Below are 57671 nucleotides of genomic sequence, written 5' to 3'. Positions count from 1 at the left end.
TGTTGCACCTCAAGGGCTTTGTGATCGACGACAGCGTGCTGTACAGCGGCGCCAGCCTCAATAACGTGTACCTGCACAAGTTCGACAAGTACCGCTTCGACCGCTACCACCTGATCCACAGCCAGCCGCTGGCCGACTCGATGCAACATCTGGTGGAGCATGGCTTGGTGGCGTCCAAGGCCGTGCATCGCCTGGACCTGCCGAACCCGCCGACGACGCGCAGCCTGCGCAACGACATCGGCGACCTGCGCAGCCGCCTCAAACACGCGGCCTATGACACCACGGCGGGGCAATTGCCCAATGGCCACCTGTCCGTCAGCCCGCTGTTGGGCGTGGGCAAGAACAACTCACTGAACCGGGTGATTCTCGAACTGATCGCCAGCGCCCAGCATCAACTGACTATCTGCACGCCGTACTTCAACCTGCCTTTGCCGGTCACCCGGGAAATCAACCGTGCGCTGGCGCGCGGGGTCAAGGTCGACATTATCGTGGGCGACAAGACCGCCAACGATTTCTACATTCCGCCGAGCGAGCCGTTCAAGGTGATCTCGGCCCTGCCTTACCTGTATGAAATCAGCCTGCGCCGTTTCGCCAAGCGCCATCAGCCGATGATCGACAGCGGCCAATTGAACCTGCACCTGTGGCGAGACGGCGATAACACCTACCACCTCAAGGGCATGTGGATCGACCAGCGCTACACCTTGCTCACCGGCAACAACCTCAACCCACGGGCCTTCCGTCTCGACCTGGAAAACGCCTTGCTGCTCGACGACCCGCAAGGCCAGTGGCTCGGCCCACGGCGGACCGAGCTGGCGCAGATTTTCCAGCACACCACGCGGATCGAGCGTTATCAGGATCTGCAGACACTGGTGGATTATCCGGAAGCGGTTGGCAAGTTTTTGCGCCGGGTCAGCCGCGTGCGGATCGAGCGGCTGTTGTACCGGATACTGTAGGCGTGCGCTTGAAATCATCAGCAATGCACGGGTGAAGGGCATCGGATACTGCTTACATTCAGCTTGGGTGTAGCGTCCCTACAGTGGCTTTCACCGTTCACGGATGGGCGGACCTGGTCCTTATGGACGTAACCGAGAGAGCCCTGTCCTATGCTGATGTCACTGAGCAACCGTTTACCCCTGCCTCCCACTGCGCTGTCTTCGAGCGCAGTGATTGCTGCACCCGAACCCGCATGGGATCAATCCTCCAGTCCACGCAGGCGGCGCGCCGTAGTCGCGCAGCAGCCCGAACCCGAGGACAGGTGGACGCGATTACCCACCCAGGATCGTGGCCGGGTCGCCGGCGCCGACGTCCAGTTGGCTGAGCGCATCGCTGCCGCTGAAACCAGCGGCCACACCTTGGTCGAGGTGCCGCCGGACAGCCGCCCGGGACCTGCGCTGCGCCTGTACCAGCAGTTGCTCAAACGTCCACTGTTGCAACAGTGGATGGCCGAGCAGCGCCTTGAACCGGCGACCCTGACGTTTCACCGTGACTATGTCGAGGGCTATGCCAATCACGATGGCGTGCGCAGCGCAGTCCGCTTCAGCCTGACCGACAACTCCGGCTGGAATGAGGTTTCGCGCACCTTGCGACCGATTCGCGAACTGCTCGACCCGACCAATCAGGGGCTGCCTTTTATCGATCGAGACGACGCGCTGTGGCTGCCGCACCCATTGGTCGGCCGCGTCAACGCCGGTGCTCTTGAGCAGACATGGCAGGTGATCGGCGAACTGGAGGAGCGCGATTACCTGGCCGATCGCCTTGAGGCCGAGCTTGAGCATCTGCCGCCGACAGCGCGCACCGATTGGTCGAGTCATGCCAGCGAAGTCTCGCCGGCGTCGGCGTTACCCCGGGACAGCCAGGCGGCCATGGAGCGCTTGCAGCAGTTTGTTGCACGTGCCGATATGACCCGCCTGCTCGAGCGTGAAGGAGTCGCCTGGCCGGACGCGCCATTTCGGGTGTCGCAAGGCCGGCTGGAATGCCTGAGCCCGGTCGGCGGCTGGTTGGACTTGACCCACCACATCGAGGCAGAGCGCGCACTGGGCGAGGAGTTCAAGGCGCTGACCGCGCTCAGCGCTTCGTTGGGCAACAGCGTGTATTCGACACCGCGTCAGGATATTCGCCAATTGCTGGACCTGAAGGGGCTGGGCTCGCCGCGCAGCGTGGAAGAAACACGCAATGTGATCGCCTGGCTGCGCACTTCTTTGCCGACGCCGCCCCCCCTGGGAGACTATGGCGCCTTGCTCACGCAGCCATGGACACCCGGCGCGCTGACCGAGGAAGACCGGCAAAATGTGAGTGCGATGGCCAGTATTCGCCTGGGCAGCCCGAACTCCAGAAGGTTTGATGCACTGTCGAATGTCACGCTGCAAGCGCTGCAGGCGGATCCGCAGGCCCACCTGGACAGGCTGCTCGACAGCGAGGACGCCTTGGCATTTGCCGAACAGCTGGTCAGCGCGATCCAGTGGCCGGTCGGTCCCGGCGGTGCCGAGGCGTTGCCCAAGGTGTTGCGCCAACAGCTGGTGATTGCCGCGATCAAGCTGCAGGTCGATCCCGCGATGCCCGGCAAGCCAGGCGAGGTCGCCGGTTATTCGATCTACCAGCCCTCGAACATGGGCCGCAGTTTCAGCGCCGTGCGCCGTGATATCGAGCTTCATCTGCAGCAAAAAGGCCTGGACCCCAAGCTGGCAGTCGTGGCGACCCAGCTCTGTCTGGCCCAGGCGGCGCCGGAAATGCTGGTGCACGATGTGCCGGAGTCGGTGCACTTCGGCACCCCGGCCTGGATGGAGTTGCGCCTGGGCTGCGCATTGGCCGATCACCACGCGCCGGGAACGTCGAGAATGATGAACGAGCAACAGGTCAGCACCCTGACCACGCTGGCGCCCACCAGTGATGGTCAGGCCACGCTGATGCAGCTTAAGGCGCTGAAGATCCTCGCGGACTGGGGGGTGTTGAACGGCAGCATCAGGCAGCGCAGTGACGGGGAATACTCGCAGGCGGATATCGAGGACGCCGCGCAGGCGTTTTTCAAGCAGCGGGAAGAGGCCGCCAGCGCCTTTACCTATGCGAGCACGTCGCTGCCGACGCGCAGGGCCCTGGCCGTCAAGGAGCTGCTGCGCGTATTGCCTGGCACCACCCCGGCTGAGCTGGAAAACCTCAGCGTGCAACTGGCCAGCGCCGAGGACCGGCGCAACCTGCCGATCTCGGAGCCGCGCACCCGCTCGTTGATCGAAGCCTACATGACGGGCGACCTCACGCCGGGCAAGTGGGTGCTCAGCGAAGACATGCCCGCATTCCCGCCTGCGGCGAAAACACCGTACAAACCTGCCAGGACACCACAGGTGCCTGAGGCGGCGCGCGCCCGGCTCGACAGAATTATTCGCCGCCTGCCTGAACTCGACGGGTTGCTGAAGACCACAGTCAGCCATCATCAGGATCAGCTTCAGCAGGCCTATGCCATCAAGCTCAAGCTGATGCTTGCCGAATTGCCGCTGGATGATCGCCGGTTGCTGGAACTGGGCAAGGTCGAGCTGTTCACCTTGCGTGGCGAAACCGGTGTGACCGAAGACAACGAAACCGCGGCGCTCAGGCTCGCGCGCAGGGCGCGACAAGGCACCTTGATGCGCGTGGAGCATGGAGCCGAGGTGGTGTATTTCGAGGTGTTCGCCCACGGCAAGATCATCAAGCGCACGGATTTGCCCAGGACCATCGAGCTGGATGGCGTCATTCGTCGTGAGCGCTATCCAGCACGGCGTGGCTCTGTGTATCTGCCGGTGGTACGCGGTACGCAGATGCCGTTCGATTTCGAGGCCTATGCCGCCGGCTCCCAGCCTCGCCCCCAAGTGACGTCCTCGGCGGTGATCGCGGAGCGGTTGGGGGAGCATTTTCCCGCGCGCGAATTGCCCGCCAACCATACGGCGCAATCCTACGTGCCGGACACTTATGCCTCACGAAAGACGCAAAGCATTGCCGACAGGATCGCCCAGGACAATTTTTACGAATCCAGCGAGTCGATGTTGCAACGCGCAAGAGAGCCGCTGCCACTGGAGCGACGCCGTGAAGAGCGGGCCCGCGAGCATGCATTTCTGTTGGGGTTCGTACCCTTCGTGGGCGCGTATCAGGAGTTCAAGCAGGGCAATATCGGTGCCGGCCTGGCTAACCTGGCGCTGGATGTTGTCGGCGTGACCATTGGGGCGGGCGGGCAAGCCCGAGGGCTGATCCGCTCGGCCAAGACCTTGATGCCCAATCGGCTGACCAGGCTGGCCACGCGGTTCAAGCCTCCTGCCATAGCGTCGGTGCCTTTAAAGCCTGCAGCGAGCTTCAGCGACCGTGCGTTCGACTTCGTCCGGCAGTCTGGTTTGTTTGCCAGTGCGGCGCTGAATCCGTTGGATGGTTACCCGCAGTTGATCAATGCCGCGATCAAGGGGGTGGTGAAGTTGCCGGTGTTGCTGGCCGGGGGGGCGTTGAAGTGGGGCAAGGTGATGCCGCATATGGTCACCGCCGAGGAGAAGCTGCGTACCTATTTACTCGTCGCTGCCGGGCAGGCGAGCAGTACCGAGGCGTCCGGCGGCATGCCGACAGCGGGAAACGCTGGAGGCTACAAAGGGGCTGAGGCGCACGCGACACCCTACAATGGCCGCTGGTATGCATTGACCCGCGCAATGGCAAACCCTTCGGCACGCCACTGAACGGGTTCCAGCCGGCCCGTTGAGCCGCTGACCTCCCGCGCCCGGCGCGGGAGGTCAGGTGCGCCTGATCAGTTCAGGCCCAGCTTGCCGCGCAGGGTCGACAGGTCTTCGGCCAGGGTGTTGACCGGGCCAACCAGCGCCTTGCGATCGTTTTCCTTGACCTTGTCGTAGGTTTCAAACCCGCCGTCCTTGGTCTTGTACTTGGCCAGGATCTTGTCCACGGTGGCGAAGTTCTTGTCGACCTTGGCCAGGAACGCCTTGTCCTGCTTCTCGATCTGGCCACGGAACAGGTCGACGATTTTCTTCGCGCCGTCGATGTTGCCTTGGAAGTCGTAGAGGTCGGTGTGGCTGTAGCGATCTTCTTCGCCGGAGATCTTGGTCGCGGCGACTTCTTCCAGCAGCGCTGCGGCGCCGCCGACGACTTTTTCCGGTGGGAAGGTCAGGCCATCGACGCGGGTCTTGAGGTCGTTGACGTCGGTGTTGAGCTTGGCGGTCAGCGTCTCCAGGCCCTTGGTGGTGTTCTGCGAGAACAGCACGTACTCGATGCGGTGGAAACCGGTGAAGTCTTCCGCCGTCACGCCTTTCTCGTGGTCATCGACACGGGAGTCGATCGAGGCATCCAGGTCACTGAACAGCTCGGCGATCGGCTCGATGGACTCGTAGTGCACACGGGTCGGTGCGTAGAGCTTCTTGGCGGTGGCCAGGTCGCCCTTGTTGATGGCGTCGGTGAACGCCTGGGTCTGGGTCACCAGCTCGCCGATTTCTTCGGTGACGTAGATCTTGTAGTCCGAAACCGGGCCTACCAGGTCCAACGGCGCCGTGGCGGCGAAGGCTGCCAGTGGCGAGAGGGTCATAAACAACGACAACGCGAGGGTCGACTTCTTCATGGGACGGTTTCCGCTCTGGGTTTGTTTTAGGTGTTGGCAGTGGTTTGAGGATGCGTTGCAGCGAGCAGCGTGCGCCCAATGAAATCCTTGGGCCCGGCGACGCCTGGCAAGGTGAAGAAATACCCGCCGCCGACCGGCTTGAGGTATTCCTCCAGGGGCTCGCCGTTGAGCCGGGTTTGCACACTGATAAAACCTTTCTCCAGGTCAGCCTGGTAGCAGATGAACAGCAGCCCCATGTCCAGCTGACCGTTTTTATTCACGCCGTTGGAGTAGTTGAACGGCCGACGCAGGATCAGGTTGGCCTGAGTCTGCGGGGTGCGCGGGTTGGCCAGGCGGATGTGGGCATCGAGCTTGGTCAACTTGCCTTCGGGGTCCTTGCTGTAGTCCGGCACCTGGGTTTCCTGATGGCCGTCCATGGGCGCGCCCGTGGTCTTGACGCGGCCGATGATGCTTTCCTGTTCCTGCAGCGGCGTGCGATCCCAGCGTTCGACGAAGTTGCGGATGATGCGCACGGCCTGGTAGCTGCCATTCACCGCCCAGGCGGGTTCGTCGCTGCCAGGCTGCACCCAGACGATCTGGTTCATCGCCGTGTCGTCGTTGGAGTTCGGATTGGCCGAACCGTCACGGAAACCGAGGAAATTGCGCGCGCTCTGCGCGGGCTCTCCGGGTTTGCTCGGTGCCTGGGGCGGCACGCTGCCTTCCTGTTTCCAGCGCACCAGCAGCAGGTCGGGCAGGTTCTTCACGATGTCGCGCAGGGCGTGGATATTGGTGTCCGGGGTGTTCGAGCTGAACTGCAGGCTCAGGTCGCCATGGCACTGCGCCGGTTCCAGCGCATCGTTGGGGAAACCGACCATGCGGCTCAGGCGCTTGGGTTTGGCGGCGGTGAGGCCAAAGCGCTCATCGAACAGCGATTCGCCAACGGACACGGTGATGGTCAGGTTGTCCGGGGTGACCACCGGGCCGAGAATCCCGGAATCGGTGGGCGGCAACTTCGGATCGACTTGCGGCACAGTGCCGCCGGTCATCAGGAAGCTGATGCGCTCGTTCAAGGTGCGGAACAGGCGCTCCAGGTCCTCGCGGTCGCTGGCCAATACATCGAATGCCACCAGCATCCCGCAGGCCGGGCGCGGGGTGACGATGCCGCTCTGGTGCTTGCCGAAATAATCGTGGTGGTCCTGGGTCTTGTCACTGCGCGGTGCGGTGGTGACTTGCTCGGCGGCGGCCGCCATGGCCGGGCAGGTCAGGGTACTGCCGGCAATCGCGGCGCCGGTCGCGGCCATGCCCAGCAGGACACGGCGGCGCTGTGCGGAAAATTGTTCTGAATCACTCATGGGTACGGTCGTCTTCACTGCAGGCCGGAGAGGCCAAGGGCTGGGTCAATTCCATCGAGTGCAGCGGCCAGAGCCTTGGCCTTGTCGGCGATCTGCTTGCGCTGATCGGCGGTGACGCTGTCATACGTCGCGTAGCTTTTGTCGACCTTGAAGCCTTGCAACTCGGCATCGAAGGCGGCGAGGGCGCTGTCGACTTTCGGCAGCAGGTCAGCGGCGGATTTGGTCAATAGCGGACGCATCAGCTCGACCACTTTGTGCGCGGCTTCGAGGTTGGCGGCAAAGCCATTCAGGTCGATATGGCTGTAGCGCTCTTCCTCACCGCTTAGGGCGCGTACGTCGGCGAGGCTATTGAGGTTGCGCACCACGATGCCCACCAGTTGCTCCGGCGGCAGCGACTGGGCCAGCAGCTGCTGCTTGAGCGTGGTGACGTCGGTCAGCAGGCGCTGCGCAACCGGGGCCAGGCCCTCGACGGTGCGTTGCTGGAACAGGCTGTATTCGAGGCGGTGGAAGCCGCTGAAGGCCGGGTCCTGTTCGCGCTTTTCGAAGTAATCGGCACGCGCGTTGATGGCGTTGTCCAACTCGGCCAGGCGCTGTGACGCTGGCGCCAACCGTTGATAAGCCTCGCGGGCCGGCACATACAGGGCCTGCGCCTGGGCCAGGTCACCGGCGTCGATTGCCTGCTGCAGGGCGGTCACCGCCTTGACCAGCGCGCTGCCCTGGCTGCTCAGGTACACGCGAAACTCCGACAGCGGGCCGATAAACGCCACCATCGACGGCTTGGCCTTGGCCTGGGCATCGGACTCCGCCGTTGGCGTCACATGCAAGGTGCCGCGCGGGTTGCTCAGCAAGCCGCAGGTAATCGCGTAATCGCCGGGCAACAGGTTGGCGTTGATCACCTGGCTCAGGCCCGGCGCAATGTTTTCGCGCTCTTCGACCACCAGCACGCCGTCGAGGATTTCCCATTCCACCGCCCGGTCCGAGCGGTTGATGATGCGAAAGCTCGCTCGGCCAGCCGGTACGGTCAGTTCGTTGGGTTCGCAGGCATGGCCATGAATGGTCACGGCGATTTCATTGTGGTTGGCCTGGCGCTTGCTGGCGGCCAGCTGCGAGGCGTAATAGAACAGGCCGCCGGCGGCGATCATCACGACCACCGAGCCCGCCACGGCCCAGCGCAAGGCGCGGGGTGGCGAAGCCGGCTGAGGAGTTGGGTTGGACAAGAGACGGTCCTTAATGGCTGGAAACGGAAGAGGTGGTGGCGGCAGGCTTGGCCGGTGCCGCAGGCAGGAAGAACATCACCAGGGCCACCACCAGGTAAATCAGGTAGGCGCCCAGCGTGCTGATGGTCGGTGCTTCCTGATAGCCGAACATCCCGGCCAGCACCGAGCCCAGCGGGCTGTCCATCGGCAGCACGGCGCTGAAATCGAACAAGACCGTCTGCCAGTGGTTCCACACGCCGGCTTCGTGGAGGGCCTGCACCGAGTTGGCCAGGATGCCGGCAGCCACCACCAGGATGAACAGGCCAGTCCAGCGGAAGAACGCGCCGAGGTTCAGGCGCATGCTGCCGGAGTAGATCAGGAAGCCGACGACAATCGCCAGGATCAGGCCGAGCAGGGCGCCAATCGGAGCGCCCGGGCCTTCGCTCTGCTGGAACACCGCCAGCAGGAAAAACACCGTTTCCAGGCCTTCACGGGCCACGGCAAAAAACACCATCAGGATCAGCGCCGTGACCTGGTGCTTGGAGCCGGCCAGCGCGTGGTCGAGAGATTCATGCAGGGCGTGCTTGATCGAGCGCGCGACCTTGCGCATCCAGAACACCATGGAGCTGAGGATGCCCACGGCGACCAGGCCGACGATGCCTTCGAACAATTCCTGCTGTTTTTGCGGGAATTCGGCGCTGACCAGTTCCAGGCCACCACCCACCAGCAACGCGAGCGCGGCGGCGAGGAAGACGCCGATCCAGACGGCGGGCATCCACTGGCCGCGGCCGGTCTGCTGCAGGTAACTGGCGATGATGCCGACGATCAGCGCGGCTTCAATGCCTTCGCGCAGCATGATGAGAAAAGGAACAAGCATTCGGCACCGCATCATAACTAGATAGAAGGCTAAGTTGTAACATAATGATACTCATTACTAAACAAGGAATATTGACGTTTGCTGAACAGCGGCTGAACGGTGGTGGCGAAGCGCAACCGCCCTTATGATGCAGGCCATCTTGTGCGCGATCGGATTGCCCAACCTCCCATGTCGGAAAAAGACACCATTTCCATCCACCTCGTGCGCGAAGCCCTGTTGCAGAGCTGCGCGCCGGGTGCGGCCAGCGTTGAAGTGCTGAACAAAGTCGGCATCGACCCGGCACTGCTCGACCAGCCCGCTGCACGCGTGTCGGCCACCACCTACGCACGTTTGTGGCGCCTGCTGGCGCGACGCCTGGACGATGAGTTCTTCGGCATGGACCCACGCAAGCTCAAATCCGGCAGCCTGGCGTTCCTGTGTCGCGCAGCTATGGCGCAAACGAGCCTGGACGCCAGCCTGGAAACCGGCCTGGGGTTTTTATCCTTGATGTTCGAGCAACTGCCCGCCCAGTTGGTGCGCCAGCAAAGCCTGGCCGAGATCGTGCTGTTGGAGCCTGAGGTCGAGCCCAAGCGGGCGTTTACCTACTTCACCTACTGGATGATCGTCCATGGCGTGGCCTGTTGGCTGGCAGGGCGACGCATCCCGATCCTGGCCATCGAACTGCGCTGCCCCCGGCCGGATTTCTGCGATGACTATCAGGTGATGTTTTCCGACAACCTACGGTTTGATCGGCCACGCACCCGCATGATCTTTTCGGCCGACTGCCTGGACCTGCCAATCAAGCGCAGCGCAGAGGAACTCAAACGCTTCCTGGCCCATGCGCCGGCCAACATCCTGGTCAAATACCGCGACCCCGACAGCCTGGCCAACCGCATCAAGCATGACCTGCGCCGAATGCCCCCCGACACCTGGCCGGAAACCGAGGGCCTCGCTACCAGCCTGTGTATCTCTGCATCAACCCTGCGCCGGCGCCTGGCGGAAGAGGGGCAGACCTACCAAGGCCTCAAGGACAGCGTGCGCAAAGAGCTGGCGATTGTCTGGCTGGCGGAACCGCAGATCAGCTTCGCGCAGATTGCCGAGCGGCTGGGGTTTGCCGATACCAGTTCGTTTTACAAGGCGTTTCGTAAATGGAGCGGATCGAATCCGGGGCATTATCGGAGTTTGATTTTGAATGAGGCTACGTAAGGCATCAGCTTTGCGCTGACGCTTGGAAGGGTGGAGTTCGTGCGCCACGTTTCAACAGTCAGCCCAGGACGATTCAAGTGTTCAACATTCCAGGACCCTCCAAACAAAAAAAGCCCCGTGACCGAATGGACCACGGGGCTAAAAATTGGCTGGATGCGACCAACCAAAGGAGCGCTTGAATTACTTGGCGGTTGCTACCACCGTATCCGGCTGCCAGCCACCACCCAATGCTTTGTAGATCGCCACGATGCCGCGATACAGGTCTACTTCGGCCTGGGCCTGGGAGTCTTCGGCGGCCAGGCGTTCACGTTGTGCGTCGAGCAGCACCAGGAAGTCCACGGTGCCTTCGCGGTAGCGGATTGCCGCGAGGTCGGCGGCGGCGCGGCTGGATTCGCTTTGACGGATCAGCGAGACCAGGCGTTGCTGGCGTTTGCCGTAATCGCTGAAGGCATTTTCGGACTCTTCCAGTGCGAGCAGGACTTGCTGCTCGTAGGTCGCCAGGGCGCCATCGGCCTGTGCATCGGCACCGCGCAAACGTGCGCGCACGCTGCCCAGGTCAAATGCGGCCCAGGTGATGCTCGGGCCAAGGGCCCAGGCGTTGGCGGCCGATGAGCCGATCTGCGAACCCCGCCCGGCGGTAAAGCCGAGGAAACCGCTGAGGCTGACCCGTGGGAACAGGTCGGCCTTGGCCACGCCGATACGCGCGGTGGCGGCGGCCAGTTTGCGTTCGGCGCTGAGGATGTCCGGGCGCCGTTGCAGCAGTTGCCCCGGGTCGCCGATCGGCAACGCCTTGGCAATCGCCGGCAGGTCTTTGGGGCTCAGGTCGACGGTCAGCTTGTCGGGGCGCTGGCCGAGGAGGGTGGCGATGCGGTTGCGCTCGCGCACTTGTTCGGCCTGCAGTTGCGGCACGCTGGCTTCCACCGCCGCGAGACGTGCGTCGGCACGCTCGACGTCGAGTTGGTCGCCGACCCCGGCATCGCGCAGGCTGACGGTGATGGTGCGCGAATCCTGCTGGTTCTTCAGGTTGTCCAGGGCAATGCGTTCACGCAATTGTGCGCCGCGCAGTTGACCATAGGCGTCCACCAGTTCGGCAATCATGGTGACTTGCAGTTGGTACAGGTCGGCTTCGGCAGCCTGCTGGTCGGCGTCGGTGGCTTCCAGGTTGCGCTGGATGCGACCGAACAGGTCCAGTTCCCAGGCCATGTCCAGGCCCAGGTCGTAACGCTCGCTGTTGACGCGCTTGGTGGTCTGGCCAGGGATCTGCCCTTTGCCCAGGTCACTGCTGGCGCGGCTGGTAATTACCGGCATGGCGTCGTTGCTGGCGTCATCGCGAATCGCACGGGCAGCACGCAGGCGGGCAAAGGCGACGCGCAGGTCACGGTTACCTTGCAGCGACTGAGTCACCAACTGGTTGAGGGTCGGGTCCTCGAATTGCTGCCACCAGATGCCTTCGAACTTGGCGTGGTCGTAGTTCTTGGCGTCCACGGCGGCGGTGATATTGGCCGCCTCCGGGGTCTGGGTCTTGTAGTCCGGGCCCACGGCACAGGCGGCAAGCGCCAGTACCAGGAGGCTCGGCAGGAATATTTTCACGCTCATTGCTGTGTCTCCAGCTTCAAGGCCTTGGCCGCTTTGCGCGCGTCCTGGCGCTCCACATAACGTCGGATCAGTACGTAGAACACTGGTGTCAGCAACAGACCGAAGAAGGTCACCCCGATCATCCCGGAGAACACCGCCACACCCATGGCATGACGCATCTCGGCACCGGCACCGCTGGACAACACCAGGGGCACTACACCCATGATGAAGGCGAACGAGGTCATCAGGATCGGCCGCAGACGCAGACGGCACGCTTCGAGTACCGCCGCCAGTGGGTCGAGACCCTCGGCTTGTTTATCCTTGGCAAACTCGACGATCAGAATCGCGTTCTTACACGCCAGGCCCACCAGTACGATCAGGCCGATCTGGGTGAAGATGTTGTTGTCGCCGCCCGAGATAATCACCCCGGTGATGGCCGACAGCAGCGTCATCGGTACGATCAGGATCACCGCCAACGGCAGGCTCCAGCTTTCGTATTGGGCGGCCAGTACCAGGAACGCCAGCAGTACGCAGAGCGGGAACACGAACAGCGCGGTGTTGCCCGAGAGGATTTGCTGATACGTCAGGTCGGTCCACTCGTAGGTCATGCCGTTGGGCAGTTCATCCTTCAACAGTTTTTCAATCGCCGCCTGGGCCTGGCCGGAGCTGTAGCCCGGTGCGGCGTTGCCGTTGATTTCTGCGGTGATGAAGCCGTTGTAGTGCATCACGCGGTCCGGGCCCGAGGTGTCGCTGACCTTGATAAAGGTCGCCAGCGGGATCATCTCGCCTTTGTTGTTACGCACTTTCAGCTGGCCGATCTGGTCTTCATCCTGGCGGAACTGCTGCTCAGCCTGCACGTTGACCTGGTAAGTACGGCCGAAGCGGTTGAAGTCGTTGGCATACAACGAACCCAGGTAGATCTGCAGGGTGTCGAAGATGTCGCTGATCGCCACGCCGTGGGTCTTGGCCTTTTCACGGTCGATGGCAGCATCGACCTGCGGCACGTTGACCGTGTAGCTGGTGAACAGGCCGAACAACTCAGGTACGCCACGGCTCTTGGTGATGATGTTCTGCACTTCTTTGTACAGCTCGTCATAACCCAGGTTGCCACGGTCTTCGACCTGCAGGCGGAAGCCGCCAATCGTCCCCAGGCCCTGTACCGGCGGCGGCGGGAAGATCGCCATGTAGGCTTCTTCGATGCTGCTGTACTTGCCGTTCAGTGCACCGGCAATCGCACCTGCGGACAGGCTCGGGTCTTTACGCTCCTCGAATGGCTTCAAGGTCACGAACACGATGCCGTTGTTCGGGCTGTTGGTGAAACCGTTGATCGACAGGCCGGGGAAGGCGATAGCGCTTTCCACGCCGGGCTGTTTCATGGCGATGTCAGACATGCGCTTGATCACGTCTTCGGTGCGGTCCAGGCTCGCAGCGTCCGGCAATTGCGCGAAGGCCACCAGGTATTGCTTGTCCTGGGCCGGAACGAAACCGGTCGGCGTGTGGGCGAAGCCCAGCCAGGTCAGTACCATCAGGCCGGCGTACAGGAACAGCGCAATGCCACTGCCGCGAATCACCCGGCGCACGGTGCCGACGTAACCATGGCTGGCTTTGTCGAAGAAGCGGTTGAACGGTTTGAACAACCAGCCGCCGAGCAACTTGTCGAGGAACTTGGAGAAGCGATCCTTCGGTGCGTCGTGACCTTTAAGCAATACCGCTGCCAGCGCGGGCGACAGGGTCAGCGAGTTGAACGCCGAAATCACCGTCGAGATCGCAATGGTCAAGGCGAACTGCTTATAGAACTGTCCGGTCAAGCCGCTGATGAAGGCCGCTGGAACGAACACCGCACACAGTACCAACGCGGTTGCGATGATCGGGCCGGTCACTTCGCTCATGGCCTTTTCAGTGGCCGGGAACGGTTCCAATCCCAATTCGATGTTCCGCTCGACGTTCTCCACCACCACGATGGCGTCGTCCACCACGATGCCGATGGCCAATACCAGGCCGAACAGTGACAGCGCGTTGAGTGAGAAGCCGAACAGGTGCATCACCGCAAACGTACCGATCAACGATACCGGCACCGCCACCAATGGAATGATCGAGGCGCGCCAGGTCTGCAGGAACAGGATCACCACCAGCACCACCAGGATCAGTGCTTCGAACAAGGTGTGGACCACTGCCTCGATGGAACCGCGCACGAAGACGGTCGGGTCATAGGCGATGCGGTAATCCATGCCTTCCGGGAAGCTCTGCTTGAGCTCCGCCATCTTCGCCCGCACTTCATTGGAGATGTCGATGGCGTTGGAGCCAGGGCGCTGGAAGATCGGAATCGCCACGGCCGGCTGGTTATCGATCAACGAGCGCAGGGCGTATTGGCTGGAGCCCAACTCCACCCGCGCAATGTCTTTGAGGCGGGTGATTTCGCCGTTGGCGCCGGCACGGATGACGATATTCTCGAACTCTTCCTCAGTGACCAGGCGGCCTTGGGTGTTGACCGAGAGTTGGAAGCTGGTGTCATTCGGTGCAGGCTGCGCGCCCAATGCACCGGCGGCCACCTGGCGGTTCTGTTCGCGAATGGCCGTCACCACATCGGTGGCGGTCAGGTTACGCGAGGCGGTCTTGTTCGGGTCCAGCCACACACGCAGGGAGTAATCGCCCATGCCGAACAACTGCACATCGCCCACGCCGCCCAGGCGTGCCAACTCATCCTTGATATTGAGGATGGCGTAGTTGGACAGGTAGAGCATGTTGTAGCGTTGGTCCGGGGAGGTGATGTGCACCACCATGGTCAGGTCGGGGGAGGCCTTGTCCACGGTGATACCGATGCGCGTCACTTCCTCAGGCAGTTTCGGCTGGGTCCGCGTCACCCGGTTCTGTACCTGCACCTGCGCGTTATCCAGGTCGGTGCCCAGGGCGAAGGTGATGGTCAGGGTCAGCTTGCCGTCGGCGGTCGACTGCGAGGACATGTACAGCATGTTCTCGACGCCGGTGATGGCTTGCTCGAGCGGAGCGGCCACGGTTTCACCGATGACTTTGGGGTTGGCGCCCGGGAAGTTGGCGCGCACCACCACGGTCGGCGGCACGACTTCGGGGTATTCGCTGATCGGCAATTGGAACAGCGAGATCGCGCCGGCGATCAGGATCAACAGCGAGAGCACCGCTGCGAAGATCGGCCGCGAAATGAAGAACTTGGAAAAATTCATCTTGAGTCGTATCCCTTAACCGCGTGGAGTCGCAACGGCTGCGAGCTTGGGCGCGGTTTTTTCCGGCGCCACTTGCTCCAGGTTGCTGGCTTCAAGCGCTTGTCGTTGTTGTGCCAAGGCCGCGAGGGTTTCCTTGCTGGCCATCGGGATGGTTTCCGGAGCGACCGGCGACCCAGGGCGCACGCGCTGCAGGCCCTTGACGATAATGGTGTCGTCCTTGTTCAGGCCGCTGCGTACGATGCGCAAACCTTCGATCTTCGGCCCCAGTTCCACCGAGCGATACGCCGGCTTGTCGCCGTCCATCACCAGCACGAACTTCTTGCCCAGGTCAGTGCCCACGGCCTCGTCGTTGATCAGCACGGCGGAGTAGGTGCCGCTGCCGACCAGTTTCAGGCGCGCATACAGGCCAGGGGTGTATTCGCCCTTGCTGTTGTCGAACACGGCGCGACCCCGGATGGTGCCGGTGGCCGGGTTGACCTGGTTGTCGACGAAGTTCATCTGGCCCAGGTGCGGGTTGCCGGTTTCGTTGGACAGGCCCAGGTAGACAGGGGTGGTAGCACCACGGCGGCCTTGGCGAGCCAGCTCGGTGTACTTGAGGAATACGCGCTCATCGGCGTCGAAGTAGGCATAGACCTTGTCGGTGGACACCACGCTGGTGAGCGCGGTGACATCGGCGGTCACCAGGTTGCCGGCGGTGATTTCGGCACGGCTGACGCGGCCGCTGATCGGCGAGGTCACGCGGGTGAAGCTCAGGTTCAGCTTGGCCAGGTCCAACTGCGCCTGGATCCCGGCGACGGCGGCGCGCGATTCCTGGGCGGCGGTGGTGCGCGAGTCGGCCAGTTCGGCGGAGATCGCATTGCTCTGGCGCAGGCGTTCGCCGCGCTGGGCTTCATTGTCGCTGCGCGAGGCGGCGGCTTTGGTTTGTGCCAGCTGGGCTTCGAGGCGGCGCACTTCAGCCTGGAACGGACGCGGGTCGATCTGGAACAGCAGGTCGCCTTTCTTCACCAGGGCGCCTTCGATGAAGGCCACCTGATCGATCTGGCCCGAGACACGTGGACGAATCTGCACGGTTTCCGGTGCTTCCAGGCGACCGGTGAATTCGTCCCACTCGTTGACCGGTTGCTCCAGCACCTTCGCCACGCTGACTTTTGCAGCTGGCATGGCGGCCGCTTGTTCCGGGGTCTTGCCGCATGCGCTCATCACCACCACGGCCAAAATCGCCAGGGGAAAGCGCAAATGTTTGAGTGACTGTTCCATGAGGTGCATCCGCCAATGTATTTGAGATGGGCGGATCATGCGCGGCGCTGTGCTATGTCACGAATCGAATGAAGCAAAGGTAACTATCATTCGGAATGATATAAGCGCGAGATTAGCCCTCTAGCATGGGGGTTTCGTTAGGGTGCTATCAATGGGCTTGATGACAAAACACTATTGCGTGCGGTGCAACTCAGGACTTTCCAGGGGGTAGATTTCGGTGTTCCGTGCAGCGTGCGCATGGAAGCGCTAAAAATCAAAGCCTGTCCCGGGCGATGGTCTGCGCGGCTGTGACAAATACCTGCGCGAGGTTTTTGTCCCCCTTGGCTTCGGGGCGGGCGTCCGGAGCTTGATCTGACCCGTCTGCCAGGAGAGGGGGGATGGCGGGCGTTACAGGAAGAGGGCGTGCTGGCGTGACAGTCGGCTGGGTGACGGTCGCTGATAGGCTCATGAAGTGTTATCTCGCGGTCTGATTCAGGCAGAGTCACCCAGCGCGGGTTTTATCGACTGGGCTCGTAGCGTGAGTGAGTCACCGTGAGGTTTGATTCCAATTTTCCGACAGCGGAATGTTATCAATTGCTACCTGCCGGACTGTGCGAGGCGGCCATCCCCAGGCGCGTTTGGTGCCGCAATCAACTTGGGGCGTCGTGCGTCATCGTGCGTCACCTGGGCCGTCAGTGCGAAATTGTGGACAGGGCCATGCAGCCCGGAAAATCGACTCCAGTTGCCAGGTATCTGTCGAGCACGCCCGTGCTTCGAGGCTTGGCTGACGACGCGTACTTAAACTGGAGCAAGACATGATTCAATACCTCAAGACTGCCAAACCGGTGGCTGCACAGGCCGAGATCGCGAGCCAGGTTCGCGATGTGGTGGCTGACATCATTGCCAACGTCGGTCGCCAGGGGGATGCCGCCGTCCGTGAGTATTCCCGGCAGTTCGATCAGTGGGACCCGGTCAGCTTTCGTCTGACCGATGAGGAAATTGCCGCCTGCGTCGCCAGCCTCTCGGCGCAAGAGATCGGCGATATCACCTTTGCCCAGGAGCAGGTGCGCCGCTTTGCGCAGGTGCAAAAGGCTGCGCTGGTGGATGTCGAGGTCGAGACCCTGCCGGGCGTGATCCTGGGGCACAAGAACATTCCGGTGAACTCGGTGGGCTGCTATATCCCCGGCGGCAAATACCCGCTGTTGGCGTCGGCGCATATGAGTGTGTTGACCGCCAAGGTCGCCGGCGTCAAGCGCGTGGTGGCCGTGGCGCCGCCGTTCGATGGGCGCCCGCATCCGGCCATCGTCACGGCGATGCACCTGGCGGGCGCTGACGAGATCTACTGCCTCGGCGGGGTGCAGGCCATTGCCGCGCTTGCCTTGGGCACCGACACGTTTGCGCCGGTCGACATGGTCGTGGGCCCCGGTAACGCGTATGTGGCAGAAGCCAAGCGCCAGTTGTACGGCAAGATCGGTATCGACCTGATTGCCGGCCCCACCGAAACCCTGGTTATCGCTGACGAAACCTCCGATGCAGAACTGGTGGTCGCCGACCTGCTGGGGCAAGCAGAGCATGGCGTGAACTCTCCGGCGGTGTTCCTGACCAACTGCCGTGCACTCGCCGAGGCGATTCCAGCCGAGATCGAGCGCCAACTGGCGGTTCTTCCGACGGCCGGAGTGGCTGCCATCGCCTGGCGTGACTACGGTGAAATCATCCTCTGTGACAGTGTTGAAGAACTGGTGGAGGAGGCGGATCGCATCGCCTCCGAGCATGTCCAGGTCATGACCCGTGATCCGTTGTATTTCCTCGAGCACATGACCAACTACGGCGCGCTGTTCCTCGGGGAGCGCACCAACGTCTCGTATGGCGACAAAGTCATCGGCACCAACCACACCCTGCCGACCACCAAAGCCGCGCGGTACACCGGCGGGTTGTGGGTGGGCAAGTTCATCAAGACCTGTACGTACCAGCGCGTGCTGACGGATGAGGCCTCGGTGCTGGTGGGCGAATACTGCTCGCGACTCTGCGCGATGGAAGGGTTTGCCGGCCACAAGGAGCAGGCGGATATCCGCATCCGTCGCTACAAGACCACCGCTTGAGTCATGCCCTGCTGCCCGCAATGGGCAGCAGGGCGGCGTTGCCGCTAGTCTTGCCCGCCCCAGACAATCGCCGCATTGTCTCCCGTCATGTACTCGCGCACCTCCACCGGCAGTGACAGGTCGGCGGGCAGCAGCACTGTTGCCGCGCGCAGGTGCCGTTTGCGAATCAGGCCTTTTTCCACATAGTTCAACGTGAGCCGCGTGGAGAAGGGCTGGCGGTAGGACGATGACGCCACCCCGGTGACCAACCCATGCAAAAAGCGTATGGGCCGCCGGTGCTGCGGCGTGAGGATCGAGAAAGTGATTTCGTTGCGCTGCTTGCCCTCGAAATCCACCATGAACAACCGGTCGCCCAGCAACAGGCAGAAACCGTGATAGGTGAACGAGTAGCCGGTCTTGCCGCTGCCATCCTGCAATGGGAAGCGCTCGACGGTCACGTACTGCACCATCGTGTCCGCGCGGTAGAGGCACGTCACCGAGCGCAGGATCCGGCCTTTATAGATCGACGAGTTGTGGTAGCGGTAATACACGCCCAGGTAGTCGTCCAGCGCGTGCGCCGAAGCCTTGGCCAGTGGCAGGAAATGATTGAACTGCGCGGAGGCACGCAGCCCGATTGGCAGTTCGTTTTCAAACCCTTCGTAGAACTGCTTGAAGTCGGCCGGGGGACGAAACAGGTCCTCGGCTTCCATCATGAAATAGCGCGCGATTTTCTGCAGGATCTTCTGCGACGGCACATGCTGGCCGGCCAGGTACTTATTGAACTGCTGGCGGTTCACATCGATCTTGCGGCACATGTCAGCGACTGACCGGCACGACTCCACCAGCGTGGCGAGGTTTCTCTGCACGTTGCCTTGCAGGTCATTGCGCACTTGATGGCGCTCTCCATGGGAGGGGGCGATTACAACTGACATGGGGGCGTGGATCTCCTCGCAAGCGGCTTTTTTAGTTTTTTTTCGGGCAGCGGATCAGGCGTGAGCTGCATGCCGAGCATGCTAGATAGTCTGCAACCGAGCGTCCAGCGCGCACTTGCCGGACTGTCGCTGCTGCACATGTGCGTCGGTCTGCGTCACACCACAGCCATCTGCGAAATTGAGCCGCGCGCACGATCTCTCGATACTCGAAACGTCCACGCGGCCTGCTCGCCGGCAGTCCATGAGCGCGTGCATGTCAGCCATCAAGAGCGACCTTCCACGTGGGGCACCTTGCAACATCACTGTCTAAATACTGATGGCCAGCGGTCATTAATTCCAATAACGAAGGGGCCTCAGCCCCTCGACAGGTGATCCATGTTATCGAGCAAACGCGACAACTCCCTGGTTACGCCCAGAATCAAGAAAGCGCGAATGGCCACGTTCGCGGGCTTCATGATCATGGGGGCGCTGTTTTACACCTGGTCGGTCGGGGTGAGCGCGTTTCGAAACCATTTAGGCATGGAGGGAAGCCTCGGCGACCTGAACTTCGGCATGGTCGCCCTGGGGATTGCCATCGGCGGTACCTTCGGTGCATTCATCGTCGGGTATTTCGTCGATCGGTTCGGCCCACGAACCGTAATCCGCACCACCTTGCTGGCCTATCCACTCTCGCTCATCGCCCTGGGGTTTGCCTCGCAATACACCTTCGCGCTGATGTTCGGGTGCCTGTTGGGCGCCTTGCGCGGGTCGGTCGATACCGCCCTGAATGCGCACGGTGTGCAGGTCGAACGGTTCTATCAACGCTCCATCATGTCGGCGTTTCATGCGTACTTTTCGTTGGGCGGCTTTCTGTTTGGAATCCTGGCCAGCTACCTCGCCGGCTTTTCTTCCGACAGCGCGATTATTCCCTTCACGGTGGCCGGCGTTTCACTGGCGCTGCTGAGCCTGGTGACCAGCCAGTTCATGCTCGGCAAGGACGAGCTGCTGCCGGTCAACCACGAACCGACCCGCAGCGCCGCCGCGCCCACCGCGCGTAACTGGAAAGTGCTGATGTTGATGGTGGCTTTCGGCGCGCTGCTGATTGCCGGGATGATCAGTGAAAGCTCGGTCAGCGACTGGGGCCAGGAGTTCCTGGTGCGCGAGACCGGCATGACCATCTCGACCGCTGGCCTGGCCATCAGCTTCTTTACCGGCGCCGGGTTTATCGCGCGCATGACCGGTGACTGGCTGGCCGAGCGTATCGGTGCGGCGGCGATGGTGTTCTGCTGCGGCGCAATCTCGATTGTCGGCATCTTCCTGGCGACCCTGAGCCACGCCCCGGTGATGGGCATGGCCGGCTTTGCTCTGCTGGGGCTCGGGCTCGCCTGTATCGCGCCGCTCATGCTGTCGGCGGCGGGGCGCAAGGACCCGGCCAACTCGGGCCGCAATGTCGGCATCGTCAACGGCATCGGGTTTGGCGGCATGCTCGGTGGCCCGGCGGTCTATTCGTACCTGGTGAGCACCTACGGCATCGGCGCGCTGTTCTACATGCCGCTGGTGCTCATGAGCCTGATCGCGATCTTCGGTCCGCTGTTGATGCGGGTCAAACCCGGCGCCTCGGCTGGCCATCCGGCTGCATCCGCAGCTGCCAACAACAGCGAGGCGAAGATTTAAATGCAAGCCACTCCTGAAGTCATCGTGATCGGCAGCGGGGTCGGCGGCGCCATGACCGCCCGCCGCCTGGCCGAACACGGGGTGAACGTGCTGATGCTCGAGCGTGGCGACTGGGTGCCGAAGGAAGCGGACAACTGGCGTGTGGCCTCGGTGTTCTTCGACAAGAAATACACCGCCCACGACACCTGGCTGGATGCCCAAGGCAAGCCGTTTCGCCCGAGCATCTACTACAACGTCGGCGGCTGTACCAAGTTCTATGGCGGCTCGATGATCCGCTACCGCGAGCGGGATTTCGAGGTGCTGCAGCACGAGGAGGGCGTGTCGCCGGCGTGGCCGGTCAGTTACGCCGAGTTCGAACCGTATTACACCCAGGCCGAGCAGATTTTCAAAGTGCACGGTGACGACCGCGACGATCCGTCGGCGCCGTGGCGCAGCAAGCCGTATCCGTACCCTGCGGTGGCGTCGGCGCCTATCGTCGAGCACATGTGCAAGGGCATGCGGGCGGCGGGCGCGCGGACCTCGGCGATGCCGCTGGCGGTCGATTATTCGGCTGACGGCCACTGCACGCTGTGCAAGACCTGCGACGGATTTCCTTGCCGGATTTCGGCAAAAATGGAGGCAGAGACCGCACTGGTGCAGCCTGCGCTGGCAACGGGCAATGTGACCCTGCGTACCAACACCTTGGTCAAGCGGTTGCTGCTCAGCCAGGACGGCAAGCAAGTGACCGGGGTCGTGGTGGAAAGTGACGGCCAGACTGAAGTACTGACCGCCCGGCTCATCGTGGTCTCCTGTGGCGCCGTCAACAGTGCGGCCTTGCTGCTGCGGTCGGCGTGCGAAGCCGCGCCGAATGGCGTCGCGAACAGCTCGGACGTGGTTGGCCGTTACTACATGGCACATAACCAGACCGCATTGATGGGGTTGTCACCGCGCCCCAACGACACGGTGTTCCAGAAAACCGTGTCGATGAACGAGTTCTACTTCGGCGCGCCGGATTATCCCTTCCCACTGGGCCATGCGCAGATGCTCGGCAAACTCCAGGGCGGGATGCTCTCGGCCAATGTGCCGTTCATGCCCAAGGTGGTCGGCGCCACCATGGCCAAGCACAGCATGGACTGGATTGCCTTCTCGGAAGACCTGCCGGACCCCGACAGCCGCATCCTGATCAAGGATGGCCAGATCCAGATGGCGATCCGCCGCAACAACCTGCGCCCCCACCGTCGGTTCATCAAGAAGATGGTGGCGCTGCTGCGTGCCAGCGGTTACCCGATCGTATTGACCAAGCCGTTGCTCAAGCACTCCACCTCTCACCAGTGCGGCACCGTGCGATTTGGTCGCGACCCGACGACCTCGGCCCTGGACATCTATTGCCGCAGCCATGACCACGCGAACCTGTTCGTGATCGATGCGTCATTCATGCCGTCGTCCGCCGCGGTCAACCCGGCCTTGACCATCGCCGCCCAGGCGCTGCGGGCTGCGGAACATATTCTCGCGACGGAATTCGGCATCACCTCTATCCGGCGGCCTGATGAACAACAGGCCGCGACACTCTCTCTTTACGCCATAGCAGGAGCGCAGCATGACTGATACGAAAACAAAAAAAATGACCGGTGGGCAAATCGTGGTCGAGTACCTTATCCGCGAGAAAGTGCCCTATGTCTTCGGGATCCCGGGGCATGGCAATACCGCGCTGCTGGACGCCTTTGTCGACCGCAAGGATGAGATCACCCTGGTGCCGGCCATGCACGAGCAAGGTGCGTCACACATGGCTGACGGCTTCTATCGATCCAGCGGGCAAATCGCGGCTGTCTGCGCGTCCATCGGGCCTGGGGCGACCAATACCCTGACGGGGATCGCCACCGCGTTCGCCGACTCGCTGCCGCAACTGGTGATCAGTGGCGGTGTGCACACCTACATGCTGGGCAAAGGCGTGCTGCAGGAACTCGACCGTCCCCACGGCGATAACTTCCCGCGCATGGCGGAACCCGTGGTGAAGCGCTGGTGGCAACCGGGCACGGTGGCGCAGTTGCCCGGGGTCATGACCCAAGCGTTCAACGTGATGCTCGAAGGGCGCCGTGGCCCTACCTTGATCAACCTGCCGCAGGACTTGCAGGCCGAATGTGCGGAAATCGAGTTGCCAGCGCCGCAGACGCACCGTGGCCACGGCCGCCTGCACGGCGACCCGGCCGACATCGCGCGTGCCGTGCACCTGCTGTTGTCGGCTGAACGTCCGGTGATCATGGCGGGCGGCGGCGTGATCGCCGCGAACGCCAGTGACGACCTGGTCGCCATCGCCGAACACCTGGGCGCCGCGGTGACCACCTCGTTCATGGGCAAAGGCTCGATCCCCGAGGACCATCCGCTGTATGCCTGGCCGTGCGGCGACCTCGGCTCGATCCCCGGCAATGCGATGACCCGCGAGGCCGATGTGATCCTGGCCGTCGGTTGCCGCTTCAGTGATCGAATCACGTCCTCCTACCGGCCCGGCGTGACCTTCGATATTCCGAACCAGACCCAACTGATCCAGATCGATATCGATGGCTTCGAGCTGGGCAAGAACTACCCGGTGGAAGTCGGCATCGTCGGCGATGCGGGGCCGATCCTGCAGGCGCTGCTGGCCGCATTGCGTAACAGCGGGGCGGCGCGTGACTACAGCACCTCGCCAATGTTCCAGCGCCTGCAGCACCTGAAGGCCAAGTGGGAGGAACACCTGGCGCCGCTGCGTACCTGCAATCAGTCGCCGATGACGGTGTCCCAGGTGCTGTTCGAAGCGCGCAAGATCCTGCCGCGCAACACCATTGTCGTGACCGACTCCAGCAACCCGCAGAACCAGGTGTTCAACGAGTTTCCGGTGTATGGCCCCAAGCAGCACATCACGCCGGGTGGTTTCTCCGGAATCGGTTTTGCGCTGCCAGCCGCCATTGGCGCGAAGATGGGCGCGCCGAATCAGCCGGTGGTTGCCATTTGCGGGGACGGCGCGTTCCTGCAGACCGGCCAGGAGCTGGCAACGGCGGTGATGATGGGCGTACCGGCGATTTTCCTGATCATCAACAACGGTGGCTGGGGCGCGATCCGTAACCTGCAACTGAACATGTTCGGCGAGGACCGCGAAATCATCACCGATTTCCGCACCCCGGACGGCGCGTCCTGGTCGGCCAACATTGCCGATTTCGCCAAGTCGCTGGGTGCCGCCGCCGAGCGGGTGACCGACCCGCTGCAGATCGGCGCCGCGGTGGACCGCGCACTCGCGTCCAATCAGCCCTACGTGATCGAGGCAATCTGCTCGATCGAACGCCCCTGGAGCAACATGCACCCCACCGGCTGGTGGGACATCACGGTGCCCGACTACCTGGGCGAGTACCGCGACGAGTATGTGAAGAACCGCGGTTTCTGATGCGCTGATGCCAACTCCCTGCGCTCATGGACGAGCGCGGGGCTTTATTCCAGAACCGATAGGGCCTGCGAAGTGATGCGATTCAATCAACAGCGAGCGCTGCAATTCAGTGACCAGTTCGTCGAGTGTTACCTGGTCGAGAACGTAAAAGACTTTACCGTCGAGGCGGGCGTGGTGGTCAACCTCGATCACCGCCCCATGAGCATCGGCGGCCCGGTACCGAGTGTGGTGCCTGCGTGGAAATCCACCGTGCTGTTCAACGCCGTGGTCGCCGAGGCCGCACGCATGGCGGTGTTCCGCGTGCGCAGCGAGGTCGACCTGGGCGGCATCGTGCTGGGGGAGTGGGACTGGTTTGGGAACCGCTTTGCCAAGTTTCCGCGCACCACGCCGTTGTACATCTCGCGCTACGACGAGATTGGCGCGGTGCGCCTGGACCCGTTTGCCTTCGCCAACCAGCGCGAGGCGGTGGTGGATGCACGCGAGTACACGATTCGCCTCAACCTGTGGTGGGCGCCGACCAACACCGACTGTTACTTGCACAATGAACACCCTTTTGTGGAAATTCATACCCAGATCCACGGGGCAGGGCGCATCCAGTTATTCCGTGAGCGCGACGCAAGCACGCTGTACCGGCAGATCAGCATGGCACCAGGCTACACGCACGACCCCTTCACCCTTGTGGATATCGAGGGCAGTCCTACCTATCCATGGCATCGCTACTGGTCGGATTCGGATGCGATCTGGCTGGCAATCGAGTTTCATCCAAAAGGCTGAGGGGATGTCTATGAAACTGGCTGTAGTGACCTGGACACTCGGGCTCAGCGAGCCGCAAGCGGTGCTGGCCAAGGCGCTCGCCCTGGGGCTGGACGGCATCCAGTATTCAGGTGATCACCGCGACGCCTGCCCGGTAGACCTGCGCGAGCAGGCACGTCGGGCAGGCATCACGATTCTCGCGGTCGACCCGATCAATGCCGGGCCGCAGCACAGCGCCGACGCCACGCAAGACCTGGCCGTGGATTATTACCGGAAGGTCATCGATTTCGCGGCCGAGCTGGGCAACGTGCCCGTGACCTTGCAAGGCCTGTCGCTGTGGACACGTAATTGCCCGGATGCTGCCTCGGCGTACGCGCGACTGCTGGCGTGCTGCAAAGTGATCGACGCCTATGCCCAACGCCGCGGCGTGCCCACCTTGTACGAGCCGTGCAACCATTTTGAATTGCCGTTGATCAATACGGCGCAGCAATGCCGGGAGCTGATCCGCGCGGTCGTCAGTGACAACCTGCGCATGGTGCTGGACAGCTTCCACATGAACATCAATGAGCCCGACCCGGTGCAGACGCTGCGTGACTGCGCGCCCCTCACCGCGATCTATCACATCTCGGATTCCGGACGAGGCGCTATCGGCACCGGGCACATCGACTTCGCCGCCCAGTACCAGGCATTGGTGGCCAACGGCTTCAGCGGCGATGTGTCCATCGAGCTGGTACTGCCGCATCTGCTTCCAGGGCAGCCGCCGGGCAGCGAGTCCGACTGCCAGGCGCTGGATGCGCAGATACGTGCGAGTGCCCGCCAGTGGCGCGCTTACCAACCGGCAGCCGCTCGAGCCGTTACGGCTGGCGGGTGAGGCCATCGGCACTATCGGCATGCGGGCTGCGTCAGCCCATCAACGGTTGGCGCGGGCAAAACCGCGCGTGTTTGGGCCTTGAAGGCTTCGGCTGCCGACGGCCCATGGCAAGGACGCCAGGTCGAGACTGTTTGCGGTGCAGCGCTTTGTGGATTAAAACAGCCCCCCGGGATGGTTTACTTCAAGGAGATCTGATGTCCGCAGCGACCGCTTCAACGTTCCAGGTATTTTTTCGCAGAGGGTTCAAGCACCTGCTTGAGCACTGGACACCGTTTACGGTGACGGTGATTTTTCTGGGCACGGGCTTTGGCATGCTCAGCCTTTACATCTACATCAAGGCCATTGGCCGCGCGGATATTTTCATGTCCACGCTGGATGCCAAGTCGGCCCTGCTGGTGTGGGTGCTCGTCGTGATGTTCATGATGACCCTGCAGTTGGCGGTGCTGATGGTGTCGGCGTGGTTGTATGGCATGTCGGTTTCATTGCTTTATAGCCGCCGCGACAGTACCCGATGCATCGCGTTGTGCCTGTTGGTGCCGTTGGTGGTCGGGTTCTCCACCTTCATGGCGTTGGCGTTTTACTGGAACGAAGACGTCGGCGCCGGGCAGGCCCTGCTGATTGTTTCGGGCATGACCTTGCTGGCGCTGTTCGGCCTGAATCGGATCAGGCGGGTGCGGGTGCTGATCGCGCAAGGGGCGCCCCGTGGCCATCGGAAGTGGGTGTACGTCCCCCTTGCCATCATGCTGCTGTTTACCGTGGTCTCCGGGACATTGCCGACACTGTTGATCCTGGACAGCTATGTCGGCCAGGACGATGCCGCGGCGGTCAGGTTTGTCGCGCTGTTCTCGATTGGTTCCTTTGTGTTCAGCCTGATCCCGGCGCTGTTGTTTTTCGTGGTCAAGGGCAGCCTGTTGCGCCGGGTGTCCACAGTGGCCGCATCGGTAGTGATGTTCTTCGTCCTGTTCCTGCTGTCCGCGCGCGGGCCGATGTCGAGCATTACTTACATCGTCGCGGGCACGTTGGAAATCCGCCAGAACCACGCCGCCCGATTCATCCTGGAGGACCAGGTCAAACTGGGCGATCTGGATTCACTGCAATGGCACACACACCTGCGCGACGACGCACGCGTGCAGGTGGACGCGTACCAGCTGTTTGCATTCGGCGACCTGTTGTTGATCTGCCCGGTGGCTGTGCACGCGGCCAAACTTCATGAACTGCCGCGCTACACCAGACTCTGCTGGTTCACCCGCGCCAGCCGGGTCCATCGCATGCCGCCGCAGATGAGCCTGCATGCGCCGCCGACGGCAAGGTCGATCTGGACCGGCAAGGCGGCTCAATTCGTCGACTGGCAGCGGGTGCGGATCAACCTCACACCCAGGGTCAGTTTGCTGCGTGAGCGGTCAGGCGGCTGATCACGCCGCCGTCGCCGTGACCTGCCGTCCTGGGATGGCGGCAATCAATTCACGCGTGTAGTCACTGGCCGGCGTGTTGAAAATCTGCTCCACCGAGCCTTGTTCAATCACCCGGCCATTGCGCAACACCAGCACCTGATGGGCAAAGTTGGCCACCACCGACAGGTCATGGGACACCAGCACGTAGGCAATGCCCATCTCCCGTTGCAGCTCTTCGAGCAGGTCGAGGATATGTGCCTGCACCGACACATCCAGCGCGCTGACCGGCTCATCCAGCAGCAACAGGTCGGGTTTCAGCGCCAGCGACCGGGCAATGGCCACCCGCTGGCACTGGCCGCCGGATAGCTCGCGGGGCAGGCGGTCAAGGTAACTGACCGGCAGGTGCACACGGCTGATCAACTCGCGCGCGGCCTGTTCCAGGGCCGGGCCCTTGAGCAGACCGAACGACACCAGCGGCTCGACGATGCTGTCGAACACGGTGAAGCGCGGGTCCAGCGCGGCGAACGGGTTTTGTTGCACCAGCTGCAGGCGCTGGCGCAGCGGGCGGAAGTCGCGCCAACTGAGGTCGGTCACGTCCTGTTGCTCGAACCAGACCCGGCCACGGCTGGGCTTTTCCAGCCCCAGGGCGATGCGCAGTGCGGTGCTCTTGCCTGAGCCCGACTCACCGACGATGGCCAGGGTTTGTCCGGGGTAGACCTGCAGGCTCAGGTCTTCCAGCGCTACAAACGCGGGGTCTTCACCCTTGACCTTGGGCAGCACGAACGTCTTGCCGACGTTTTGCAGGCGCAGGATCGGCTGCCGGGTGGGATCAATATGGATAGGCGGCTCACGGCGCCTGGCGAACGCCGGCGCTGCGGCGATCAGCGCGCGGGTGTAGTCGTGCTGGGGGGCGACGAGGATCTGCCGGGGTGGGCCTTGTTCGACCACTTCGCCTTGTTGCATCACCAGGATGCGGTCGGCGCGGTCAAGCGCCACGCCCAGGTCATGGGTGATGATCAGCAGCGAAATCCCGCGCTCACTGACCAGGCGCTGCAAGTGGTCGAGGATTTTGCGCTGCACGGTGACGTCGAGTGCGCTGGTCGGCTCGTCGGCGATGATCAGCCGCGGGTTGCCGGCCAGGGCGATGGCGATCAGCACGCGCTGGCGCATGCCGCCGGAAAGCTCATGGGGATACTGGCGTGCGCGCAGCACCGGCTTGTCGATACCGACCTGTTGCAGCAACTCGACGATGTCGGCGTCAACCCCGGGGTAGCGCTTGCCCTTGGCCAACACCAGCGCTTCGCCGATCTGCTGGCCGACGCGCAGGGTCGGGTTGAGGCTGACCATCGGGTCCTGGGGCACCAGGCCGATGGTACGCCCGCGCAGGTGGCGTTTCTGGCGTTCGTTGGCGTGGGTGAGGTCGGTGCCCTCGATCCACAGTTCGCCGGCACTGATCTGCGCGTTGTCCGGCAACAGGCCGAGGATTGCATTGGCCAGGGTGGTCTTGCCCGAGCCGGACTCGCCGACAATCGCCAGTGTCTCGCCTTGGGCGAGGCTCAGCGACAGGCGATTGACCGCCGTCTGGCCGTGTCGGTAGCTGACACTCAGTTGGCGCACATCGACTAAGGGGGGAAGGGCGCTCATCGCTGGATCTCCTCGAAGGTGCGGGCGATATGGTTAAGGCTGAACACCACCGCGACCAGGAACAGGCCGGGCAGCAGCGAGACCCACGGTGCGGTGATCAGGAAGTGCCGGCCGTTGGCGATCAGCGTGCCCCATTCCGCCGCAGGTGGTGCGGCGCCGAAACCGAGAAAGCTCAAGCCGGCGGTGGCCAGGATGGCCGCGCCGAAATCCAGGGTGGCCAACACTGCCACCGGGCCCCAGGCGTTGGGCAGGATGTGCCGCAGCAAGGTCCGTCGCCAACTGGCGCCGCCCAGGCGTGCGGCTTCGACGTAGGGCAGGGTCTTGACCCGCAGCACCTCGGCGCGGGTCGTACGGGCGAAGCCGGGGATAATCCCCACGCCCACCGCGATGGCCACCGGCACCGTGCCGAAGCCGATCGCAGTGACGATCGCCAACGCCAGCAACAGCCCCGGCAGGGCCAGCAGCACGTCGACAAAGCGCATGATCACCGCGTCGATGCGACCACCGGCAAAGCCGGAGACAATCCCCAGGCCCAGCCCGCCCAGCAACGCGATCCCTACCGCGAGGAAGGCCGCCAGCACTGACAGGCTGGAGCCGTAGACCACGCGGGTATACAGGTCACGCCCCAGCTCATCGGTGCCGAACCAGTGCGTCGGGTTCGGCGCGCTGAGCTTGACCGCCGGCGCGGTGGCGTAAGGGTCGAAGTGGGTCAGCCAGTGCGGCGCGACGGCCGCGACCAGGGCGAACAGCACGATCAGCACCGCCAGGCTGAAACCCGGCCGGCGCAACAACGGCAACACGCTGGCTTGTGCACGCTGCAGGCGGCTGCGCCGACGCCATACGGGGCTGGCCGCGAGGGTTTTGCGGCCAAGATTCTGCTCGAGGATGGTCATGGTCTACGACACCTTTGGCGTGTGGGAGATTCGCGGGTCAAGCCAGGGGTAGAGCAGGTCGACCAACAGGTTGACCAGTACAAACGCCGCCGCCGAGACAGCGACAATCGCCAGCACCACCGGAATGTCCTGGCGCAGCACGGCTTCCTGGGCCAGGCGGCCGATGCCTGAGCGCGCGAAGATGGTTTCCACCAGCACCGCACCGGACACCGTGTTGCCCACTTGCAGGCCGATCAGGGTGAGGATCGGCAGCGCGGCGTTCTTGAATCCGTGCCGCGCCTGCACCTGGCCACGGGTGAGGCCCTTGGCGTAGGCGGTGACGATGTACGACTGTTGCCACACCCCTTGGAAACTGCGCTGCAGCACCTGGGCGTACACCGCCGCACTCGGAATCGCCAGGGTGATCGCCGGCAGCACCAGGCTTTCAACGCCTCGGCTGCCGGTGGCGGGGAACCAGCCCAGGCCGAACGCGAACACCTGGATCAGCAGCAGGCCCATCCAGAACACCGGTACCGAGAAACCCAGGGACGGCAGGCGCGCCAGGGCTTTTTTCAACGGCTGCCAACGGATGTAGGCGGTCAGGTAGGCCAGGCCCACCCCGCCGATCAGCGACAGCACAATCGCCAGGCCGGCCAGGGACAGCGTCTGCGGCAGGCGCTCGGCAAGCAACGCGGCTACCGGGCGGTTGAGCGAAAGGGATTGGCCGAAATCGCCATGCAGCGCGCCCAGCAGCAGGTCGAAATATTGCTCGAACACGCCCTTGTCGAGCCCGTAGTAGGCGCGCGCCTTGGCCAGGTCCGCCACCGACAGCGAATCGGCTTCCATGCCCGAGGCACTGAGCATGATCGACAGGGTGTCACCCGGCAGCAGGTACAAAATGAAATAGGTGATGCTGTAGGCCCCCCACAGCACCAACAGGGCCTGGCCGACGCGGCCGATCAGGTAGCGGCTCATGGCGTGCCGACCTCGATATCTCCCAGCAGCGCGAAGCCCTCGGCGGTCCAGCGGAAGTTTTTCACCTTGGCCGAGGTCGCCGCTTGCCACACGCGCTCATACACCGGGAACGCCGAGCTTTCATCAATCAGCAGGTCTTGCAGGTCACCGTAGGCGGTGGCGCGTTGTGGGCCTTGGGTCGCGGTGATGCCAGCATCGAACAGGCCCTTGGCCTTTTCCAGGACTGCCGGTTCATAGGTGTTGGTGGCCACGGTCGAGCTGTTGGCGCTGCGCGGGTCGAGGATGGTTTGCAGGATGATCGGGTCGGCGCGGGTCATGTAGTTGATCGTCAGGTCATAGTTGCCTGCGGAGTTGTTGGCGACCCATTCGGCGCGGGTGACCACGCTGAGTTTCAACTCGATGCCGACCTTGCGCAGTTGATCCTGGATCAGCACGTCACCGGCGGTTTCGGCCGGGCTGATGTTGTAGCTCAGGGTCAGGCGCTTGCCGTTTTTCTGCCGGTAGCCATCGGCGCCTTTGGCCCAGCCGGCCTGGTCCAGCAGTTGCTCGGCGCCTTGCGGGTCGTAGGCCAGCTTGTTGCCCTGGCTTTTGAAGTAGGGTGTGGTCACATCGAAAATGCCGTCGACCACCGGGAATTCGGCGTTGTAGACCGTGCTCGCGTAGCTCTTGCGGTCCAGGGACTTCTGCACGGCCAGGCGCACATGCTGGTCCGCCAGAATGCGTTCGCCACGGGTGTTGGGGTACAGGTTCAGTGCCGGTCCCGGCAGCGAACGGCTCTGGATGGTCGCGCCCTTGGACTGGAACAGCTTCAGGTCGACTTCCGAGAACGGATTGCGCGGCCACAGGATATCGGCCTTGCCCTGCAGGAACAGGCCGTTGCGCACGCTCTCTTCGGGGATGTAGCTGATGTCCACGGTCTCCAGGTGCGCCTCGCCGGGGTTTTTCATATTGGCCGACGGCCACGCGTAGCCCTTGCGCTTGGTCAGGTGCGCGCCGACTTCGGGCGTGTAGCTGGCGAGCAAGAACGGCCCGGTGCCGATGATTTTGCCCAGGGAGCGTTCCTTGGCCGTCAGCGCGTAGGAGGCGGGCGCGAGGATCGCCAGGTTAGTGGTGGACGTCGCTTGCAGGAACCCTGCGTTGGGCTTGGCGAGCACCAGCTTGACGGTGAAGTCGTCGACCACTTCGGCGTGATCGAACCCGGCGAGGTAGGTGGCGCCGAAGGTGGCCGGCAGCTCGGTGGCCAGCGCCTTGTCGCTGTCGAATGCGGTTTTCACCGCCTTGGCATCGAAGCGCTCGCCGTTGCTGAAGGTCACGTCATTGCGCAGGTGGAAGGTGTAGGTCAGCGCGTCGTCGCTGATCTCCCAGCTTTTGGCCAGCCAGGGGATGATCTTGCCGGTTTCCGGATCCTGGTCGGTGAGGGACTCGGCGACATTGCGCAGCAGCACGCGGTGTTCCAGCCAGTAGACCTGGAATGGATCGACGCTGACCAGGGTGGTGTTATCGCCGAAGAACGCGATGTTCAGGGTTTTGCCCGCCTGGGTGTCATTCCCGGGCGAGCAGGCGGCGAGGCTCAGCGCCAGGGCGCACGGGGCCAGCAGACGGCTCATCAAGTTGGAGGTATTCAATGGGTTGCCCTCATGTGGCGATGCGTGTGCATGCAAGGTGTGGATCAGAAGTCGTAGGCGAGCTTGGTGTACCAGTAGCCGCCGCCGGGGTAGAACGGCGGGTTGCCGTAGGGCGCCAGGCCCAGGTTGCTGTAGACGGCATGCTTGTCCGGGCGCACGTCGAAGATATTGGTGCCGCCGATGCTGACGGTGATGCTGTCGACGAAGGTGTAGCTGACGTCGAGGTCGGTGATCCATTTGGCGCCGAAGCTGCGGTCGCCGGTGGGGTTGACTGCCAAGGTCTTGACCGCGCCATAGCGGGCGGTTTGCAGGTTGACCGCGAGGTCATCGACCTTCCAGTTGGCGCCCAGGATCCACTTGGTCTTGGGCGTGGCATCGGTGAGGTCGCCCTGGCGATCACGGCCGACCAGGGTCACGCCGGAATTGGCCAGCGCCGCCGGCGTGTCCGGGGTGCCTTCGATGGTGGTCTTGTTCCAGTTGAAGCCCAGGCTCCAGCGCACGTCGCCCCAGGCATCCAGCGGTGTGGTGTGGTCCGCCACCACATCCAGGCCTTTGGTGCGGGTATCGAACGCGTTGGTGTAATAGTTGACCCAGGTGCCGGTGGGCACACCTTGTGCGGCGAGGATCGCGTTGATCGCGCCGTTGCCACGGTCGTAGATGTTGCTGGTCAGTGCGATGCGGTCATCGATGTCGATCAGGTAGGCGTCGGCGGTAATGCTGGTGCGCGGCGCCGGTTGCCAGGTCAGGCCGAGGCCGAGGTTGCGCGATTTTTCCGGCTTGAGATCATCGCCCCCCAGCGCCTTGGCCAGGTTGCTGCCGGACGGCGTCAGGCGCGTCACGGCGGGCACCACGTTGCCGTTCACATCGGTCGCCACGCGGTTGTCGGCCACGGTATAGCCGATCTGCGTCAGCGACGGCGCGCGGAAACCGGTGCCAACCGTGCCGCGTACCGCCACGGTGTCGGTCAGTTCGTAGCGTGAGTTGAGCTTCAGGCCGAAGGTGTTGCCCGAGTCATCGTCGTAGTGTTCGACCCGACCGGCGAGGTCGAGGAACCAGCGCTCGGTCAGGTCAAAACCCAGGTCCAGGTAGCCGGCGTAGTTGTTGCGGATCAGGCTGACTTCATCTTCAGGGCGGATCGTCACCGCCGCCTGCGCGCCAGAGGCCGCCGGGTAAGTCCCGGTGATGTAGGCTTCGCGGTCGCCGGCAAAGGTACTGAAATGCTCCCAGCGGTGTTCCAGGCCGGCCGAGACTTGCACCGGCGACGTCAGGTTGAACAGGCTGTCGTAGCGGCGCGTGAAGTCGAGGTTGTTGACCCATTGCTCGAAGCGGAAGGTGGCAAGGTTGTCGAATTTGGTCGGCGAGGCGGTGCCCAGCGACGGGTTGATATTGAGGTCGCTGGAATGGTGGACGTTGTTGCGCCCGTAGGTGGTGCTCAGGTCCCAGTTCCAGTCGGCCACCTGGCCCTTGCCGCCGAACAGCAACTGGTAGTCACGGTCCTTGATGTTGTTGAGTGGGAAATAACCGTCGGGGAACACCTCGGGCACGGCGGCCGTGCCGGTTGGCAGGCGGAAATAGTTGGCGGCCTCGGCATCGCGCTCGCCGTAGGTGGAGAACGAATACAGGGTCAGGTCTTCGAGTGGCAACTCGGCGTTGTAGGCGAGGTTGAAGGCCTTGAGATCGGGGTCGCCGTTCTTGATCGCCACGCGGTCCCACGCTGCTTCTTTTGCCGGGTCGGCAAATGCGCGCACGCTGTTGTCGGCCTTGCCGTTCCACGAGGCTTCACCGCGTTTGCGCGCATCCGCCGAGAAGTGGAAAAACCCGCCATCACCAAGCTTGAAGCCCTGGTCGCCGGCGACCTTGATAGTTTCGCCCTGGCCCGAATACAGCTGCCCGTAGCTGGTTTCCAGGTGCCCGCCGTTGTTGGTGGACTTGAGGATGATATTGATCACGCCGGCTACCGCGTCCGAGCCGTACTGCGCGGCAGCGCTGTCTTTGAGGACCTCGATATGGTCCACCGCGCTGACCGGGATCAGGTCGATGTCCACCGCATTCGCGCCGCTGTTGTCGATCGAACCGCGCTGGCCGGTGGCGCCGTTGTGCCGACGTTTGCCGTTGACCAGCACCAGCGTGTAGGCCGGGCCGAGGCTGCGGTTGCTCAGGGGGCGCGTCACCGAGTTGTAGCCGGCGATATTGGTGCCGAAGTTGAACGACGGCAGCAGCTTGGCGATGGCCTCGGACAACTCGGCGCGGCCGGTCTTGAGCAACTGGTCGCTGTTGATCACATCAATCGGCGCCGGGCTGTCGGCCACGGTGCGCTCCTGGCCACGCAGGCCGGTGGAGATCACCGTGACGGTGCCGAGCTTGGCATCCTCCTTGGTGGTTTCGGCGAAGGCGGGCGCGGTGGCCAGCAGCAGGGAGCTGGTCACCAATGACCAATGGAGTTTTTTCAGCGGTTTAGGGAATTGAATATCTGGCATATCGAGAAGGATCCATTCAGCCTGCGGGAGGCTCCTGGTGGTCGGGGTACGTCCTCCGCCAGGCATGGGGTCGGTCTGTGATACGAAGATATTCCTATAAAAAACCTGAGTGAAAGTCTTTTTTGGAATAAGCTAATTATTAGACATTGTTATCTTATGAATTAATAAGATCATCTATTTTTATTATGTCGTGTGCGTCAACCTTGCCCCCGGGCGGCGAAGACCTCCTTGAGCACCGGCACCGCCGACATCGCCTTCGGCCAGCCCACGTAGAACGCCAGGTGCGTCACCCCCTCGGCGGCCTGGGCCTGGCTCAGGCCGTTGTCCAGCGCGCGGTTGAGGTGGAAGGGCAGTTGCGCCGCCTGGCCCTGGGCGATCAACGCGGCGACGGTGACCAGGCTGCGGTCGCGGGCGCTGAGAGTGCTTTGGCGCCACAGGTCAGCGAACAACACTTCATTGGTGTAGCGCGCGAGCTGCGGGGCCACGCCGCCGACACCGGCGTCGACAGCGGCACGGCGCTTGGCTTCACTGTCGGGGTCCAGCGCCAGCGCGGCGCCTGCCGGTGGCGAGATCTGCTCGTCCGGGATGTTTCGTTCGATGAACACCTGCTTGGCGATTGCGGCAGCGGACATCGCGTTCGGCCAGCCTGAATAGAACGCCAGGTGCGTGATCAGCGCGCTGATCTCGCTGGGGGTGAGGCCATTGTCGAGGCCCAGCTTGAGGTGGTCCGCGAGTGCCGACACCTGCCCGTTGGCGATCAGCGCCGACACGGTGATCAGGCTGCGATCACGCGGGGCCAGTTCGGTACGTTTCCACACCTCACCGAATAACAGCTCGGTGGTGTAGGCATACAGTTGCGGCGTGACTTCCAGCACCGCAGAGGAGGGCTTTGGGTCCGGACGCGGCTGGGCTTGATCGGCATCTACGACAGCCGCGTGGAGCAGGGTGGCGAAGGTGGTGGCGGTCAACAGTTTCATCGGGCGCTCCTTATGCAGGTGAGCCCCATGGTAGGCAGCTGGCTTGCATTGATTAAGCCGCATAACCGGCATGCGCTTATGAGTCCGGCTCATCAATTCATCGCGAGGTCGGATTGATCTGCGATACGCTGCACCGTCATCACCCTATGAATGAGGTTCATCAATGGCACGCGAAGGCTACGGCGACCTGTTGGCTTTTGTGGCGGTCGCGCGTGAACGCAGCTTCACCCGTGCGGCCGCTCAGCTGGGCGTTTCGCAATCAGCCCTGAGCCATACCGTGCGGGCGCTCGAAGCCCGACTGGGGGTGCGCCTGCTGACGCGAACCACCCGCAGCGTGGCGCCGACCGAGGCCGGCGAGCAGCTGTACAACAAGCTGGCGCCACGCTTTGACGAGATCGAGTCGGACCTGGCCGAAGTCCTCGAACTGCGCGATTCGCCGCGCGGCACGGTGCGTATCTCGGCCACCGACTACGCCGCGAATGCGTTGCTGTGGCCGCGCCTGTCAGCGTTCATGCCGCGCTATCCCGACATCAAGGTCGAAATCATCACCGACTATGGCCTGACCGATATCGTCGCCGAGCGCTATGACATTGGCGTGCGCCTGGGCAATCAGGTGGCCCAGGACATGATCGCCGTGCGCATCGGCCCCGACCTGCGCATGGCCATGGTCGCGTCGCCGGCCTACCTGCAAGCCCACCCGGCGCCGCAGACCCCGGACGAGCTGGCCGCGCACAACTGCATCAACCTGCGCCTGCCGACCCACGGCGGTTGCTATGCATGGGAATTGGCCAGCGGCGATCGCGAAGTGCAGGTGCGGGTGCAGGGCCAACTGACGTTCAACGGCACCTACCCGATGCTGGCGGCGGCGCTGGACGGCTGCGGCGTGGCGTACCTGCCCGAAGACCTGGCCAAAGAGCACGTGGCGGCGGGTCGCCTGTGCTGGGTGCTCGAAGAATGGTTTCCGACTTTTCCCGGCCTGCACATCTACTACCCGAGTCGACGCCAATCTTCGCGGGCGTTGAGCCTGGTGGTGGAGGCGCTGCGCTACAGCACTTGATAACTCATGAAACAGGCTCATGGCCGTATCCTTCTTTAGCGCCTTAATCATCAATGCGCATTGGCCTAGGATCCGTCTACGTTTCCAACGCCGTTGAGGGTGAGCCATGAATTACTGTTACCTGGGCCGCAGTGCCTTGAAAGTGTCGCCCCTGTGCCTGGGGGCCATGATGTTCGGCGGCGAGGCTGATGAAGCCAGCGCCAAACGCATCATCGACAAAGCCGGCGCCGCTGGCGTCAACTTTATCGATACCGCCGATGCCTATCACGCCGGGCGCTCCGAAACCGTGGTCGGCCGCGCCATTGCCGCCCAGCGTGACCAATGGGTGGTGGCAACCAAGTTCGGTTATCCGGCGTCGGCCGAGGCCGGCCCGAACCAGCAGGGCCAGTCGCGCAAATGGATCATGCAGGCGGTCGACGCCAGCCTAAAACGCCTGGGCAGCGACTACATCGACATCGTGTATTTCCACCGCACCTTGAGCGATGCGCCACTGGAGGAGGGCCTGCGCGCCATCGACGACCTGATTCGCCAAGGCAAGATCCGCTATTACGGGGTGTCGAATTTTCACGGCTGGAAAATCGCCGAGATGGTGCGCATCGCCGACGCGCTGGGCATCCAGCGCCCGACCGTCAGCCAGCCGCTGTACAACATCGTCAACCGCGTCGCCGAGGTCGAGCAGTTGCCGGTGGCGGGCCACTACGGCATTGGTGTCGTGCCTTACAGCCCACTGGCCCGTGGCGTGCTCAGCGGCAAATACGCGGTGGACGCGCCGCCACCGGCGGACACCCGCGCCGGACGCGGTGACAAACGGATCCAGCAGACCGAATGGCGCCCCGAGTCGTTGAAGATCGCCAAGGCCATTGCCGAGCATGCGGCGACGCGGGGTACCACTTCGGTGGCTTTCGCGATTGCCTGGGTCTTGAAGAACCGCTTGATCAGTGCGGCGATCGCCGGCCCGCGCACCGAAGCGCAGTGGGACAGCTACCTGGACGCGCTGGGCCTGGAACTGGGGCCGGAGGACGAAGCGTTGGTCGACAGCCTGGTCGTGCCCGGCCATGCCTCGACCCATGGCTTTACTGATCCGGGTTACCCGGTGGAAGGGCGCAAGGTCAGCTAGACCGCGCGGTATCACTGGTCATCGCCGTACCAGTAGTGCGCGGTGACACCGCCGTCCATGAGGAAGTCGCTGCCCGTGATGAAGGTGCCTTCCGGGCCCATCAACAAGGCCGCGACGGCCGCGACTTCATCGGGTGTTCCGCCGCGCTTGGCGGCGCTGGATTCGATCATGCGACGGTAACCATCCCCGCGTGGTCCGTTCAGCTCATCGCGGGCCAGCGGGGTGAAGATAATGCCCGGGCTGATCGTATGCACGCGCGCGCCGCGCGATGGCCTGGCCGATCGAACCGGCGCCTATGACTACGGTGACTTCCTTCATGTGATTTCCTCAAAGCGGGGTGCCCACTTTAGAGGCAGCAGCACCTGATGATTAGTCGTGCAAAACCGCGAGGTCTCATGAGCTGATCTCATGAGTCGGCTAATAGGTATCAAGACGTTTCGCCGCCCGTGCGCCGGTGCGCGGGCTTATGCGTATTATCCGTCGACCATACCTGCAGGGTATTCATTCAGACCTTATCCATATTGGACGGTCGCAACACCAGGCGTCAGCCTGAGGCCAATAACTATAAAAGAGGCGCAACCATGACCGTGCTATTGAGTGAGCGCAGCCAGATTTTCCAGGGTGCCGACGCCTATGCGGTGTCGGACTACGTCAACCAGCATGTCGGCAGCCACTGCATTCGCCTGCCCCCCAAGGGCCGGCCGCAGGCGAGCATCAGCCATCGCACTTTTTCCAGCCTGGACCTGTGCCGCATCAGTTACGGCGCGCCGGTGCGGGTCACGTCGGTGGCGCTGGAAACCATCTACCACTTGCAGATCCTGCTGAGCGGGCATTGCCGCTCGCATTCGCGAGGCGTGGAGCATGTGTTCGGACCTGGCGAGATCCTGCTGATCAACCCGGATGATCCGGTGGACCTGACGTATTCCGCCGACTGCGAAAAATTCATCATCAAATTACCCGTACGCCTGCTCGAAAACGCTTGCCTGGAGCAGCAATGGGCGCTGCCGCAGCCGGGTATCCGCTTTGCGACCGCGCGCCATGCACTCAGCGAAATGGGCGGGTTCCTGCCGTTGCTGGGGCTGATCTGCCACGAGGCGGAAAACGCTGCCGAACCGCATATGCAGAGCCTGTACGAGCGCATCGTGGCGACCAAGTTGCTGGCCCTGCTGGGCAGCAATGTGCTGCGGGTGATCCCCCAGCCTGCACAGGGTGGCGGCTTCGAGGCGGTGCGTGAGTTTGTCGAACAGCACCTCACCGACGACATCAGCCTCGAACAACTGATGGCGGTGGCCAAGGTCAGCGAGCGCTCGCTGTACAGCCTGTTCGAGCGCCAGGTCGGCCTGTCCCCGCGTGACTACGTACGGCGGCGCAAGCTTGAACGGGTGCATGCCCGCCTGCAGCTGAGCAGCGCGCGCAGCGTGACCGAGGTGGCGCTGGACCACGGTTTCACGCACCTGGGACGGTTCTCCGAGGCCTATCGCCAACGCTTTGGCGAGCTGCCCTCGCAGACCTGGAAGCGCCACCGCTGAGCGGCGTGCGCTCGGCGGATAGTGATCTGCAGAAAAGGGATATTGGACAACATGTCGGACACGTACGGTGAGGGCGCCTGATACAAGAACAACGGAGGGCTCGCCCCATGACCAGTACACTCGACCGACTCGCCCGACAACTGCGCGAGTCCGTGCAGGAAGATCCCGCCAACGGCGTGTTCCGCTGCCGCCGCGACATTTTTACCGACCCTGACCTGTTCGCCCTGGAGATGAAGCACATCTTCGAAGGCGGTTGGCTCTACCTGGCCCATGAGAGCCAGGTGCCCGAGATCAACGATTACTTCACCACCTGGATCGGGCGCCAGCCGGTGGTCATCACCCGCGACAAGCACGGCAGCCTGCATGGCCTGGTCAACGCCTGTGCGCATCGCGGCGCCATGTTGTGCCGGCGCAAGCAAGGCAACAAGGGCTCGTTCACGTGCCCCTTCCACGGCTGGACATTCAGCAATGCGGGCAAGCTGCTCAAGGTCAAGGACGCCAAGACCGGGGCCTACCCCGACAGCTTTGATTGCGACGGCTCGCATGACCTCAAGCGCCTGGCGCGGTTTGAAAACTACCGCGGCTTTCTGTTCGGCAGCCTCGGCGAGGACGTGCCTGAACTGAGCGACTACCTCGGCGAAACCCGCGTGATCATCGACCAGATGGTCGACCAGGCGCCCTTGGGCCTGGAGGTACTGCGCGGCAGTTCGACGTATGTCTACGACGGCAACTGGAAGCTGCAGATCGAGAACGGCGCCGACGGTTACCACGTCAGCTCGGTGCACTGGAATTACTCGGCGACCATGGGCCGGCGCAACTACGAGGCCGAGGGCACACGCACCGTCGACGCCAATGGCTGGTCGAAAAGCCTTGGCGGCGTCTACGCCTTCGATCACGGGCATATCCTGTTGTGGACACGCCTGCTCAACCCGGACGTGCGCCCAGTGCATGCCCATCGCGAGGCGCTGGCCGAACGCCTCGGCCAGGTGCGTGCCGACTTTATCGTCGACCAGACCCGCAACCTGTGCCTCTACCCGAACGTGTACCTGATGGACCAGTTCTCGACGCAGATCCGGGTGGTGCGGCCGCTCGCGGTGGACAAGACCGAAGTGACGATTTACTGCATGGCGCCCATCGGCGAAAGTGCCCAGGAGCGCGCCACGCGTATCCGCCAGTACGAAGATTTCTTCAACGTCAGCGGCATGGGCACACCGGACGACCTGGAGGAATTCCGCGCCTGCCAGACCGGCTACCAAGGCGCGAGCACCTTGTGGAACGACCTCAGCCGTGGCGCCAAGCAATGGGTCGAAGGCGCCGATGAAAACGCCAGGGCCATGGGCATGCACCCGCAACTCAGCGGGGTCAAAACCGAAGACGAAGGGCTGTTCGTGCGCCAGCACGCGCATTGGGCCGCGAGCCTGCAGCGCGCGATCGAACGTGAGCAGCAAGGCCTGATTGCCAGCGACCGGGAGGCGGTGTGATGAGCCTTTCCCGTGACCGCCTGCTCGACTTTCTCTACCGCGAAGCGCGCTTGCTCGATGACCGTCAGTGGGATGAATGGCTGGCGTGCTATTCACCCAAGGCTGAGTTCTGGATGCCGGCCTGGGACGACCACGACACCCTCGTCGAAGACCCGCAACGCGAGATCTCGCTGATCTACTACCCCAGCCGCGACGGCCTCGAAGACCGCATCTTCCGGATCAAGACTGAGCGCTCCAGCGCCAGTACACCGGAACCGCGCACCGTGCACCTGCTCAGCAACCTCGAAGTGCTGGCCGACGACGGCGCACAGGTGGAACTGCGCTTCAACTGGCACACCCTCAGCCATCGCTACAAGACCACGGACAGTTACTTCGGCACCTCGTTCTACCACCTCGATACCCGCGCCGAGCAGCCGTTGATCACACGCAAGAAAGTCGTGCTGAAAAACGATTACATCCACCAGGTCATCGACATCTACCACATCTGAGGACACCGCCATGACGTATGCCATTGCCCTGAACTTCGAAGATGGGGTCACGCGTTTCATCGACTGCAAGGCGGGTGAGAAGGTGCTCGATGCTGCCTTCCGCCAACGCATCAACCTGCCCATGGACTGCTCGGACGGCGTGTGCGGCACCTGTAAATGCCACTGCGAAACCGGTGCCTATGACTTGGGCGACGACTACATCGACGACGCCCTGAGCGAAGACGAGGCGCAGCAGCGCCAGGTGCTGACCTGCCAGATGGTGCCGCAGTCCGATTGCGTGATTGCCGTGCCGCTGCCGTCCAGCGCCTGCAAGACCGGCACCACCGCATTTGTCGCGACGCTGACCGGCATTACCCGCCACGCCGATGCGGCGCTGGAGGTGCGTTTCGAACTGGACCAGGCGCCGGTGTTCCTGCCCGGCCAGTACGTGAACATCGGCGTGCCCGACAGCGGCCAGACGCGTGCGTATTCGTTCAGCAGCCGCCCCGGTGAGACCGGCGCGAGTTTTCTGATCAAGCACGTGCCGGGCGGTTTGATGAGCGGCTGGCTGCAGCGCGCGCAACCGGGCGACAGCGTGACCATGACCGGCCCGCTGGGCAGTTTCTACCTGCGCGAAGTGGCGCGGCCGTTGCTGTTGCTGGCCGGCGGCACCGGCCTGGCGCCGTTCCTGTCGATGCTCGAAGTGCTTGCGCAGCGCCAGGAAGCCCGCCCGATCACGCTGATCTACGGGGTCACGCGCGACCAGGATCTCGTCATGGTCGAGGCACTGCAGGCGTTTGCCGCACGGCTGCCGAGCTTCAACTTCATCACCTGCGTGGCCGACCCGCAGACCGCGCATCCATGCCAGGGTTATGTCACCCAGTACATGGCCAGCGAAGTACTCAACGACGGTGATGTCGACGTGTACCTGTGCGGGCCGCCGCCGATGGTCGATGCCGTGCGCCAGCACTTCAAGACGCAGGGCGTGAGCCCTGCGAGCTTCCACTACGAAAAATTCACCCCCAACGTCAGCGCCAGCTGCGATGCCGCCTGAGGACATACGCATGACTTCACGTTTCACAGACAAGGTCGCGCTGGTCACCGGCGCGGCCCAGGGTATCGGCCGCCGCGTTGCCGAGCGGTTGCTGGAGGAGGGCGCCTGGCTGGTGGCGGTGGATCGCTCGGAACTTGTGCATGAGTTGCAGCATGAGCGCGCGCTGCTGCTCACCGCCGACCTCGAACAGCACGCCGAATGCGCGCGGGTGATGGCCGCCGCCAAGGCGCGGTTCGGGCGCCTCGACATTCTGGTCAACAACGTCGGCGGGACCATCTGGGCCAAGCCGTTCGAGCACTACGCCGAGAGCGAAATCGAAGCCGAAGTGCGCCGTTCATTGTTCCCGACGCTGTGGTGCTGCCATTGCGTGCTGCCCTACATGTTGGCGCAGGGCAGCGGCGCCATCGTCAATGTGTCTTCGGTGGCCACCCGTGGGCTCAATCGCGTGCCGTACGGCGCGGCCAAGGGCGGGGTGAATGCACTGACTGCCTGCCTGGCCCTGGAAACCGCCGGCAGCGGCATCCGCGTCAATGCCACCGCGCCCGGCGGCACCGAGGCGCCGCCACGGCGTATCCCGCGCAACAGCCAGCCACAGAGCGAGCAGGAGCGCCTGTGGTATCAGCAGATCGTCGATCAGACCCTCGACAGCAGCCCGATGAAGCGCTACGGCAGCATCGACGAACAGGCTGGCGCGATTCTGTTCCTGGCCTCCGACGAGGCGTCCTACATCACCGGCGTAACCCTGCCGGTAGGGGGTGGCGACCTCGGCTGACTGCCCGCTTTCACCTGCGTGTTCCACCTGCAGACATTGACTCACAACAACAATAAAGAGAGCACTGCCATGCGTACCCATGATGTCCATTCGATAATTGATAATGCCCCGTTCAACCGCTTTCACTGGCTGATCGTGAGCCTGTGTGCGGTGCTGTTGATCTTTGACGGTTATGATCTGTTTATCTACGGTGTGGTCCTGCCGTCGATCATGCGTGAGTGGGGGCTCACCCCCTTGCAGGCCGGCGCCCTGGGCAGCTATGCGCTGTTCGGCATGATGTTCGGCGCGTTGATCTTCGGCACCCTGGCGGACCGCTTCGGCCGCAAGAAAGGCATCGTGTTCTGCTTTGCGTTATTCAGCATCGCCACCGTGATCAACGGCTTCGCCAGCAGCCCGACCGAGTTCGGGATCTGCCGGTTTATCGCCGGGCTCGGTTGTGGCGGGTTGATGCCCAATGCCGCCGCGCTGATCAACGAATATGCACCGAAAAAAGTCCGCAGTACCTTGATGGCCTTCATGTTCAGCGGCTACTCCCTGGGCGGCATGCTCGCGGCCAGCGTGGGGATTTTCATGCTGCCGGCCTATGGCTGGTCGTCGATGTTTTTTGTCGCCGTCATCCCGCTGCTGTTGCTGCCGTTGGTGGTGTACTGGCTGCCGGAATCGATTGGTTTCCTGATCCGCCAGGGCCGCACGGACCAGGCACGGGCACTGCTCGCGCGGCTGTCGCCGGGCACGCCAATCAATGCCGACGACGAGTTGGTCATCGCGGACATCAAGGGCAAGGGCGCCTCGGTGGTGGAGTTGTTCCGCCACGGCCTGGCGGTGCGCACGGCAATGATCTGGACCGCGTTTTTCTGCTGCCTGCTGATGGTCTATGCGCTGAGTTCATGGCTGCCCAAACTGATGGCTGGCGCCGGCTACAGCCTCGGGTCGAGCCTGTCGTTCCTGGTGGCGCTGAACCTGGGCGGCATGGCGGGCGCGTTGATCGGCGGGCGCCTGGGTGATCGTCTCAACCTGGTGACCGTGACCATCGGCTTCTTTATCGCCGGGGTGTTCTCGATCAGCCTGCTGGGCATCAACAGCCCGATGCCGGTGCTCTACCTGCTGATCTTCATCGCGGGCGCGACCACCATCGGCACGCAAATCCTGCTGTATGCCGGGGCGGCGCAATTGTATGGCTTGTCTATCCGCGCAACCGGCCTGGGCTGGGCGTCCGGCATTGGCCGCAATGGTGCCATCGTCGGCCCGCTGCTGGGCGGTGCGCTGATGGCGATTGAACTGCCGCTGCAGCTGAACTTCATGGCCTTTGCGATTCCCGGTGCCATCGCCGCATTGGCGATGACCGTCTTTGCCCTGAATGAGCGGCGCACCCGTGTCGTCTTGCCGACCGCCCAGGCGCTGTGACCTGCCAAACCGTCGATAACAACAATAACGAAGAGCAACGACATGCACACACAACGTATCTGGCTCGCCCTGTTGGGCGTGCCCCTTGCGGCGACGGCTGACGAGGGTGGTTTTCTCAAGGACTCGACGGCCACCCTGCAGGCCCGCAACTATTACTTCAGCCGCGACTTCTCCGACATCGTCGGGGCCAATCGGCAATCGCGCGCCGAGGAGTGGGGCCAGGGCTTCATCCTCACTTACAAGTCCGGCTACACCCCAGGCCCCGTGGGCTTCGGCCTGGATGCGCTGGGCACCCTGGGCCTCAAGCTCGACAGCAGCCCGGACCGGGTCAATACCGGCTTGCTGCCGGTCAAGGACGATGGCCGCGCCGCCGACGAGTACAGCCGCCTGGGGCTGACTTTCAAGGCGCGGCTGTCCAACACCGAATTGAAGGTCGGCGAGCTGCAGCCCAACCTGCCAGTGCTGGCCTTCAGCGACATCCGCCTGCTGCCCCCGAGTTACCAGGGCGTGGGCATCAGCTCCAGCGAGATCAACGGCCTGGCGTTGCAGGCCGGGCACTTGAGCACCACAAGCCTGCGCAACGAGGCGGGTGACGAGAAGATGATCGCCATGCTCGGCCATGTACCGCAGCGCGGGGCCGAGAGTGATGCCTTCAACTACGTGGGCGGCGACTATGCCTTCAACAGCAAGCGCACCACCGTCAGTTATTGGCACGGGCAGTTGAAGGACATCTACGCCCAGGATTTCATCGGCCTCAAGCACAGCCAGCCGCTTGGAACCTGGGTACTGGGCGCCAATCTTGGCTATTACACTGCGCGCGAAGACGGCGACCGGTTGCTCGGCAAGATCGACAACCAGGCGTTTTTCTCGCTGTTGTCGGCCAAGCGCGGCGCGCACACGGTCTATGTGGGTTACCAAGCGATGTACGGCGACAGCGCTTTTCCGCGCGTCTTCGCCAACATCAGCCCGCTGGGCAACGAGGTGCCGACCTATGAGTTTGCCTACACCGACGAGCGCTCGTGGCAAGTGCGCTACGACTACGATTTTGCCGCGCTGGGCCTGCCGGGACTGACCACCACCGTGCGCTACATCACCGGCGACAACGTGAAGACGGGTGCCGGCTACGAGGGCAAGGACCGCGAGCGCGACCTCGACATCGGGTACGCCGTGCAAAGTGGCGTGCTGAGCGGCCTGGGCATCCGCATCCGCAATGTGATGGCGCGCTCCAACTACCGCAGCGACATCGATGAGAACCGGCTGATCCTCAGTTACACCTGGAAGCTGCTCTAGACGCCGCCCTGGCAGGTGCCCATCACGCTGTAGTTGAGCGTGTGGCTGACGCCCTGGCTGTCGAGATACACCAGGGTCGCGGGCTCGACCTGGCAACTGCCGGGCACCGCCGTGACGGAAACAATCTGCTGGATATCCAGCCCCTGGCTGTCATTGCCGCCGGCGGCGAAAGCGCCGGTGGCGGTGAGCAGCAAAGCAACGCCGAGCAATCGAATTTTCATGGTGTCGTCCTCTATCAACAGGCTCCAGTGTAGTGGCTGCAGCGCCGTATTAAAGACAGGAACCGGTAAATGACCCGTACGTATTGCGTAGCAATCAAGGCCCGACGCTGATGGACGTGTTCAATGGCATGCGGGTGTTTGTGCAGGTGGTCGACAGCGGCAGCTTCGCGGCGGCGGCAGAGGTGTTGAGCCTCTCCGGCGCGCACGTCTCACGGTTGATCGCCGACCTGGAGCAGCACCTGCAGACGCGCCTGCTGCAGCGCACCACCCGACGCCTGAGCCTGACCGAGTCGGGCGAGCGTTTCCTGCTGCGCTGTCGCGGCATCCTCGACGACGTCCGGGACGCCAGCGCCGAAGCCAGCGGCGCCCACCTCAACCCGCACGGACGCCTGCGCGTGCACTGCATGAGCGGGCTGGGCGTGCTGATCACCCCGCTGATCGCACGCTACAGCGAGCTTCACCCGCAGGTGTCGATGGAGCTGAGCTTGTCCCAGCACACCCCTGATCCGCTCGAGGAGGGGCATGATGTGGTGATCTCCATCGCCCACGCGCTGCCGGATTCGGCCCTCGTCAGCCAGACCATCGGCCAGCTGTTCAGCGTGCCGTGCGCAGCGCCCCGTTACCTGGCAAACCATGGCGTGCCCGACCATCCCGAGCAACTGCTGCAACACCGGCGCCTGCACCTGCAGGATTTTCAGGAAGATGAGTGGCGCTTCCAGGGCGAGGCGGGGGACCTCAGCGTTCCCCCCGGCACCGCCTTCCGGACCAATGTGGCGGACGCCATGGTCAAGGCGACGCAGGAGGGTATGGGCATCAGTCTGTTGCCGTTCTTCAGCGCTGCCCCGGCCTTGCAGGACGGCTCGCTGCTACGCCTGCTGCCGGATTATCGGCTGCGTGAGCGCACTATCTTCGCGGTGTACCCCTCGCGGCGCTTTCTGGACGCCAAGGTGCGCACGTGGGTGACGTTTTTGCAGGCCAGCCTGCCGGCGTTGTTGGCCGAGTACGTCGGGGTGGTGGAACAACCCGGGCATTGGGCGCCGCGTTGATCTCGCGGGCTGAGCAAATCCTGCGATCATCGCTGGGTGTCCCGATCACCATGGAACCTGGGAATACGACCATTGAGGGAGGGCAGATACCGCCAGCGAAAAGCACCCACGGACGCGGCTGGCTGTCGGCGCAGCCATGCCGAGACCGCCTCGGCGGCGATCGCCAAGGCAAGCGGCTGGCCTGGACATTGATGTCTTCCCGCGCCAAAGCTGAAGGTTCGTCGCGGGTTCCGTTCGAGCAAGCAGCGATCGGGGTCCGGGTTCGCACCGGGATCCCGGTTGGCTGAGGCGAGCAATAGGAGAACGGTATCGCCTGGCGCCAGTACGTTGCCCTCGATATTGCATTGCTGGGCAACGAATCGCCGGGTGTTTTGCACCGGGGAGTCGTAGCGCGCCACTTCTGCCACCAGGTCTGCAACCTGCTGCCCGCCTTCAAGCAGTCCAGGCTCACGATGCAGCGCCACGAGGCTGTTGCCGATCAAGCCTGCGCTGGCTTCGCAGGTCTGTGACAACAGGCCGATCAGGTTGGCGATCAATGCCTCGCGGTCTCTCCAGGCGGTGGCTGCGCAAGCGCTTTGGACGTGGCTCAAGAAGCGGCTACTGTCATGGGCGTCGCTCAGCAGCGCGCTGAATAATTGCCTCAGTCGAGTCGCCGCGCCATGGGCGCTGTCGAGTTGAATTTCGTCGCTCAGGGGCGACAGGCAGGCAACAAAATCCTGCGTCAGCCTCGCGACGTCCTGTAGCTGGCTGGGTGGGAAGCCTATCAGCGCTGCAATGACGCACACCGGTACGGTGAACATCAATTCATCCAGGTGTTCGACGGGGAGGGTCTCGACCAGGCGTGCCACGAGGCCTGCGATGCGTTCTGTCTCGACAGCGGCCAACGCCGGTTCGATGGCCATCCTCGGGCACATGTGCTGCGGGCCCTCGTTCATGCGCATCAAGCGAGCGAAAATCATCCCCGCGGCGCCTTGCGCAATGGCCGCGGGAACCGGCTCGTCCGGCGGACGCACCCGACAGTCGGGGTGCCCCAGGAGGGCCTCGACCGCGTTGGCACTGCTTGCAATCCATAACCGAAGGTCGGCATCGAAGAACAGCCCACCTCGTCGCCTGAGGTAGGCGTAATAAGGGTAGGGATCGGCATGGGTCGCGGCTTCAAAAGGCGTCATTCCTGGAGTCCTGTTCACAAAGAACGGCTACTATCGAACACCTTTCATGCCGACGATTCGCTCAGGAACGAAATATGGATGCCCAAGGCAATGACAGCGCGATTTCTCGGGTAGCCGGCGCCATTGCCGAGCCTGCGAGGACCAAAATGCTGTGTGCGCTGATGGATGGCCACGCACGTACCAGTACCGAAATGGCGGTCATCGCCGACGTGAGTGCATCCACGGCGAGTGCGCATCTGGCACGGCTCAAAGACGCCGGCTTGGTAAGGCTGCACACGCAGGGCCGGCATCGCTACTACAGCCTGGCGGACGCGCAGGTGGCCCAGGCGATCGAGGCCCTCATGGTGATCAGCCAAAACGCGGACACGCGCTACGTTTCCACGACGCCGAGCCGATTGCAGTTTGCGCGTACCTGTTATGACCACATGGCAGGATCATTGGCCGTGCAGCTGCACGACCATTTCATCGCGTCAGGCTGGCTGACCGTGGCGGTTGCCGGGGACGTCCTTTATCAGCTTACGGCGAGCGGCGAAACAGCCATGACGGGGTTGGGTATCGAGGTGGGAAAGGCCAGGGCCCAGCGACGTCGTTTCGCGTGTTCATGCCTGGACTGGAGCATGCGCCGCCCTCATCTGGCGGGGGCGCTCGGCGCGGCTTTCCTGCAGATGCTCCTGAGCCGCCATTGGGTTATTCAAGACCTCGACAGTCGCGCACTTGGATTGACAGCCAAGGGGCGGGAAGCGCTGTCTGGCCGGTTCGGGATCACGCTTGAAAGCCCACAGGTGCAGGGATCAGTGCTGCCAAAAATCAACCGATCCGCCGAACTGGCCTATGACGGCTGACGGATACGTGTCTGGCAAAGCAGTCTCTGCGTGTTCGCTGAGCATTGGCACGTTGCCGGTGACTTCGGCGCGTGGCTGGTTGTTCGTGCCGTGTCCATGGTCGCCACCTCAAAGATGCTCGATCACCATCACCGCAGTCGTGTCGGCCTCAAGCGCTTCGAACACGTGAGGCGCATTCGCCAGGTAGCTTATGTAGTCGCCCGCGTTCAGCAACACCGGTCCGTCTGCCGGGCCGATGCGGGCACTACCACTGCACAGCACCACGTGCTCTACGGTGCCTGCCGGGTGAGGCTGGGACAGCCGGACTTCGCCGGGCTGTACCTTCAACCGGTAGAGGTCGCGCCGCACTCCGGCCGGGCAGTCGGCAAGCAGTGTCGCGGCATAATTGGCCGTCTCGGCATACGTCGTCATGCCCTCGTTGGCGCGGATCACCCGCATGGTCTGCTGGGGTTGCTCGAAGAAGCGAGTGACTTGCAAGCCCATCGCCATCGCCAGCGACCACAAGGTTTCGATGCTGGGGTTACCGATTCCCGACTCCAATTGAGACAAGGTGGATTTCGCCACGCCGGCGCGCTTCGCCAATTCGGTCAAGGACAGCCCGGCGGCCAGGCGTTCGCGCTTGATTGAAAGCGCCAGCAGGTCGATTCGGCTGGAATTATGGCTCATGGAGCTGTTCGTTATGTCAGTCATTTGTTCTTCAAATCATCCGGTTGCGAATTGACGCTCTGGGTTGGCGTGTTCATTATAGTGGTCATTAGTTCATTATAAAGTTCTATTTGTCGAACCCTCCCGCGAGCGGCGGCCTGGGTCACGGCAATGTCGACAGCAAGGAAGCCGAGAGTGATGAAGGCGCAAACCCGTGGAACGTTAGAAATGATTTCGGCCATGCTGATCTCCGGCACGGTGGGCTGGTTCGTCATCATGTCGGGGCAGAGCCCGCAGGCCGTGGTGTTCTGGCGTTGCGTGTTCGGCGCGTTGGCGATGTTGGTCGCGTGCCTGATGCTGGGGGTGCTGCGTCGCCCGCTGATCACTGCCCGGCAGTTCATTTGGGTGTGCCTGGGCGGGGTGGCGCTGATGCTCAATTGGGTGCTGCTGTTCAGTGCCTACCGACATGCCTCAATCGCCATTGCCACGGTGGTCTACCATGTACAGCCGTTTATGCTGGTCGGTCTGGGTGCGCTGTTTTACGCCGAACGCCTCAGCGTTGCCAAGCTCGGCTGGCTGCTGGTGGCCTTCGCCGGCCTGATGCTGATCGTGTTCGCCAAGGGCGGCGGGCAGGCCAGCGGCGCCGACTACCTGTTGGGCGTGTGCCTGGCGCTGTTTTCCGCCTTCTTCTACGCGGTGGCAGCAGCGATCACCAAGCGCCTCAAGGAGGTGCCCGCGCACCTGATCGTGCTGATCCAGATGGTGGTCGGCGTGCTGGTGCTGGCCCCATTCGTGGACTTTGGCAGGGGCGACACGGTCGGGGATGGCTGGATTTACCTGATCATTATCGGCGTGGTTCATACCGGGCTGATGTCGACGCTGCTCTACAGCGCCATCCAGAAAATCCCCACGGCCCTGGTCGGGGCTCTGTCATTCATCTACCCGATCGCCGCCATCCTGGTCGACTGGGTGGCCTTCGCGCATCCGCTCACCAGCCTGCAAGTGATTGGCGCGAGCGCCATTCTGCTGGCGGCGGCGGGGATGAACTTCGGTTGGTCACTGCGTCGTCCCGGGCCGCAGATAATCGCGCTGACTGACCGCCGTGGTCGCCAGGATTGACCTGGGCGGTGTTTCAACTCGGTCACCTGTGGCTGGTGTGGCACGCGCTGTCATATGACGTTGAGGGTTGGCATACGCTGCTGGTCGCCACTCGTTTAGCTGAGCAGCAGTGCCTGGGAGTGTTTTGTGGGCCGTTGTGAAAAGGATGGGGTAACTCCAGTAAGTTGTGGTCAATCGTTCATCGAGATAGTCGTCGAGGTAGGCAAAGAAACCGGACAGGGGATCTCCCTGCCATGAAAAGCCCGGTGTAGGCATGGAGACACATGGCTGCGGAAGATGAAGGATATGTTGGGGCCGGAATCGCTTGGAATACCGGTCTCACGGACGTTCGAAACGTCCTCGGCGCTCATCACAAATCGGCTGTGTTGGCCTGAGGCCCCATGATGTTGCTCAGTGGCCACGACAACTGCATCCACTGCCTTTTCGCTTGTAATACCAGTTTCGACTTCGCTCAAAAAATCCTCTGGTTTTCATTTTGAAGTAACGACCCGCCGGGCGAGCGCATCGCTTCCGCCTAGTTGATTTTTGCATCAATTCTTCGGGTCGCTTCCTCGGTTAAAGGTGTTGCGACGACAGGTTGAGTTCGCCCTGGGTGCCTCTATTGGAGTGTGGAACAAGTTTTTTCCCAGGTGTTCGCTGCTTGATTGAGTGTGTGCTTGTTTTTGACGATATTTGTCGGAAATTTCCGGCAGATTGATGTTGAGAGTGTACTCAAGTGACAGGCTTGAGGCCCTGATCAACCAGCCCTCCTGCAATTGAGGAGCGAGCTCCCACGTTTTAATAAGTTTATTTGTAGGGTAATTCCTAGATTGTATTCTGAAATTTCCCTGTCACGCCGTAAAGGCTAGTAATCGCTATTTCAAGCTGTTGATCATGGTGTAGAACGCATAAAGGCGAGCGAAGTTTAAGTGCTAATAGGCCATCTTTGGAAATGGCGTTCATGTGCTGTGCGGGTGGCTATATGGCGCGTCGGTTATATCCACTGGTTTCGCGTCAGCGCTTGCTTCTGCAAATAAGTCTTGAGGGGAGGGCGTATGGAGTTAATAAATAGTTTCCAAAGTTAAGTAACAAAGTTGCCGCTCAATATAAAGCTAGACCTGCACACCAGTGGCGCTCAGAAGATATTCGAATTGCCACTGAAGCTAATGGTACGGGTGCTTACATTGATGGAGAGGCGCTTCGCGGCCACCTGGTGCAACACGAAGGCAGGGTCAGCGCCGTCGACGGCGTGCCTTGCGACCCGGCCGACAACGACTCACCGATGTAATAGTCGAAGGAGAAACCGTTGACTTCAAAAATGCTTGAGGAGGCCCTGTCCTCCTGTGAGGCCATCGCGACCCAACTGCAATGCCTCGACCCGCTGCTGGCCGAGGTCGCCGGCCGCCTGCGCCGCCAGCCGCCGCAAGTGGCGATGACCGTCGCCCGTGGCAGTTCGGATCACGCCGCCAGTTACTTCGCCTACCTGACCATGCAGCATGTGGGCATCCCGGTGGTGTCGCTGCCGATGTCGGTGGTGACCCTGGCGCAGGCGCCGCTGAAGGTCAGCGGCCAGGTGGCATTCGGGTTCTCCCAGTCGGGGCAGAGCCCGGATTTGGTCAACACCTTGCGCCTGCTACGCAAGCGCGGGGCCTTGAGTGTGTCGATGGTCAATGCCGAAGACTCACCCCTGGAAGCCGCCTGCGAATTCCATGTGCCGCTGTGCGCCGGCCCTGAACGTAGCGTGGCCGCGACCAAGAGTTTTATCGCTACCTTGAGCGCCAGCGCCCAGTTGGTCGGGCACTGGAACCAGGAGGATGGCCTGCTCGAGGCATGCAACGCCGTACCTGCAGGCCTGCGCGAAGCGGCGACCCTGGATTGGCGCCTGGCCGTCGACACCCTGCGCGACTGCCAGCGCCTGATGGTCATCGGCCGTGGCGCCGGGTTTGCCATCGCCCAGGAGGCCGCGCTCAAGCTCAAGGAAACCTCGGCGATTCAGGCCGAAGCCTTCAGCAGCGCCGAAGTGCGCCACGGGCCGATGGCCTTGATCGACGATAACTACCCGTTACTGGTGTTCGCCCCACGTGGTGTCGAACAGCCGGGCCTGATTAGCCTGGCCACGGAAATGCGCCAGCGCGGGGCTCGGGTCCTGCTGGCCGCGCCGGACGATATCACCGAGCGTGACCTGACCTTGAGCCGCGCCGAACACCCAAGCCTGGACCCGATCCTGGCGATCCAGAGCTTTTACATGATGGCCGCCGGCCTGGCTGAAGCGCGGGGCATGGACCCGGACCAGCCGCGTCACCTGAGCAAAGTTACCCGCACTCACTGAATCGCGCTTTCCTGATGAGTACCGTGCCCATGTCCTATAACAATAATGAATTGACCCTCAGCGCCCCGCTCAGTGGCCCGCTGCTAACCCTGGGCAACGTTCCCGACGAAGTGTTCGCCAGCGGCGCCATGGGTGACGGCGTTGCCATCGACCCGTTGAACGATTGCCTCCACGCCCCGTGTGACGGGGTGATCATCCATGTCGCACGCACCGGGCATGCATTGACGATTCGCGCCGATAACGGCGCGGAAGTATTGATGCATGTGGGCATCGACACGGTGGAACTGAACGGCGAAGGGTTTGCCTTGCTGGTCAAGGACGGTGCACGGGTGAGCAAGGGCCAGGCGTTGGTGAGGTTTGACCTCGACCGCATTGCGCGCCAGTGCAAAAGCTTGGTCAGCCTGATCATCCTGACCAATGGCGAGCGCTTTGAATTGCGTGCAGTGGCCGGAAAAACAGTCAAACTTGGCGAACCGCTGGTGCAAATCGTGGCGCGTTCGGCGGCGTCGCTTCAAGCGCCCGTGGATGACACGGAAGGTGCAGCCAGCGCCAGCGTACGCATTACCCACCGGGGCGGTTTGCACGCACGGCCGGCGGCATTAGTGCGCGAGGCCGCGCGGGGTTTCAGTAGCCAGGTGCAGTTGCATTTCGGCGACAGGTCAGCCTCGTGCGGCAGCCTGATCGGGTTGATGGGCCTGGGCATTGGTGAAGGTGATGAAGTTCGTGTGAGCTGTCTCGGAAAGGATGCCGAGGCTGCGCTGCAGGCGTTGGTCGCGGCCTTATCCGCCGTCATTAAAGATGAACACCACGCCCCTGCGATCGTTGCTCCACGCCGCGCAAACATTGAAGCTGGTGTGCTGCAAGGTGTGTGTGCTGCGCCGGGACTGGTCTACGGGCCGCTGTTTCGCCTGACCGGTATCGAACTGCTGGCCGACACCGGCAACCATTCTGCCGACGAACAACTGCAAAGCCTGGACATAGCGTTGGAGCAAGTGCGCAGCGAAATCCGCACGACACTGAAGCATGCCCGCCAGTGTAAGAACGTCGAGGAAGAGGACATCTTCGCGGCGCATCTCGCTTTGCTGGAGGACCCCATACTGCTGGAAGCGGCTACCAGCGCCATCGAAAACGGCAGCGCCGCTACCCACGCCTGGCGCGATGCGATCCAGGCGCAATGCGGGGTGTTGCTGGCCTTGGGCAAACCCCTGTTCGCGGAGCGTTCAAACGATCTACGGGATCTGCAACAACGCGTATTGCGCGCTCTGCTGGGTGAAACCTGGCACTTCGGACTGCCTGCCGGCGCGATCGTCAGCGCCCACGAGTTGACGCCGTCTGACCTGCTGCAATTGAATGCCCAGGAGGTTGCGGGCATCTGCATGGCCGAAGGCGGCGCTACCTCGCACGTGGCCATTCTGGCCCGTGGTAAAGGCCTGCCGTGTGTGGTGGCGCTGGGCGCCGAAGTGCTCGACGTTCCGCAAGGCCAACGCGTGGTACTCGACGCCGTCAATGGCCGCCTGGAACTGACCCCCAACGAGGCGCGTAACGCCGAAGTGCATCAGATTCGCGACGCACAAAAACTGCGCCGCCAACTGCAACAGGCCCAAGCTCAGGAACCGGCCCGCACCACCGACGGCGTGAGTATTGAAGTCGCTGCCAATGTTGCCTCCAGCGCCGAAGCCCAGGTTGCTTTTGAAAACGGCGCCGACGGCGTCGGCCTGCTGCGCACCGAATTCCTCTTCGTCGACCGCCGCACTGCGCCCGACGAACAGGAACAGCGCCAGGCCTATCAAGCCGTGCTCGATGCGATGGGCGACAAGTCGGTGATCATCCGCACTATCGACGTCGGCGGCGACAAGCAACTCGACTACCTGCCGCTGCCCGTGGAAGCCAACCCAGTGTTGGGCTTGCGTGGTATTCGCATGGCCCAGCTGCGCCCGGAACTCCTCGACCAGCAACTGCGCGCGCTGCTGCAAGTCAGCCCGGTGGAGCGCTGCCGCATCCTGCTGCCGATGGTCAGCGAGGTCGACGAACTGCTGCAGATCCGTCAGCGCCTGGATGAGTTGTGTACCGAACTGGGGCTGACTCAGCGCCCGGAACTGGGCGTGATGATCGAAGTACCTGCCGCCGCGCTGATGGCCGAACAGTTGGCAGAGCACGCGGACTTTTTGTCCATCGGCACCAATGACCTGTCCCAGTACACCCTGGCCATGGACCGCGACCACGCCGGCCTCGCCGCGCGGGTCGATGCCTTGCACCCGGCCTTGCTGCGGTTGATCGCGCAAACCTGCGCCGGTGCGGCCAAACATGGGCGTTGGGTAGGCGTGTGCGGCGCCCTGGCATCCGATCCGCTGGCCACGCCGGCACTGGTCGGCCTGGGCGTCAGCGAGCTGTCGGTCAGTGCGCCGCAAATCGGAGAAATCAAGGACCGCATCCGTCACCTGGACGCGGCGCAATGCCGGCAACTGAGCCAAGGGCTGCTCGACCTGAGCAGCGCCAAGGCGGTTCGCCAAGCCTGTCAACACCACTGGCCGCTGAGCTGACAACAACAAGAAAAAGGAGACCCGCCATGTACCAACTCTTTATCGAAGGGCTGCAACGCCTGGGCCGCGCGCTGATGCTGCCCATCGCCATCCTGCCGATTGCCGGCCTGCTGCTGCGACTGGGTGACACCGACCTGTTGAACATCGCCGTCATGCACGACGCCGGCCAGGCGATCTTCGCCAACCTCGCGTTGATCTTCGCCATCGGCATTGCCGTCGGTTTTGCCCGCGACAACAACGGTACCGCGGGGCTCGCCGGGGCCATCGGCTACCTGGTGATGGTCTCCACGCTCAAGGGAATGGACTCGACCATCAACATGGGCATGCTTGCCGGGATCGCCAGTGGCTTGATGGCAGGCGGGCTGTATAACCGTTTCAAGGACATCAAGTTGCCGGAGTACCTGGCGTTCTTTGGCGGGCGGCGGTTTGTACCGATTATCACGGGGTTCAGTGCGGTTGGACTGGGCGTGATCTTTGGTTTGATCTGGGCGCCGATCCAGCATGGTATCGACAGCTTCGGCGTGCTGCTGATGGAAAGCGGTAGCATCGGCGCGTTTGTGTTTGGGGTTGTCAACCGCCTGCTGATCGTCACTGGCCTGCACCACATCCTCAACAATATGGCGTGGTTTGTGTTCGGCAGCTTTACCGATCCGGTGACCGGCGCCGTGGTCACTGGCGACCTGGCCCGCTACTTCGCGGGCGACCCCAAAGGCGGTCAGTTCATGACCGGCATGTTCCCGGTGATGCTGTTCGGACTCCCCGCAGCGTGCTTGGCGATGTATCGGAATGCGCTGCCGGAACGGCGCAAAGTGATGGGCGGCATTTTCCTGTCGATGGCGCTGACCTCGTTCTTGACCGGCGTGACCGAGCCGATTGAATTCGCGTTTATGTTCCTGGCGCCATTCCTGTATCTGATCCATGCGGTGCTGACTGGCCTGTCGATGGCGCTCACCAATATGCTGAATATCCACCTGGGCTTTACCTTCGCCGCCGGGATCATCGACATGGTGCTGGGTTGGGGCAAGTCCACCAATGGCTGGCTGGTGGTCCCGGTTGGTTTGGCTTATGCCGCGATCTACTACAGCGTCTTCAGTTACTGCATCCGTCGCTTCAACCTGAAGACGCCGGGCCGCGAAGATATCCAAGTGACTCAGGCCGAAGCGATGAGTGATAACCAGCGCGCCAGTGCTTACATCCAAGCGTTGGGCGGCGCGGCGAATTTGCTCAGCGTGGGCGCCTGCACGACACGCCTGCGGTTGGACATGGTGGACCGCAACAAGGCGGTGGACGCGGAGCTCAGAGCACTCGGCGCGATGGCTGTTGTGCGGCCAGGGAAGGGCGGGAGTTTGCAGGTGGTGGTCGGGCCGATGGCGGATAGCATTGCTGATGAGATTCGGGTGGCCATGCCTTCGTTTGTTGCCAGATCACTTGTGCCGGTTGCGCCCGTGGATAAGTCGGTGGCGGTGAATGTGCAGGAAGCCGAGAAGTGGCTGAGCGCCTTGGGTGGCAGGGGGAACGTGCGGCAGTTGGAAGCGGTGGCGATGACGCGGTTGCGGGTGGAGCTGGGGGATGAATCGGGGTTGTCCGAAGCTGATCTCACTGCGCTGGGTTGCCAAGGTGTCAGCCAGCTGGAAAGCGGGTTTTGGCACTTGTTGATTGGTGACAAGGCCCCAGGATTGGGTCAGGCGCTTGAGCAGTTGGTCAGTGCTCAGCAGAGCGAGGCAGGCGTTTAAAGGGGTTGGGGCGAAACAACCAATCAAATACAGCCAAGGTTTGATTTCTGATCCGGCTAGCGTTTTTTGGCC

At 62.8% G+C, this 57671-nt stretch carries 43 protein-coding genes and 2 pseudogenes (1 of these 45 only partly in view); 26 read left to right on the top strand and 19 right to left on the bottom strand.

Annotated features, from left to right (window positions below; translation table 11 throughout):
* Both pssA and NTD80_RS04555 read left to right on the top strand, forming a co-directional pair.
* A protein-coding gene (pssA, locus tag NTD80_RS04560; RefSeq protein WP_262132336.1) for a CDP-diacylglycerol--serine O-phosphatidyltransferase crosses the window boundary here: on the top strand, positions 1-953 show its 3' portion. It extends 391 nt beyond the left edge of the window; 953 of the gene's 1344 nt are visible here — the last part of the coding sequence; its start codon lies off the left edge, out of view; its stop codon occupies positions 951-953.
* Between the two features lie 357 nt (positions 954-1310).
* Positions 1311-4682: a hypothetical protein gene (locus NTD80_RS04555; protein WP_262132334.1), complete on the top strand. Its 3372-nt coding sequence runs from the start codon at positions 1311-1313 to the stop codon at positions 4680-4682.
* A 68-nt stretch (positions 4683-4750) separates the two neighbouring features.
* Here the strand turns inward: NTD80_RS04555 and efeO (NTD80_RS04550) are convergent, their stop codons facing one another.
* From efeO (NTD80_RS04550) to efeU, 4 genes are read right to left on the bottom strand one after another with little or no spacing between them, the layout of a single operon-like run.
* Positions 4751-5569, bottom strand: coding sequence for an iron uptake system protein EfeO (gene efeO / locus NTD80_RS04550; RefSeq protein WP_106804004.1), 819 nt, complete (start codon positions 5567-5569; stop codon positions 4751-4753).
* Positions 5570-5595: 26 nt separating this feature from the next.
* Positions 5596-6900: an iron uptake transporter deferrochelatase/peroxidase subunit gene (gene efeB, locus NTD80_RS04545; RefSeq protein ID WP_262132331.1), complete on the bottom strand. Its 1305-nt coding sequence runs from the start codon at positions 6898-6900 to the stop codon at positions 5596-5598.
* 14 nt (positions 6901-6914) lie between these two features.
* A complete protein-coding gene (gene efeO / locus NTD80_RS04540; RefSeq protein WP_262132329.1) occupies positions 6915-8117 on the bottom strand; it encodes an iron uptake system protein EfeO in 1203 nt (400 codons plus the stop codon).
* 10 nt (positions 8118-8127) lie between these two features.
* A complete protein-coding gene (gene efeU, locus NTD80_RS04535) occupies positions 8128-8973 on the bottom strand; it encodes an iron uptake transporter permease EfeU (RefSeq protein ID WP_213551480.1) in 846 nt (281 codons plus the stop codon).
* Between the two features lie 168 nt (positions 8974-9141).
* Here efeU and NTD80_RS04530 point away from each other — a divergent pair, with 168 nt between their 5' ends.
* Positions 9142-10158: an AraC family transcriptional regulator gene (locus NTD80_RS04530; protein ID WP_106805675.1), complete on the top strand. Its 1017-nt coding sequence runs from the start codon at positions 9142-9144 to the stop codon at positions 10156-10158.
* A gap of 180 nt (positions 10159-10338) precedes the next feature.
* On the opposite strand, the gene NTD80_RS04525 is transcribed toward NTD80_RS04530, so the two are convergent.
* From NTD80_RS04525 to mexE, 3 genes are read right to left on the bottom strand one after another with little or no spacing between them, the layout of a single operon-like run.
* The gene (locus NTD80_RS04525; protein WP_120448512.1) at positions 10339-11754 is read right to left on the bottom strand and encodes an efflux transporter outer membrane subunit; all 1416 of its coding nucleotides are present in this window, start codon (positions 11752-11754) and stop codon (positions 10339-10341) included.
* Positions 11751-14930, bottom strand: a complete 3180-nt coding sequence (locus NTD80_RS04520) for an efflux RND transporter permease subunit (RefSeq protein ID WP_120448513.1) — start codon at positions 14928-14930, stop codon at positions 11751-11753. Before NTD80_RS04520 ends, NTD80_RS04525 begins: the two co-directional genes overlap by 4 nt.
* Before the next feature lie 15 nt (positions 14931-14945).
* Positions 14946-16187 carry a multidrug efflux RND transporter periplasmic adaptor subunit MexE gene (gene mexE / locus NTD80_RS04515; protein WP_065905152.1) on the bottom strand — a complete coding sequence of 414 codons (1242 nt, stop codon included), beginning with the start codon at positions 16185-16187 and terminating at the stop codon, positions 14946-14948.
* 794 nt (positions 16188-16981) lie between these two features.
* On the opposite strand from mexE, the gene hisD reads away from it, so the two are divergent.
* Positions 16982-18265, top strand: coding sequence for a histidinol dehydrogenase (hisD, locus tag NTD80_RS04510; RefSeq protein ID WP_106803998.1), 1284 nt, complete (start codon positions 16982-16984; stop codon positions 18263-18265).
* 44 nt (positions 18266-18309) lie between these two features.
* Here hisD and NTD80_RS04505 read toward each other — a convergent pair whose 3' ends face one another.
* Positions 18310-19176, bottom strand: a complete 867-nt coding sequence (locus NTD80_RS04505; RefSeq protein ID WP_065905153.1) for a helix-turn-helix transcriptional regulator — start codon at positions 19174-19176, stop codon at positions 18310-18312.
* 432 nt (positions 19177-19608) lie between these two features.
* Here NTD80_RS04505 and NTD80_RS04500 point away from each other — a divergent pair, with 432 nt between their 5' ends.
* The 6 genes from NTD80_RS04500 (at position 19609) to NTD80_RS04475 (ending at position 27256) form a co-directional block, all read left to right on the top strand.
* On the top strand, positions 19609-20829 hold the full coding sequence (locus NTD80_RS04500; RefSeq protein WP_262132326.1) for an MFS transporter: 1221 nt from the start codon (positions 19609-19611) through the stop codon (positions 20827-20829).
* Positions 20830-22413 carry a GMC family oxidoreductase gene (locus tag NTD80_RS04495; RefSeq protein WP_106803996.1) on the top strand — a complete coding sequence of 528 codons (1584 nt, stop codon included), beginning with the start codon at positions 20830-20832 and terminating at the stop codon, positions 22411-22413.
* Positions 22406-24220, top strand: coding sequence for a thiamine pyrophosphate-binding protein (locus tag NTD80_RS04490; protein WP_262132325.1), 1815 nt, complete (start codon positions 22406-22408; stop codon positions 24218-24220). Before NTD80_RS04495 ends, NTD80_RS04490 begins: the two co-directional genes overlap by 8 nt.
* A 75-nt stretch (positions 24221-24295) precedes the next feature.
* Positions 24296-24994, top strand: coding sequence for a hypothetical protein (locus NTD80_RS04485; protein WP_262132324.1), 699 nt, complete (start codon positions 24296-24298; stop codon positions 24992-24994).
* 10 nt (positions 24995-25004) lie between these two features.
* Positions 25005-25844, top strand: a complete 840-nt coding sequence (locus NTD80_RS04480; RefSeq protein ID WP_262132323.1) for a sugar phosphate isomerase/epimerase family protein — start codon at positions 25005-25007, stop codon at positions 25842-25844.
* 194 nt (positions 25845-26038) lie between these two features.
* On the top strand, positions 26039-27256 hold the full coding sequence (locus NTD80_RS04475; RefSeq protein ID WP_262132322.1) for a hypothetical protein: 1218 nt from the start codon (positions 26039-26041) through the stop codon (positions 27254-27256).
* Here the strand turns inward: NTD80_RS04475 and NTD80_RS04470 are convergent, their stop codons facing one another.
* The 6 genes from NTD80_RS04470 to NTD80_RS04445 all read right to left on the bottom strand — a co-directional run bounded on the left by NTD80_RS04470 (position 27257) and on the right by NTD80_RS04445 (position 35805).
* Positions 27257-28879, bottom strand: coding sequence for a dipeptide ABC transporter ATP-binding protein (locus NTD80_RS04470; protein ID WP_262132321.1), 1623 nt, complete (start codon positions 28877-28879; stop codon positions 27257-27259).
* Entirely contained in the window at positions 28876-29772 is an 897-nt protein-coding gene (locus NTD80_RS04465) for an ABC transporter permease (protein WP_065905050.1), read from the bottom strand. Before NTD80_RS04465 ends, NTD80_RS04470 begins: the two co-directional genes overlap by 4 nt.
* 3 nt (positions 29773-29775) lie before the next feature.
* Complete coding sequence (locus NTD80_RS04460) at positions 29776-30726, bottom strand: ABC transporter permease (protein WP_262132320.1); 951 nt, start codon at positions 30724-30726, stop codon at positions 29776-29778.
* Complete coding sequence (locus tag NTD80_RS04455; protein WP_262132376.1) at positions 30723-32333, bottom strand: ABC transporter substrate-binding protein; 1611 nt, start codon at positions 32331-32333, stop codon at positions 30723-30725. Before NTD80_RS04455 ends, NTD80_RS04460 begins: the two co-directional genes overlap by 4 nt.
* Before the next feature lie 62 nt (positions 32334-32395).
* Complete coding sequence (locus NTD80_RS04450; protein WP_262132319.1) at positions 32396-34828, bottom strand: TonB-dependent receptor plug domain-containing protein; 2433 nt, start codon at positions 34826-34828, stop codon at positions 32396-32398.
* 197 nt (positions 34829-35025) lie between these two features.
* Positions 35026-35805, bottom strand: coding sequence for a carboxymuconolactone decarboxylase family protein (locus NTD80_RS04445; RefSeq protein ID WP_262132318.1), 780 nt, complete (start codon positions 35803-35805; stop codon positions 35026-35028).
* A gap of 163 nt (positions 35806-35968) precedes the next feature.
* On the opposite strand from NTD80_RS04445, the gene NTD80_RS04440 reads away from it, so the two are divergent.
* A complete protein-coding gene (locus NTD80_RS04440) occupies positions 35969-36862 on the top strand; it encodes a LysR family transcriptional regulator (protein ID WP_262132317.1) in 894 nt (297 codons plus the stop codon).
* A 106-nt stretch (positions 36863-36968) separates the two neighbouring features.
* Complete coding sequence (locus NTD80_RS04435; protein ID WP_262132316.1) at positions 36969-37979, top strand: aldo/keto reductase; 1011 nt, start codon at positions 36969-36971, stop codon at positions 37977-37979.
* An 11-nt stretch (positions 37980-37990) separates the two neighbouring features.
* Here the strand turns inward: NTD80_RS04435 and NTD80_RS04430 are convergent.
* Positions 37991-38245 (bottom strand): annotated as a pseudogene (locus NTD80_RS04430) (SDR family oxidoreductase); the annotation flags it as partial.
* A 315-nt stretch (positions 38246-38560) separates the two neighbouring features.
* On the opposite strand from NTD80_RS04430, the gene NTD80_RS04425 reads away from it, so the two are divergent.
* From NTD80_RS04425 to NTD80_RS04395, 7 genes are all read left to right on the top strand, one after another.
* Positions 38561-39508 (top strand): AraC family transcriptional regulator, encoded by a 948-nt coding sequence (locus NTD80_RS04425; RefSeq protein ID WP_065905064.1) that lies wholly within the window; start codon positions 38561-38563, stop codon positions 39506-39508.
* 107 nt (positions 39509-39615) lie between these two features.
* A complete protein-coding gene (locus tag NTD80_RS04420) occupies positions 39616-40989 on the top strand; it encodes a Rieske 2Fe-2S domain-containing protein (protein ID WP_262132314.1) in 1374 nt (457 codons plus the stop codon).
* The gene (gene benB, locus NTD80_RS04415; RefSeq protein ID WP_065905066.1) at positions 40989-41477 is read left to right on the top strand and encodes a benzoate 1,2-dioxygenase small subunit; all 489 of its coding nucleotides are present in this window, start codon (positions 40989-40991) and stop codon (positions 41475-41477) included. The genes NTD80_RS04420 and benB overlap by 1 nt, the downstream gene beginning before the upstream one ends.
* 10 nt (positions 41478-41487) lie before the next feature.
* The gene (benC, locus tag NTD80_RS04410; protein WP_262132313.1) at positions 41488-42510 is read left to right on the top strand and encodes a benzoate 1,2-dioxygenase electron transfer component BenC; all 1023 of its coding nucleotides are present in this window, start codon (positions 41488-41490) and stop codon (positions 42508-42510) included.
* Between the two features lie 10 nt (positions 42511-42520).
* Complete coding sequence (locus NTD80_RS04405) at positions 42521-43282, top strand: 1,6-dihydroxycyclohexa-2,4-diene-1-carboxylate dehydrogenase (protein ID WP_065905068.1); 762 nt, start codon at positions 42521-42523, stop codon at positions 43280-43282.
* Between the two features lie 69 nt (positions 43283-43351).
* Positions 43352-44686 (top strand): MFS transporter, encoded by a 1335-nt coding sequence (locus NTD80_RS04400; protein ID WP_065905069.1) that lies wholly within the window; start codon positions 43352-43354, stop codon positions 44684-44686.
* A gap of 42 nt (positions 44687-44728) precedes the next feature.
* Positions 44729-45976, top strand: coding sequence for an OprD family porin (locus NTD80_RS04395; RefSeq protein ID WP_262132310.1), 1248 nt, complete (start codon positions 44729-44731; stop codon positions 45974-45976).
* Here NTD80_RS04395 and NTD80_RS04390 read toward each other — a convergent pair.
* Complete coding sequence (locus NTD80_RS04390; protein ID WP_120448529.1) at positions 45973-46197, bottom strand: DUF2790 domain-containing protein; 225 nt, start codon at positions 46195-46197, stop codon at positions 45973-45975. The genes NTD80_RS04395 and NTD80_RS04390 overlap by 4 nt on opposite strands.
* A 110-nt stretch (positions 46198-46307) precedes the next feature.
* Between NTD80_RS04390 and NTD80_RS04385 the strand changes: the two genes are divergently transcribed.
* Positions 46308-47243 (top strand): LysR family transcriptional regulator, encoded by a 936-nt coding sequence (locus NTD80_RS04385; protein ID WP_262132375.1) that lies wholly within the window; start codon positions 46308-46310, stop codon positions 47241-47243.
* Positions 47244-47269: 26 nt separating this feature from the next.
* On the opposite strand, the gene NTD80_RS04380 is transcribed toward NTD80_RS04385, so the two are convergent.
* On the bottom strand, positions 47270-48412 hold the full coding sequence (locus NTD80_RS04380) for a cytochrome P450 (RefSeq protein ID WP_262132309.1): 1143 nt from the start codon (positions 48410-48412) through the stop codon (positions 47270-47272).
* Positions 48413-48486: 74 nt separating this feature from the next.
* Here NTD80_RS04380 and NTD80_RS04375 point away from each other — a divergent pair, with 74 nt between their 5' ends.
* On the top strand, positions 48487-49254 hold the full coding sequence (locus tag NTD80_RS04375; RefSeq protein WP_262132308.1) for an ArsR/SmtB family transcription factor: 768 nt from the start codon (positions 48487-48489) through the stop codon (positions 49252-49254).
* 108 nt (positions 49255-49362) lie between these two features.
* Here NTD80_RS04375 and NTD80_RS04370 read toward each other — a convergent pair whose 3' ends face one another.
* Entirely contained in the window at positions 49363-49944 is a 582-nt protein-coding gene (locus NTD80_RS04370; RefSeq protein ID WP_315974922.1) for an XRE family transcriptional regulator, read from the bottom strand.
* On the bottom strand, positions 49941-50141 hold the full coding sequence (locus tag NTD80_RS04365) for a hypothetical protein (protein ID WP_262132377.1): 201 nt from the start codon (positions 50139-50141) through the stop codon (positions 49941-49943). The genes NTD80_RS04370 and NTD80_RS04365 overlap by 4 nt, the downstream gene beginning before the upstream one ends.
* Between NTD80_RS04365 and NTD80_RS04360 the strand changes: the two genes are divergently transcribed.
* From NTD80_RS04360 to nagE, 5 genes and pseudogenes are all read left to right on the top strand, one after another.
* Positions 50098-51018 (top strand): DMT family transporter, encoded by a 921-nt coding sequence (locus NTD80_RS04360; protein ID WP_262132306.1) that lies wholly within the window; start codon positions 50098-50100, stop codon positions 51016-51018. The two genes, NTD80_RS04365 and NTD80_RS04360, sit on opposite strands and share 44 nt — an antisense overlap.
* Positions 51019-52091: 1073 nt before the next feature.
* A pseudogene (locus tag NTD80_RS04355) lies at positions 52092-52169 on the top strand (type VI secretion system contractile sheath small subunit); the annotation flags it as partial.
* Between the two features lie 146 nt (positions 52170-52315).
* Complete coding sequence (locus NTD80_RS04350; protein WP_262132374.1) at positions 52316-53326, top strand: SIS domain-containing protein; 1011 nt, start codon at positions 52316-52318, stop codon at positions 53324-53326.
* A 29-nt stretch (positions 53327-53355) separates the two neighbouring features.
* Complete coding sequence (ptsP, locus tag NTD80_RS04345; protein ID WP_262132305.1) at positions 53356-55866, top strand: phosphoenolpyruvate--protein phosphotransferase; 2511 nt, start codon at positions 53356-53358, stop codon at positions 55864-55866.
* Between the two features lie 26 nt (positions 55867-55892).
* Positions 55893-57599, top strand: coding sequence for an N-acetylglucosamine-specific PTS transporter subunit IIBC (nagE, locus tag NTD80_RS04340; RefSeq protein ID WP_262132303.1), 1707 nt, complete (start codon positions 55893-55895; stop codon positions 57597-57599).
* Positions 57600-57671 lie beyond the last annotated feature (72 nt).

This window comes from Pseudomonas sp. 13B_2.1_Bac1 (assembly GCF_025466155.1).
GTDB lineage: Bacteria > Pseudomonadota > Gammaproteobacteria > Pseudomonadales > Pseudomonadaceae > Aquipseudomonas > Aquipseudomonas aylmerensis.
This window is presented reverse-complemented; position numbering and strand designations above follow the sequence as displayed.

Bases quoted from the DNA above. Each gene is read 5' to 3' on its own strand.
- mexE (WP_065905152.1), bottom strand. From the start codon at position 16,187: ATGGAACAGTCACTCAAACATTTGCGCTTTCCCCTGGCGATTTTGGCC.
- NTD80_RS04440 (WP_262132317.1), top strand. From the start codon at position 35,969: ATGGCACGCGAAGGCTACGGCGACCTGTTGGCTTTTGTGGCGGTCGCG.
- NTD80_RS04360 (WP_262132306.1), top strand. From the start codon at position 50,098: ATGAAGGCGCAAACCCGTGGAACGTTAGAAATGATTTCGGCCATGCTG.
- NTD80_RS04485 (WP_262132324.1), top strand. From the start codon at position 24,296: ATGCGATTCAATCAACAGCGAGCGCTGCAATTCAGTGACCAGTTCGTC.
- NTD80_RS04505 (WP_065905153.1), bottom strand. From the start codon at position 19,176: ATGTCAGTTGTAATCGCCCCCTCCCATGGAGAGCGCCATCAAGTGCGC.
- NTD80_RS04445 (WP_262132318.1), bottom strand. From the start codon at position 35,805: ATGAAACTGTTGACCGCCACCACCTTCGCCACCCTGCTCCACGCGGCT.
- NTD80_RS04455 (WP_262132376.1), bottom strand. From the start codon at position 32,333: ATGAGCCGTCTGCTGGCCCCGTGCGCCCTGGCGCTGAGCCTCGCCGCC.
- NTD80_RS04465 (WP_065905050.1), bottom strand. From the start codon at position 29,772: ATGACCATCCTCGAGCAGAATCTTGGCCGCAAAACCCTCGCGGCCAGC.
- NTD80_RS04400 (WP_065905069.1), top strand. From the start codon at position 43,352: ATGCGTACCCATGATGTCCATTCGATAATTGATAATGCCCCGTTCAAC.
- efeU (WP_213551480.1), bottom strand. From the start codon at position 8,973: ATGCTTGTTCCTTTTCTCATCATGCTGCGCGAAGGCATTGAAGCCGCG.
- NTD80_RS04470 (WP_262132321.1), bottom strand. From the start codon at position 28,879: ATGAGCGCCCTTCCCCCCTTAGTCGATGTGCGCCAACTGAGTGTCAGC.
- NTD80_RS04420 (WP_262132314.1), top strand. From the start codon at position 39,616: ATGACCAGTACACTCGACCGACTCGCCCGACAACTGCGCGAGTCCGTG.
- NTD80_RS04350 (WP_262132374.1), top strand. From the start codon at position 52,316: ATGCTTGAGGAGGCCCTGTCCTCCTGTGAGGCCATCGCGACCCAACTG.
- NTD80_RS04500 (WP_262132326.1), top strand. From the start codon at position 19,609: ATGGCCACGTTCGCGGGCTTCATGATCATGGGGGCGCTGTTTTACACC.
- efeO (WP_106804004.1), bottom strand. From the start codon at position 5,569: ATGAAGAAGTCGACCCTCGCGTTGTCGTTGTTTATGACCCTCTCGCCA.
- NTD80_RS04375 (WP_262132308.1), top strand. From the start codon at position 48,487: ATGGATGCCCAAGGCAATGACAGCGCGATTTCTCGGGTAGCCGGCGCC.
- NTD80_RS04380 (WP_262132309.1), bottom strand. From the start codon at position 48,412: ATGACGCCTTTTGAAGCCGCGACCCATGCCGATCCCTACCCTTATTAC.
- NTD80_RS04460 (WP_262132320.1), bottom strand. From the start codon at position 30,726: ATGAGCCGCTACCTGATCGGCCGCGTCGGCCAGGCCCTGTTGGTGCTG.
- NTD80_RS04495 (WP_106803996.1), top strand. From the start codon at position 20,830: ATGCAAGCCACTCCTGAAGTCATCGTGATCGGCAGCGGGGTCGGCGGC.
- benB (WP_065905066.1), top strand. From the start codon at position 40,989: ATGAGCCTTTCCCGTGACCGCCTGCTCGACTTTCTCTACCGCGAAGCG.
- NTD80_RS04365 (WP_262132377.1), bottom strand. From the start codon at position 50,141: ATGGCCGAAATCATTTCTAACGTTCCACGGGTTTGCGCCTTCATCACT.
- NTD80_RS04525 (WP_120448512.1), bottom strand. From the start codon at position 11,754: ATGAGCGTGAAAATATTCCTGCCGAGCCTCCTGGTACTGGCGCTTGCC.
- NTD80_RS04385 (WP_262132375.1), top strand. From the start codon at position 46,308: ATGGACGTGTTCAATGGCATGCGGGTGTTTGTGCAGGTGGTCGACAGC.
- NTD80_RS04520 (WP_120448513.1), bottom strand. From the start codon at position 14,930: ATGAATTTTTCCAAGTTCTTCATTTCGCGGCCGATCTTCGCAGCGGTG.
- NTD80_RS04370 (WP_315974922.1), bottom strand. From the start codon at position 49,944: ATGACTGACATAACGAACAGCTCCATGAGCCATAATTCCAGCCGAATC.
- NTD80_RS04490 (WP_262132325.1), top strand. From the start codon at position 22,406: ATGACTGATACGAAAACAAAAAAAATGACCGGTGGGCAAATCGTGGTC.
- benC (WP_262132313.1), top strand. From the start codon at position 41,488: ATGACGTATGCCATTGCCCTGAACTTCGAAGATGGGGTCACGCGTTTC.
- nagE (WP_262132303.1), top strand. From the start codon at position 55,893: ATGTACCAACTCTTTATCGAAGGGCTGCAACGCCTGGGCCGCGCGCTG.
- NTD80_RS04425 (WP_065905064.1), top strand. From the start codon at position 38,561: ATGACCGTGCTATTGAGTGAGCGCAGCCAGATTTTCCAGGGTGCCGAC.
- NTD80_RS04395 (WP_262132310.1), top strand. From the start codon at position 44,729: ATGCACACACAACGTATCTGGCTCGCCCTGTTGGGCGTGCCCCTTGCG.
- NTD80_RS04390 (WP_120448529.1), bottom strand. From the start codon at position 46,197: ATGAAAATTCGATTGCTCGGCGTTGCTTTGCTGCTCACCGCCACCGGC.
- NTD80_RS04475 (WP_262132322.1), top strand. From the start codon at position 26,039: ATGTCCGCAGCGACCGCTTCAACGTTCCAGGTATTTTTTCGCAGAGGG.
- NTD80_RS04450 (WP_262132319.1), bottom strand. From the start codon at position 34,828: ATGCCAGATATTCAATTCCCTAAACCGCTGAAAAAACTCCATTGGTCA.
- NTD80_RS04480 (WP_262132323.1), top strand. From the start codon at position 25,005: ATGAAACTGGCTGTAGTGACCTGGACACTCGGGCTCAGCGAGCCGCAA.
- NTD80_RS04530 (WP_106805675.1), top strand. From the start codon at position 9,142: ATGTCGGAAAAAGACACCATTTCCATCCACCTCGTGCGCGAAGCCCTG.
- hisD (WP_106803998.1), top strand. From the start codon at position 16,982: ATGATTCAATACCTCAAGACTGCCAAACCGGTGGCTGCACAGGCCGAG.
- ptsP (WP_262132305.1), top strand. From the start codon at position 53,356: ATGTCCTATAACAATAATGAATTGACCCTCAGCGCCCCGCTCAGTGGC.
- NTD80_RS04405 (WP_065905068.1), top strand. From the start codon at position 42,521: ATGACTTCACGTTTCACAGACAAGGTCGCGCTGGTCACCGGCGCGGCC.
- efeB (WP_262132331.1), bottom strand. From the start codon at position 6,900: ATGAGTGATTCAGAACAATTTTCCGCACAGCGCCGCCGTGTCCTGCTG.
- NTD80_RS04435 (WP_262132316.1), top strand. From the start codon at position 36,969: ATGAATTACTGTTACCTGGGCCGCAGTGCCTTGAAAGTGTCGCCCCTG.